At 53.9% G+C, this 57,671-nt stretch carries 49 protein-coding genes, 1 tRNA gene and 2 pseudogenes (1 of these 52 running past the window's edge); 21 read left to right on the forward strand and 31 right to left on the reverse strand.

Features of this window, described 5'->3' with window-relative positions; all coding sequences use genetic code 11:
* On the forward strand, window positions 1-1,945 hold a 1,945-nt coding region (locus tag B7444_RS05320; protein ID WP_252365374.1), incomplete at its 5' end, for a glycosyltransferase family 2 protein.
* A gap of 251 nt (window positions 1,946-2,196) precedes the next feature.
* The gene (locus tag B7444_RS05325) at window positions 2,197-4,323 is read left to right on the forward strand and encodes a hypothetical protein (RefSeq protein WP_231502832.1); all 2,127 of its coding nucleotides are present in this window, start codon (window positions 2,197-2,199) and stop codon (window positions 4,321-4,323) included.
* Window positions 4,324-4,332: 9 nt separating this feature from the next.
* Here B7444_RS05325 and pqqE read toward each other — a convergent pair whose 3' ends face one another.
* The 5 genes from pqqE to pqqA all read right to left on the reverse strand — a co-directional run bounded on the left by pqqE (window position 4,333) and on the right by pqqA (window position 7,469).
* Window positions 4,333-5,400, reverse strand: coding sequence for a pyrroloquinoline quinone biosynthesis protein PqqE (pqqE, locus tag B7444_RS05330; protein WP_007282881.1), 1,068 nt, complete (start codon window positions 5,398-5,400; stop codon window positions 4,333-4,335).
* Complete coding sequence (pqqD, locus tag B7444_RS05335) at window positions 5,397-5,672, reverse strand: pyrroloquinoline quinone biosynthesis peptide chaperone PqqD (protein WP_007282882.1); 276 nt, start codon at window positions 5,670-5,672, stop codon at window positions 5,397-5,399. The genes pqqE and pqqD overlap by 4 nt, the downstream gene beginning before the upstream one ends.
* Window positions 5,669-6,388 (reverse strand): pyrroloquinoline-quinone synthase PqqC, encoded by a 720-nt coding sequence (gene pqqC, locus B7444_RS05340; RefSeq protein ID WP_007282883.1) that lies wholly within the window; start codon window positions 6,386-6,388, stop codon window positions 5,669-5,671. The genes pqqD and pqqC overlap by 4 nt, the downstream gene beginning before the upstream one ends.
* Window positions 6,385-7,299: a pyrroloquinoline quinone biosynthesis protein PqqB gene (gene pqqB, locus B7444_RS05345; protein ID WP_007282884.1), complete on the reverse strand. Its 915-nt coding sequence runs from the start codon at window positions 7,297-7,299 to the stop codon at window positions 6,385-6,387. Before pqqB ends, pqqC begins: the two co-directional genes overlap by 4 nt.
* An 89-nt stretch (window positions 7,300-7,388) precedes the next feature.
* The gene (pqqA, locus tag B7444_RS05350; RefSeq protein WP_010502998.1) at window positions 7,389-7,469 is read right to left on the reverse strand and encodes a pyrroloquinoline quinone precursor peptide PqqA; all 81 of its coding nucleotides are present in this window, start codon (window positions 7,467-7,469) and stop codon (window positions 7,389-7,391) included.
* Between the two features lie 174 nt (window positions 7,470-7,643).
* Here pqqA and B7444_RS05355 point away from each other — a divergent pair, with 174 nt between their 5' ends.
* The 3 genes from B7444_RS05355 to B7444_RS05365 all read left to right on the forward strand — a co-directional run bounded on the left by B7444_RS05355 (window position 7,644) and on the right by B7444_RS05365 (window position 12,439).
* The gene (locus B7444_RS05355) at window positions 7,644-8,909 is read left to right on the forward strand and encodes an AI-2E family transporter (RefSeq protein WP_007282885.1); all 1,266 of its coding nucleotides are present in this window, start codon (window positions 7,644-7,646) and stop codon (window positions 8,907-8,909) included.
* A gap of 95 nt (window positions 8,910-9,004) precedes the next feature.
* On the forward strand, window positions 9,005-9,637 hold the full coding sequence (gene gmk / locus B7444_RS05360; protein WP_007282887.1) for a guanylate kinase: 633 nt from the start codon (window positions 9,005-9,007) through the stop codon (window positions 9,635-9,637).
* Between the two features lie 189 nt (window positions 9,638-9,826).
* The gene (locus B7444_RS05365) at window positions 9,827-12,439 is read left to right on the forward strand and encodes a TonB-dependent receptor plug domain-containing protein (RefSeq protein ID WP_007282888.1); all 2,613 of its coding nucleotides are present in this window, start codon (window positions 9,827-9,829) and stop codon (window positions 12,437-12,439) included.
* Window positions 12,440-12,485: 46 nt separating this feature from the next.
* Here B7444_RS05365 and B7444_RS05370 read toward each other — a convergent pair whose 3' ends face one another.
* Complete coding sequence (locus tag B7444_RS05370) at window positions 12,486-13,259, reverse strand: SDR family oxidoreductase (RefSeq protein WP_007282889.1); 774 nt, start codon at window positions 13,257-13,259, stop codon at window positions 12,486-12,488.
* A 128-nt stretch (window positions 13,260-13,387) separates the two neighbouring features.
* Between B7444_RS05370 and B7444_RS05375 the strand changes: the two are divergent.
* Window positions 13,388-14,333, forward strand: a pseudogene (locus tag B7444_RS05375) (LysR family transcriptional regulator).
* Between the two features lie 3 nt (window positions 14,334-14,336).
* Here the strand turns inward: B7444_RS05375 and B7444_RS05380 are convergent.
* Window positions 14,337-15,260 (reverse strand): SPFH domain-containing protein, encoded by a 924-nt coding sequence (locus B7444_RS05380; protein WP_035729495.1) that lies wholly within the window; start codon window positions 15,258-15,260, stop codon window positions 14,337-14,339.
* On the reverse strand, window positions 15,257-15,700 hold the full coding sequence (locus B7444_RS05385; protein WP_007282893.1) for a GntR family transcriptional regulator: 444 nt from the start codon (window positions 15,698-15,700) through the stop codon (window positions 15,257-15,259). Before B7444_RS05385 ends, B7444_RS05380 begins: the two co-directional genes overlap by 4 nt.
* 118 nt (window positions 15,701-15,818) lie before the next feature.
* On the opposite strand from B7444_RS05385, the gene hisG reads away from it, so the two are divergent.
* From hisG to B7444_RS05420, 7 genes are all read left to right on the forward strand, one after another.
* Complete coding sequence (gene hisG, locus B7444_RS05390) at window positions 15,819-16,523, forward strand: ATP phosphoribosyltransferase (protein ID WP_029495740.1); 705 nt, start codon at window positions 15,819-15,821, stop codon at window positions 16,521-16,523.
* Window positions 16,520-17,812: a histidinol dehydrogenase gene (hisD, locus tag B7444_RS05395; RefSeq protein ID WP_007282895.1), complete on the forward strand. Its 1,293-nt coding sequence runs from the start codon at window positions 16,520-16,522 to the stop codon at window positions 17,810-17,812. Before hisG ends, hisD begins: the two co-directional genes overlap by 4 nt.
* Before the next feature lie 382 nt (window positions 17,813-18,194).
* Window positions 18,195-18,413, forward strand: a complete 219-nt coding sequence (gene infA, locus B7444_RS05400) for a translation initiation factor IF-1 (protein WP_007282896.1) — start codon at window positions 18,195-18,197, stop codon at window positions 18,411-18,413.
* Window positions 18,414-18,426: 13 nt separating this feature from the next.
* Entirely contained in the window at window positions 18,427-19,074 is a 648-nt protein-coding gene (locus tag B7444_RS05405) for a Maf family protein (RefSeq protein ID WP_007282897.1), read from the forward strand.
* Entirely contained in the window at window positions 19,071-20,114 is a 1,044-nt protein-coding gene (locus B7444_RS05410; protein ID WP_007282898.1) for a ribonuclease E/G, read from the forward strand. The genes B7444_RS05405 and B7444_RS05410 overlap by 4 nt, the downstream gene beginning before the upstream one ends.
* Window positions 20,111-20,287: a DNA gyrase inhibitor YacG gene (locus B7444_RS05415; protein WP_007282899.1), complete on the forward strand. Its 177-nt coding sequence runs from the start codon at window positions 20,111-20,113 to the stop codon at window positions 20,285-20,287. The genes B7444_RS05410 and B7444_RS05415 overlap by 4 nt, the downstream gene beginning before the upstream one ends.
* Before the next feature lie 61 nt (window positions 20,288-20,348).
* A tRNA-Phe gene (locus tag B7444_RS05420) sits at window positions 20,349-20,424 on the forward strand.
* A gap of 139 nt (window positions 20,425-20,563) precedes the next feature.
* Here B7444_RS05420 and B7444_RS17440 read toward each other — a convergent pair.
* The 12 genes and pseudogenes from B7444_RS17440 to B7444_RS05475 all read right to left on the reverse strand — a co-directional run.
* Window positions 20,564-21,556: pseudogene (locus B7444_RS17440) on the reverse strand (site-specific integrase); the annotation flags it as partial.
* Entirely contained in the window at window positions 21,553-21,822 is a 270-nt protein-coding gene (locus B7444_RS16330) for a helix-turn-helix transcriptional regulator (RefSeq protein ID WP_146911312.1), read from the reverse strand. The gene B7444_RS16330 and the pseudogene B7444_RS17440, both read right to left, overlap by 4 nt.
* Window positions 21,819-23,147: a phage portal protein gene (locus tag B7444_RS05430; protein WP_007282901.1), complete on the reverse strand. Its 1,329-nt coding sequence runs from the start codon at window positions 23,145-23,147 to the stop codon at window positions 21,819-21,821. The genes B7444_RS16330 and B7444_RS05430 overlap by 4 nt, the downstream gene beginning before the upstream one ends.
* On the reverse strand, window positions 23,147-23,689 hold the full coding sequence (locus B7444_RS05435) for an HK97 family phage prohead protease (RefSeq protein ID WP_007282902.1): 543 nt from the start codon (window positions 23,687-23,689) through the stop codon (window positions 23,147-23,149). The genes B7444_RS05430 and B7444_RS05435 overlap by 1 nt, the downstream gene beginning before the upstream one ends.
* 3 nt (window positions 23,690-23,692) lie before the next feature.
* Complete coding sequence (locus B7444_RS05440; protein WP_007282903.1) at window positions 23,693-24,937, reverse strand: phage major capsid protein; 1,245 nt, start codon at window positions 24,935-24,937, stop codon at window positions 23,693-23,695.
* A complete protein-coding gene (locus B7444_RS05445) occupies window positions 24,934-25,476 on the reverse strand; it encodes a hypothetical protein (RefSeq protein WP_007282904.1) in 543 nt (180 codons plus the stop codon). The genes B7444_RS05440 and B7444_RS05445 overlap by 4 nt, the downstream gene beginning before the upstream one ends.
* Window positions 25,477-25,569: 93 nt before the next feature.
* Window positions 25,570-26,007 carry a hypothetical protein gene (locus B7444_RS05450; RefSeq protein WP_007282905.1) on the reverse strand — a complete coding sequence of 146 codons (438 nt, stop codon included), beginning with the start codon at window positions 26,005-26,007 and terminating at the stop codon, window positions 25,570-25,572.
* A gap of 251 nt (window positions 26,008-26,258) precedes the next feature.
* Window positions 26,259-26,771 carry a hypothetical protein gene (locus tag B7444_RS05455; protein WP_035729498.1) on the reverse strand — a complete coding sequence of 171 codons (513 nt, stop codon included), beginning with the start codon at window positions 26,769-26,771 and terminating at the stop codon, window positions 26,259-26,261.
* Between the two features lie 121 nt (window positions 26,772-26,892).
* The gene (locus tag B7444_RS16585; protein WP_155830631.1) at window positions 26,893-27,051 is read right to left on the reverse strand and encodes a hypothetical protein; all 159 of its coding nucleotides are present in this window, start codon (window positions 27,049-27,051) and stop codon (window positions 26,893-26,895) included.
* 176 nt (window positions 27,052-27,227) lie between these two features.
* Window positions 27,228-29,390, reverse strand: a complete 2,163-nt coding sequence (locus B7444_RS05465) for a phage/plasmid primase, P4 family (protein ID WP_007282908.1) — start codon at window positions 29,388-29,390, stop codon at window positions 27,228-27,230.
* A gap of 526 nt (window positions 29,391-29,916) precedes the next feature.
* On the reverse strand, window positions 29,917-30,411 hold the full coding sequence (locus B7444_RS05470) for an MgtC/SapB family protein (protein WP_035729503.1): 495 nt from the start codon (window positions 30,409-30,411) through the stop codon (window positions 29,917-29,919).
* 17 nt (window positions 30,412-30,428) lie between these two features.
* Entirely contained in the window at window positions 30,429-32,375 is a 1,947-nt protein-coding gene (locus B7444_RS05475) for a glycoside hydrolase family 32 protein (RefSeq protein ID WP_035729504.1), read from the reverse strand.
* 100 nt (window positions 32,376-32,475) lie between these two features.
* Here B7444_RS05475 and B7444_RS05480 point away from each other — a divergent pair, with 100 nt between their 5' ends.
* The 4 genes from B7444_RS05480 (at window position 32,476) to B7444_RS05495 (ending at window position 37,752) form a co-directional block, all read left to right on the forward strand.
* Complete coding sequence (locus tag B7444_RS05480; protein WP_007282911.1) at window positions 32,476-33,471, forward strand: bile acid:sodium symporter family protein; 996 nt, start codon at window positions 32,476-32,478, stop codon at window positions 33,469-33,471.
* 161 nt (window positions 33,472-33,632) lie between these two features.
* A complete protein-coding gene (locus B7444_RS05485) occupies window positions 33,633-34,352 on the forward strand; it encodes a sulfotransferase family 2 domain-containing protein (RefSeq protein ID WP_231502833.1) in 720 nt (239 codons plus the stop codon).
* A 215-nt stretch (window positions 34,353-34,567) separates the two neighbouring features.
* A complete protein-coding gene (locus B7444_RS05490; RefSeq protein ID WP_007282914.1) occupies window positions 34,568-37,099 on the forward strand; it encodes a TonB-dependent receptor in 2,532 nt (843 codons plus the stop codon).
* A 146-nt stretch (window positions 37,100-37,245) separates the two neighbouring features.
* On the forward strand, window positions 37,246-37,752 hold the full coding sequence (locus tag B7444_RS05495; protein ID WP_007282915.1) for a YciE/YciF ferroxidase family protein: 507 nt from the start codon (window positions 37,246-37,248) through the stop codon (window positions 37,750-37,752).
* Between the two features lie 20 nt (window positions 37,753-37,772).
* Here B7444_RS05495 and B7444_RS05500 read toward each other — a convergent pair whose 3' ends face one another.
* Complete coding sequence (locus tag B7444_RS05500) at window positions 37,773-39,176, reverse strand: glycosyltransferase family 2 protein (protein ID WP_007282916.1); 1,404 nt, start codon at window positions 39,174-39,176, stop codon at window positions 37,773-37,775.
* Between the two features lie 342 nt (window positions 39,177-39,518).
* Here B7444_RS05500 and B7444_RS05505 point away from each other — a divergent pair, with 342 nt between their 5' ends.
* Window positions 39,519-40,385 (forward strand): helix-turn-helix domain-containing protein, encoded by an 867-nt coding sequence (locus B7444_RS05505; protein WP_007282917.1) that lies wholly within the window; start codon window positions 39,519-39,521, stop codon window positions 40,383-40,385.
* A gap of 9 nt (window positions 40,386-40,394) precedes the next feature.
* On the opposite strand, the gene rfaE1 is transcribed toward B7444_RS05505, so the two are convergent.
* From rfaE1 to flgE, 5 genes are all read right to left on the reverse strand, one after another.
* A complete protein-coding gene (gene rfaE1 / locus B7444_RS05510) occupies window positions 40,395-41,837 on the reverse strand; it encodes a D-glycero-beta-D-manno-heptose-7-phosphate kinase (protein WP_007282918.1) in 1,443 nt (480 codons plus the stop codon).
* Window positions 41,838-41,960: 123 nt separating this feature from the next.
* Window positions 41,961-43,826, reverse strand: coding sequence for a molecular chaperone HtpG (gene htpG, locus B7444_RS05515; protein ID WP_007282919.1), 1,866 nt, complete (start codon window positions 43,824-43,826; stop codon window positions 41,961-41,963).
* A 67-nt stretch (window positions 43,827-43,893) separates the two neighbouring features.
* Entirely contained in the window at window positions 43,894-44,961 is a 1,068-nt protein-coding gene (locus B7444_RS05520) for a flagellin (RefSeq protein ID WP_007282920.1), read from the reverse strand.
* Window positions 44,962-44,963: 2 nt separating this feature from the next.
* Window positions 44,964-46,487, reverse strand: a complete 1,524-nt coding sequence (flgK, locus tag B7444_RS05525; RefSeq protein ID WP_007282921.1) for a flagellar hook-associated protein FlgK — start codon at window positions 46,485-46,487, stop codon at window positions 44,964-44,966.
* A gap of 25 nt (window positions 46,488-46,512) precedes the next feature.
* Complete coding sequence (gene flgE / locus B7444_RS05530) at window positions 46,513-47,772, reverse strand: flagellar hook protein FlgE (RefSeq protein ID WP_035729603.1); 1,260 nt, start codon at window positions 47,770-47,772, stop codon at window positions 46,513-46,515.
* Between the two features lie 299 nt (window positions 47,773-48,071).
* Here flgE and B7444_RS05535 point away from each other — a divergent pair, with 299 nt between their 5' ends.
* Window positions 48,072-49,370 carry an MATE family efflux transporter gene (locus tag B7444_RS05535; protein WP_048855125.1) on the forward strand — a complete coding sequence of 433 codons (1,299 nt, stop codon included), beginning with the start codon at window positions 48,072-48,074 and terminating at the stop codon, window positions 49,368-49,370.
* A gap of 39 nt (window positions 49,371-49,409) precedes the next feature.
* Here B7444_RS05535 and B7444_RS05540 read toward each other — a convergent pair whose 3' ends face one another.
* The 3 genes from B7444_RS05540 to B7444_RS05550 all read right to left on the reverse strand — a co-directional run bounded on the left by B7444_RS05540 (window position 49,410) and on the right by B7444_RS05550 (window position 54,014).
* Entirely contained in the window at window positions 49,410-50,456 is a 1,047-nt protein-coding gene (locus tag B7444_RS05540) for an aldo/keto reductase (protein ID WP_007282924.1), read from the reverse strand.
* 77 nt (window positions 50,457-50,533) lie between these two features.
* Window positions 50,534-52,006 (reverse strand): hypothetical protein, encoded by a 1,473-nt coding sequence (locus B7444_RS05545; protein WP_007282925.1) that lies wholly within the window; start codon window positions 52,004-52,006, stop codon window positions 50,534-50,536.
* 100 nt (window positions 52,007-52,106) lie between these two features.
* Complete coding sequence (locus B7444_RS05550; protein WP_007282926.1) at window positions 52,107-54,014, reverse strand: alpha/beta hydrolase family protein; 1,908 nt, start codon at window positions 54,012-54,014, stop codon at window positions 52,107-52,109.
* Between the two features lie 150 nt (window positions 54,015-54,164).
* On the opposite strand from B7444_RS05550, the gene B7444_RS05555 reads away from it, so the two are divergent.
* On the forward strand, window positions 54,165-54,767 hold the full coding sequence (locus B7444_RS05555; RefSeq protein ID WP_186810574.1) for a DedA family protein: 603 nt from the start codon (window positions 54,165-54,167) through the stop codon (window positions 54,765-54,767).
* The gene (locus B7444_RS05560; protein WP_007282929.1) at window positions 54,767-55,738 is read left to right on the forward strand and encodes an SDR family oxidoreductase; all 972 of its coding nucleotides are present in this window, start codon (window positions 54,767-54,769) and stop codon (window positions 55,736-55,738) included. Before B7444_RS05555 ends, B7444_RS05560 begins: the two co-directional genes overlap by 1 nt.
* Before the next feature lie 16 nt (window positions 55,739-55,754).
* Here the strand turns inward: B7444_RS05560 and galE are convergent, their stop codons facing one another.
* Both galE and B7444_RS05570 read right to left on the reverse strand, forming a co-directional pair.
* On the reverse strand, window positions 55,755-56,741 hold the full coding sequence (gene galE, locus B7444_RS05565) for a UDP-glucose 4-epimerase GalE (protein ID WP_007282930.1): 987 nt from the start codon (window positions 56,739-56,741) through the stop codon (window positions 55,755-55,757).
* 125 nt (window positions 56,742-56,866) lie between these two features.
* A protein-coding gene (locus B7444_RS05570; RefSeq protein ID WP_007282931.1) for a glycosyltransferase family 2 protein crosses the window boundary here: on the reverse strand, window positions 56,867-57,671 show its 3' portion. The gene runs 716 nt beyond the window's last position; 805 of the gene's 1,521 nt are visible here — the last part of the coding sequence; its start codon lies off the right edge, out of view — the gene reads right to left on this strand; its stop codon occupies window positions 56,867-56,869.

A 57,671-nucleotide genomic window follows, 5' to 3' on the forward strand; every position in this document is an offset into this window, starting at 1 on the left:
AGAGCTTGAATCACATCAGATCGATTTTCCAAACAGGCTCTTAATAGATCGAAGAGCCCTGCGAATGCCTCAGTTCCATGAAATAATAACCGCTCATAACGGAATCTTGGTTGCAGACAAGGCTTCTGGTGAATTGGGGAATACAAGTCTCACATTCACAGAAATTTCCCAAGATTTATCAAAAATTATATCTATTACAATCAATTCTGCCCCCGATCTTGTATTTTTAGTTGGCCAACTCGAATCAACCTACTTTCGCATTGCTCTTTCTGATCTATCGAGCCAGGCAATTCCGTTACGAGTGAAAAAACTCAGCCATGATGAGTGCGCTCTATACCATCCGATTCAACAGACATGCATTTCTGCCATAGCATGCGACCCCAATTCCGGATTTGGTCGTATTGAAGGAAATCGGCGCGAAATATTTGGGTGGGAGCTTTTCAGGCTGGAAAATATCCCGTCTGAAAATATTTCACTCAGACTGCAGCTGATCGGTTCACGTCTTGAAAAAATATTCAGCCAGCCTCTAACCGAAGAAATTATAGTTTCTTCTGTCCTATCCAGATATGCGGCGGGCACTCCGGAAGTTCTAGATGCAACATTACCGTTCCTTGCTACAGAGACGATAGAAAGTCTGGCAACTCGCATTTTTAATGAGGAAGCGCTTTACCTGTCCTTGAAAGACCAGCTTCCCGAGGATATCTGGTGTCAGGAAGGAATTCCTGCGCTTCGAGGCTGGCTGAGCGCGCGACAGGAAAATCCATCCCTCGCCCCAGCCACCCAGTATGTCTGTCCAGAGAATTATACCGCTCTGGCCTATTCGGGTCAGCAAGGCGATCTCGGAAGTTTCATGCATGCATGCGTTCATAGTCTGCGCCGTGCCGTCAAACCATCCCGAAAGACGGCCATACTGGCCTGCGTAAGAAACGAGGGTATCTATCTCCTTGAATGGATTGCTTATCATCGTTCAATCGGCGTGGAATGGTTCTTCCTTTACAGCAACGATAATGATGACAGTTCCGATAGGCTTCTGGCAGCGCTCTCCGAACAGGGGATCATCACATGGATCAGAAATGACCTCTCCCGCGGAACACCTGCCCAACAAAAAGCTTATGGGCATGCTCTCGGCATCATGCCAGACATTCTGAACTTCGCGTGGGTCACGGTTATAGATGCTGATGAGTTCATCGCTCTGGACCCAACCCTGTACAAATCTCTTCCGGACTATCTGAAATGGACGGAAACCCGGGCCGTGGACTCCATTTCATTCAACTGGAAGTTTATGGCTTCCGAGCCGCTTACCGATGAAACAGCCTATCGTCTTCCCTTGACGGAACGTAATCGTTCTTTTGTCCGTGATGATGTCATTGGCGCTGGTATCCATCTGGTCAAATCCATGTTCCGACCAGCTCATGCCTTGCAGTCTGCGGCTCATCACCCGACGTCTTCACCGCGCTATGCTTTGACGATGTGCTTGTCTGACGCGTCTTCACATCTCTGGGTTTCTCCGCCGGGAGGTCTGCCTGCTGGGCCCGGCTTTGCTGATCGGACAGTTTTCGCAGGCATTGGAATTTATCATTATTTCTACAAATCGCCTGAAGAATGGATGTGGAAGTCATCACGTAACCGAGGCGACAATCCCTCACAGAGTGGTATCGATCTCAGAAATTTTGTTGATTCCTGGATTGGTAATTTTATGTCCCAGGTTGAAGGGAACTGGCGCACGGATCAGGAAGAAAAATGGCTGTCCGGGCGTCATAACGACATGCATCGCGAACTTTCCTACCTCTTGAGTCTTCCTAATATAAACGACGCACAGAACGCTGTTTACGAAACATATGAGCACAGATGCCAACTCATTCGTAAGCAAATTCAGTCCGAGAACATCCGGGATCGACTGTCCGATAGAACCATAAAATTTATTGATTTTCTTGGAATAGAATAAAAAATTACCCAATAACCGGAAGAAATAATAAAAATTTTTTCCGGTTATTTATAAATATTACTCAAATTAATTGTTGAAATTATTAAGGGCTTATCAAGTTCACCCTTGACGCGAACGCGGGGATTTTATAAAATATATAAGGTTTGCGAAATATTCGCCAACAAAAAAATCTCAAAATAATAATCTTTTCATTCCTTTTGCAGGTCATGGAAATGTTTTTTTTTCGTTGCAAATTTATATTTTGTGCATTGTTGCTGCTTACTGATTCTGCGCTTTGTGCGCCTATTCCTCAGACATATCGTGATACCGACGGGCAATATCATGCGTTCGCCCTAGCTTCCACTCTCGATGAGAGTGGGAATCCAAGAGTCCGCGCCTACAAGGATAACAATGGGCAATGGCGGCAGACAGTTCCCATTGTTTCGGTCTGCTCGGTTGAAACAAATGGAACCCCTCATCTGTGCACAGATCTGTCTGCAGAGAACGTCGGCAAGCCGAATGGTATTGCCGGACTGGATTCGAAAGCCAATCTCACCAACAACCTCGCAGGTTCAATCAATGGAACCAGTGTGGAAAACCTTGTAAATGCCGGAAACATTATTGCTCCGATCAAGACTTCGAGCCTTGATGTCGATCTAACTGCAGGCCAAGGTTCCCAACCACTGATCAATGCTGGCCGCTTTCCTGTCGTAACAGGCGTTGCCAACAGCGCTGACCCTTTCCAGTCTCCTGATGCACTGCAAATCGGCGGCTTGCCGACAAAAGGGTGGAATACCAAGACCGGTTTGGCAAATAATGAAATAGCTCGCCCGGGATCTCTGGTTATTGCCGGTCAGCCTTGGGGGCCTTTCAACGCAGGCACACTTGAGAGCCTTCTTTTTACCCAGAATATTGATGCCCAGAACGGTATATGCACTCTTGATTGGCGACAGGGGGCTGGACATATCTGCGTGGGCGATGGCGTGGGTCAATATATCGGGGTTATCAATGCGCCTGCTTTTATGGTCCCACCCGTGTCAAAATTCACTGCCACAAGCGTTGTGCTCAAAACGCCTTTAACGGCGGAACAAATCACACAGCTTCGCATTGGTATGTATATTAACACTAACATCATCAACAACACGCGGGCACCTTATACCCATTCGGATACGTGGGGCGGATCGCAGACACCTCAATCCAACTTCTATCTAGGCGTTATTTCCGGATGGAGCGCCGATGGCACAACTATTAACGTATCAGCATGGGATATTCCTCAAGCTTCGGATCACCCTTCCGGCCAGTTTCCAGGTCAGCAGACGGGCGATACTATTGATACATTCTTTTCAAACTATGGGTATCCCGTGGTCTTCATTGGTAATCCCAACAACGGAAGCGCACGCAATGAGTACCTGGCGTACGATGGTTCCCGCGCAGGTGACGATCCGACAGGGAAAACAACTGCTGTCACCGGTGGCACGGCAACAGCGCACGCACTGACAGCGGACGAAATTGACCTGCGGTACTGGGCTACCCGCAAGAATGAGGTTCATCTGGATGGAATCACAGTTTCTGTTGCCGGCTCCTTCGGAACGCCCATGGGCCGTGAAGCCCTGACACAAGACAGTTTTGCCATGGCCCTGAGCGGTGACATTCACAACCTGCTCAAACTGGATGGTCCGACCGATGGAAATGCGATCATTGGTCATTCCTTTTATGTCGGCGGCGGAAAAGGGTCAGACTCTGCAAGCAAGCTTTATGAAATGTCCGATATTGGAGCCTTCCCAGATAGTCAGGGCAGTTCCCTGATGCGCCTGACCACGTTCATGACCAAGGAAACCGATACTGTCGGTCCAGGCGGGAACGCCATGCATGTTGGAATTATCAATGGCGGTTCTCCGGGCGACGGGATGCCATCCGGGCTGGCTGCGTGGGGGCAGGTTGTTTTCAATCAGGGCGGAACAAATAATGGCGGCGTTTCACTCTGCGGTGGATCGGGAGGCAACACCGGATCTGACTCCAGCTGCGGAATCCAAGTAGATTACAACGGAACTGTACGCCTTGGGCCACAAGTGAACGCTCAAGGTCCGATTACGATGATGAACGGCCAGCGCATGACTTTTGCACCAGCGGACAAAAACGGCTGGTCTTACTGGTATGCGCCATCCGGCGTGGGGGGTCTTACCTTATCTGCCAAAACCTATCAGGGCGGCGATGCTAGTCTGACCGCCTATAATGGTACGTTTACAGGTTCTGTTACAGCAAGGCGCTACCAGGAAACCCTGTCCTCCCCGGCATCCTCGTCGGCCTGCAAAGTAGGAGAATTCACAGATGATGCAGACTACCATTATGTCTGTGTTGCCGAGAACACTTGGAAACGTGTAGCCCTAAGCAGTTACTGAGAGCTTCATTCAGAAGCGCCGGTAAACAAAATTCTTTGCTTCCGTGTGCTCGACAGCCTCTTCCACAATGTGATGGAACGGAGACCGGCCGCATACCGGGTCCATATTAGCTGCATCTCCCGTCAGTGCCAGAGCCTGACAACGGCATCCGCCCCAGTCGATTTCCCGGCGGTCGCAGGAGCGACAGGCTTCCGGCATCCACTCTGTTCCACGAAACATATTGAACAGGCGGGAGTTGTTCCAGATTTCCGCCAGAGACTCATCCCGGACATTCGGAAACGTCATGTTCGGGATGATTTCTGCCGCATGACACGGTAGAACGCGGCCAGATGGCGAGATATTCACGAACCTCTGCCCCCAACCGCCCATGCAGGGTTTGGGTCTGTCTGCGTGATAATCAGGCGTCACATAGTCGATAGCCAAGCCGCCTTTAGCACGTTCAGCTTCAACGGCCCGGGTAGATTCTTCAAGCTGCTCCCGGCTTGGTAGAAGAACATCCCGGTTCTTCAGTCCCCAACCGTAATACTGGGTATGAGCGATCTCCACGCGGCCCGCTTTCAGTTCGCGGGCAAGTTCAAACATTTGCGGAATCCGCGCGACATTTTCCCTGTGAACAACGAAATTCAGCGTCATGGGAATCCCGGATGCCTGAATGAGCCGAGCGGCCTTCAGCTTGCGCTCCTGTGCGCCTTTCAGGCCACCAATGCGCTCAGCGCCCTCTTCCGTGACATCCTGAAATGAGAGCTGGATATGATCCAGACCAGCCTTATCCAGCGCTTCCAGTTTGTTGGCATCCAGCAGAACACCGGATGTGATAAGATTGGTGTAAAGGTTCAGCTTCCGCGCCAACGTAACCAGTTCGACCAGATCAGGCCGCGCCATAGGCTCGCCACCGGAGAAATGAACCTGCAAAACGCCCATCTCCGCAGCCTGTTCCAACACCCGACGCCAGCCCGCCGTATCCAGTTCCGCCGCCTTGCGCTCCAAATCCAGTGGATTAGAGCAATAGGGGCACGCAAGCGGACAACGATGTGTCAGTTCAGCCAGAAGGCTCATCGGAGGCTGGGGCAGGGTCATGCGCGAAGAACGCCCTTTTCCGTCAGATCAGAAAGAAGCGCGAGAACATCCGCGGAGATGACCTCACGCGGGGCGGAGAACTGTTCTGTCAGCGTCTCAATGACACTGCCAACAGTCCGTTCCCCGTCCACGAGACCCAGGATATGTGGGGCGGCACCTTCAATAATAAAAGCCTTTTCGGGAGCTTGGACGAGCCAGAGATCCCGGACGCGGTCCTGTTGAAGGCGATGACCGCGGGCAAAAGACAGCACGGTATCTTCCGTCACACTCATGGGACAAAAGCGCCTGGGGGGATATGGTCTTCCACATACGCATAATCCAGCGCATCCAGCATGGACCATAGAACGGAGCACTTGAACTCCAAAGCCCCCAGAACTTCCCGCTGCTGTTCCGGTGTCCGGGCATTCTCACGCACATAAGCCAGTGCAAAATCGGAATCTCGAGGAGCCTGGGTGAGGCGTGGCGTAAAATAGGCCAGCGTTTCTTCGGAAATGAAGTCGTAGTGACGCAGCATGCCGGAAACACGTTCGCTGATGATCGTCGGAGAAAACAGCTCGGTCAGTGATGAGGCAATAGCGGCCAGGATGGACTGATCCCGCACAAAGTTCACATACGCATCCACAGCGAAGCGCGTCGCTGGCAGCAAGCCGTCCGTGCTCTCTACATAGTCCCGATCAAGGCCCAGACCGTCCGTAAGCACGAGCCACCGGGCAACACCGCCTGTTCCGGGCTCTGTGCCATCATGATCTTCGATACGCCGGCGCCATTCGCGACGCAGCTCGGCGGTGGGCAGGCGAGCAAGGAGCGTTGCATCCTTGGCAGGGATCTTGGCCTGATAATAGTAGCGGTTCAGTGCCCAGGCCTGAACCTGCTGCTTCGTCAGCAGACCATCGTGCAGCTTGCGATGGAACGGATGACGATTGTGGTAGCGCTCGGCACCAATATGGCGGAGGAGGCCTTCGAGCTGATCGGGGGTCAGGAGGGTCATGGTGTTTCCAGTCTGAAAGTCATGCCGTCTTCGGACACGGTCCACCCCGCGTTCTCGACGTCTTTGCGTTCCGGACTGTCTTCCATCAGAACCGGGTTCGAGTTGTTGATGTGAAGCAAGACTTTACGCGGTTTTGAACAGGACGCGAAACACTCGACAGGGCCGCCGTTGTCCCGCACCGAAACATGTCCCATCCGCTGACCCGTTTTTGGGCTCAGGCCAGCACGGATCATTTCATCGTCGCGCCAGAGTGTTCCATCGAAAAATAGCAGATCTGCCTGGGAGACACGTTCGATGATGTCTGCTGTGATATGGGCACAGCCCGGAATAAACAGGGCTGTCTGCATCCCATCCGTGATCGAGACACCCAGCGTTTCATCAGGGCGCGAACCTTCAGCTTCGGCGTAGAGCGGTGCTTTCCCTGGCACAGCAAAGGCCGTGAGTGTCAGGCCGGAAGGAGTGCCGTCTTTCAACTTCAAGACTGTCGGTGTGTCCAGCATCAGAGCCACACGCGGGACAATCGCTGGATCAAGCGCGCCGAAAATGGGGTTGGCAGCCAGTTGGTCCAACGTGGACTCACTTCCCATCAAGGTAAAAGGCTCACGTTCACGCAGGGTCAGCAAGCCCGTAATGGCGTCGATTTCGCCACAGGTCAGGATAACACTCTGGATTGGTGTTCCACGTAGACTGCCTTTTTGGTGAAGGGCTGGCGTCTCGATGATCTGCTGTCGCAGGTCCGGGGAAGCGTTGAGAACAAACCAGTGTTCTCCATCGGCACTCACGGCAATGGAGGCCTGAGTGCGAGGGCGTGCGCCCTGTCGCGTGCGAGCGGCGACACATCCGGGCGCTGCGGAGTTCCATTGAGGGAACCCACCGCCGGCCGCGGAGCCGAGCACGATGACATCAATCATTTTTCAGAAAACCGTCTGGTAGCATCAACAGAAAAACGGCCGCCCCTATGGGAGGCGGCCGTCATTTTTCCCGAGAAGGGAAAAGATGATTACTTCTTCTCGCCGCAGACGTACGAGTTGATTTCTGCGCCCAGCGGAATTTCGGTAACTTTCGGCGTGTTCCAAGCCATGGCTGGTCTCCTAGCTGCAGGTTCGCCAGCAGGGCAGACCCCTACCAGCTCTGATCATTATTTAGTGACCTGTTCCTACTGGAGTTCAAGAGGGTTTTTGGGCAGAACACGCAACTGTGTCCTTTGTCAGGTCTTCTCACCTGAACATCATCTCCTCCGATTCAGGCACCAAACATGTCCGGCCTTTCGACTGAGCCTTCCGCGTTTTCCAGCCAGAAAGGCTCTCTTCCGCCGGAAGAGGACCGTTCCTGCCCGATCTCTGATCTTTCAAAGGAAGAAGAGGATCTCCCAGATCCCACGCTGGATCGTAACATATTGCGTCAACATCTGAACGTGCGGGATATCTGCGTTCTGATCCTGACGATTCTGGCCGTCTTCTATTCCCTTTATTTCACGGCACCCATTCTTCTGCCTTTTGTCTTCGCGCTGGTGGTCAATCTCATGATGATTGCCCCGATGCGATTCCTGCGACAGAAGCTGCGCTTTCCCAAGCATCTGGCCGCCCTACTTCTGATCATCGCCATGTTTGGCGTGGTGGGCGGTATTGCCACAACGATCTCTGTCCCGGCAGCCGGCTGGATCTCCCGTGCCCCCCAGACCCTTCCGGCACTTCAGAGCAAACTGGCCGTTCTACGTGGTCCCATCGAAATGATGCAGCGGGACTATCAACGGCTTTCAGGGATGTTTGGCGGGTACCGGCCATCCGGTTCCCATGCTGTATCCGCGCCTATTGGGGGTGAGAGCGCTCTGAGCAAGCTGGGCACTTCCGTTCTTGCCGGAACCAGAGAAGTCGCTGGAGGGTTTTTCTCCATGCTCCTGATGCTGTTCTTCCTCATGACGGAAGGGGACACACTGCTCCGACGCATTGTGGAAATCATGCCGACCTTCCGGAAGAAACGGCGGCTGGTCCAGATCACGACCCAGATCGAGCGGAACGTGTCGCTTTATCTGGCCACCATCACCATGATGAATTTCCTGGTCGGTCTGGCCAACATGATCCAGTGCTGGGCAACGGGTATGCCAAACCCGCTGCTCTGGGGTGTTCTGGCCTTTCTGCTCAACTATATCCCGATCATCGGCCCCCTTACCGGCGTCGTGGTGTATTTTGTCGTAGGACTCTTCACCTTTCCCTCCCTGCTCTACGCATTGGTACCTCCCTCCATCTATCTGTTGATTCATGTACTGGAGGGTGAGACTATTACGCCTATGCTTCTGGCCAGGCGCTTCACACTCAATCCCGTTTTCGTCATGGGGTCACTGCTGTTCTGGGACTGGATGTGGGGCATTTCCGGTGCGTTTCTGTCTGTCCCTATGCTCGCGGTCTTCAAGATCGTCTGCGACCACATCGAGGTTCTGGCGCCACTGGGACATATTCTGGGTGGATCCCGCAGAAGGTCGCTCAGCAGCGCCATCACGGCCCAGCTTCAGTCCGAGCCCTGATAAAGCGCATTTGAGGAACATCTGGTCAGGCAGGGGGTTTTCGGGGTAGAGGCTGCGGCATTGTCCGGCACAGGAACCATCTCAAGGAGACCTCCATGACCCAACAGTCCCGACGCGGCGTCTGTCTGGTGATCTCAGCCCCCTCCGGTGCGGGCAAGTCCACGATCGCCAATGCCCTGCGTGCTTCGGAGCCCTCCCTCAAGCACTCCGTCTCTGTGACGACGCGTAGTCCCCGGCCCGGCGAAGTAGAAGGTGTTCATTACCATTTCCGCAATATCGATGCCTTCCGCGCGATGGCGGAGGCAGGAGAACTTCTTGAATGGGCAGAAGTGTTCGGTCGTGGCTACGGAACACCTCGGTCCCCCGTGGAGAAAGCTCTGGACGCCGGTCATGACATGGTCTTCGACATTGACTGGCAGGGACACCGGCAGTTACGCGCTGCCCTCCCTGAAGATGTTGTGAGTCTGTTTGTGCTGCCCCCTTCTCTGGAAGAACTGGAACGCCGGCTCCACAAGCGTGCCTCCGATGATCCAACGGAAATCGAGAAGCGCATGAACGCTGCGCTCAATGAGATTTCCCACTGGGCAGAATTCGATCATACAATCATCAACTCGGATCTTGATACCGCCATCTCTCAGGCACGCTCAGTGTTGACGGCAGCACGCCTCACCACCCGGCGCCAACGGAACCTCGTGAATATCGTTGCGGGATTCAACCCACCCCGCTGATCCGCCATATTTTTCAGATATACTCTCAACAGGGCTGCCATCATTCGACGGGAGCCCTGTTTTGACCTCGATCCTCAGAATGACAAAATATTTCTAATACATAATTACTATGGCAGACCGTAACGGTTTCGTTATGACTATCTGGAACAGCACCGTGCTGCATCAAATATTCTTCCGGGAGTCGCCAGTATGTTATCAAGACGTCTCTTTTTTCTTGCAACAACGTCCCTACTGGCGTCTTCCGTAGAAACACAGGCTCTTGCTGCAACAGATCCTACTGTTACAGGGGCAGCCGTTCACGCTGCCCCTCACCGAACAACCAGCAAGACAGCGGCCGCCACAAAACAGCAGGTTGTTCGTCACCGTGCCGCCCCGGCTGGTGGGAATGAGACCATGATTGTGACTGGCACTCACGCCAGCAACAAACATGCACGCGAAAGTACAAGCCCCGTCACCGTCGTCACGGCCGCAACTCTTCGCCGTTCCGGACAGATGAATCTGGCCGACGCCCTGACCCGGACCTATGCCTCCATCAACGTTTCAGCAAAAGGCAGCGATACGGCTGCCCTTACGTCTTCCATCCGGATGCGCGGCCTGAACCCGAACCAGGTACTGATCCTGATTGACGGCAAGCGTCGGCATGTCACGGCCAATATCGTACAGAACGCTGGCCCCCAGTTTGGTTCGACTCCCGTGGATCTGAACATGATCCCGGCCAACATGATCGACCATATCGAAGTTCTCGAAGACGGCGCTGCGGCCATGTATGGTTCGGATGCGATTGCGGGCGTGGTGAACATTATCACCAAGAAGCAGGATCACGGCCTGAACATGTCCGCCCAGACGGGTGCGAATGCCTATAACGGTGATGGCTGGCAGTATCAGCTCAACGCGGATGGCGGTTTCAAACTGGGCCATGACGGCTTCATGCACATCAGCGGGCAAGTCTATCACACGGACCATTTCGTTGCGGGAGCAAAAGATCACCGCCTTCTTGGATACTGGCCCACGGGCGCCAATACCAATGGCTATTATAACGGGGTTGTGGCTAACGCGCGAAATGTCCCCAAAGATTCTAATAAAATCATGAGCACGCCCGAAGAGACGCGTGAAAACCTGGGCATTGATTTTGGCAAACCCATTACGGAGAAAATCGATTTCTATGGGCAGGTCACCTACGCCCACCGTCATGCCGAAGCAATCCAGAATTATCGCGTCCCAAGCATTGCGCCAACGCTCTATCCCTCCGGCTTCTCGCCGCTCGAAGTCATTGATGAAGACGATTACGCTGGAGAACTCGGCCTCAAGGGCCACGACTTCTATGGCTTCGACTGGGATCTGAGCACGGTTTATGGTGCAGATCAGGACAAGATTTCCAACAAGAATACCGCCAATACCGGCTTGTTGGGATCCACCTGCAACAATGGCAACGTAGCCAATTACTCCTCCATTGGCTGCGGCTGGTCTCCCACAACAGTTCGAGCTCTGAACTACCGAAACGCCCAATGGACCAACAATCTGGATTTCCGACGCAAGATCAACATTTTCAATACTGTCCCAATGGTCCTTGCTTTTGGCGGCGAACATCGTCTGGAAATGTATGACATCGTTGCGGGTGAGCCAGCTTCCTATGAAGTTGGCGGCACACAGGGCTATGCTGGCCTGCGCCCGCAAAATGCAGGCTCGTGGAGCCGAAACATCTGGGCCGCCTATATTGATGGCGACTTCCATCCCTTGAAGCATTGGGACCTCGATTTCGCCGGTCGTTTTGAACATTATACCGATGTGGGTAATGCACAGAACGGCAAGGTCTCAACCCGTTATGACGCCACACCGTGGCTGGCTTTCCGCGGCACGATCAGTACCGGTTTCCGGGCACCAACCCTTGCTGAACAGCATTACAGCACCATGAGTGTTGGTCCGACCAGCGCGAGCGGTCTGCTTCCTGTCAGTTCCAGCGCTGCAAGCATTCTTGGTGCCAGCCCACTCAAGCCAGAATATTCGATCAGTTCCAGCGGCGGCGTTGTTGTGGAACCCGTAAAAGGCTTCCATGTGGAAGCCGACGTGTACCAGATCAATCTGCGCAACCGAATCTCGCAGGGGGGAACCACAAAGGGCCAGGCCGCTGTCGATGCCATTCAAGCAATGGGTTATGCACTCCCAGTCAATTCGTTTGATATTAGCAATGTTTCCGCATATTATTTCGCAAACGTAGCAAGCACCCGAACACAGGGTTTGGATATTAAAGCGGATTACACGTTCCACCTGCATCGCTATGGCAACCTTGCACTCAGCATGGCACTGGATTTGAACCGTACCCGGATGCACCATGTCGCATCCGATACAAATGGGAATCCCTTGCTGAATGCACAGACAATTGGCTACCTGACCACAGGCTATCCACGCAGCAAGATCATTCTCAACGCGTATTATACAATCGGGAAATGGGATCTGAACGTCCGGCAGACACGTTATGGAGAAACCACCTCCATGATGACCTATCAGGATTGGACACCAACATCCGCTACCTGCGCGGCCGCAGGCGGCGCAGCCCTGCGTTACTCCAATACCTGCTTTGGCCAGTTCAAGAACACACCACGCTGGCTGACGGATCTTGAAGTTGGCTATCGCTTCAATGAACACTGGCATGTTGCTGTTGGTGGCAACAACGTCTTCAACATCCGCCCGCGCAAACTACCCGAAGAGCTGAGCTCCTACGGGGCCGCCGTCTATGACTCCAACTCGGCACAGGTGCCGATCAACGGCGGCTATTACTACGGCCGTATCAACGCGACGTTCTAAACCCTGACAGGGCTGATGAGGCGAATATCCTCATCAGCCTTTTTTATTACTTGGTCGTATAACCACCATTCACAAGAATGGTCTGACCTGTCATCCACCATCCGTCAGACACAAGCATCCGCACGAATGGAACGATGTCTTCAATATCAGTCAAACCCGTTTTGCTGAGCGCAGACAATGCCGCAGCCGTCTTGTGATACGCCACGGCATCCGCACTTTCCTGTCCATAAAAGAAAGGCGTATCCATCGGGCCCGGGCCAATAGCATTCACAGAAATACCATGTGCTCCATATTCCTTAGAAGCTGCACGGGTGAAATGCTCAACCGCCGCCTTGCTTCCCGCGTAAGTGGAATAAAACGGCGTGTAGGCTCCAAGAAGAGATGTTACCAGCGTCAGAAGCTTACCGTTGTCTTTCAGATGCACGCCCGCCTCCTTGATGAAGAAGAATGCAGACTTCGTATTCACGTCGAACATCTCATCAAATTCATCTTCAGACGTCTCGGCAATTGGCTTCTTCAGCACTTTTCCAACGGTATTGATTGCAATGTCCGGCTGGCCAATCGCCGCCACGGTCTCTCTGAACAGATCGGCGTTTCCGGCTGCCGTTCTCAGATCCTTCTGGAACGCTACGGCCTCAACACCAGTCTGCCTCAGTGCGGCGAGGGTTTCATCCGCAGCGGCTTTCGTTTCTGCGCTATTGTAGTGAATGGCCATTGCACGAACACCTTGCGCAGCAAGGTCCCGGGCAATGAGGCCACCAAGATTCTTGGCTCCACCGGCAACAAGAACCGTTTTCCCCTTTAGAGTGTGGTCCACCATGATAGGTCTCCATCTTTCGGAATTGAGACCCACAGGGTACCGTCCTGCAAAACAGGACCAAGACCCTATTCCTGATCACACCTGTCGGGAATTCTGAACAAACTGGTTTCCACTGTTACGAGGTTCTTTTGGATCGGATCGATCTTTTCCGCATTTTCATCAGAGTGGTTGAAACATCCAGCTTCACCCGCACGGCTGACATGCTGAACATGCCGCGATCCACAGTGTCCACAGCCATCCGGGATCTGGAAATCCGGACAGGAACCCGGCTTCTGGCCAGAACGACCCGCGCTGTTTCTCCAACCCAGGATGGCAAAAAACTCTACGAGCACTGCCTGCGCCTTATCGCAGACGTGGAAGACATTGATACCCTGTTTCGCAAAGAGCGCGACGGGCTTGCAGGTATTCTGCGCGTCAATCTTCCAGGGCGGATCGGACGGTTAATCGTTGCACCAGCGCTGCCCGATTTTCTGTCTCGTCACCCCGACCTGTCCATCGAACTTGGCATGACGGACCGTGCTATCAATCTCGTGGAAGAACAGACAGATTGCGTCCTGCGCGTCGGACCACTTCAGGATTCAGGGCTCATCAGTCACAAAATAGGCGAACTCCACCTCCTGAATGTCGCCAGCCCCGATTATCTGGAACGATATGGAGTACCAACAGATCCGCATGACCTGACCAGTCATCACGTCATCACGTCATCACGTCATCACGTCATCACGTCATCACGTCATCCGCTACGCCTCTCCCGTTACGGGACGTGTGGAACCGTGGGAATGGATGGAGAATGGCGAAAGCAGATCCATCCTTCCTCCGGCCTGCGTCACGGTTGATAATGCAGAAGCCCTGATTGCGTGCTGTCTTGCAGGGATGGGGCTGATCCAGATTCCTTCCTATGACGTTCAGCCACATCTCCAGAACGGAGAACTTGTGAGCGTCATGCCGGAATGGTGTGCAGAGCCCCTTCCAATGTCCATTCTCTACCCTCACAGACATCATACAACGAACAGGGTCACAACGTTTGTGAAGTGGCTGGAGCTTCTCCTCAAACGTCATGTGCTTCCGGACTAATTTTTACTCCGCTGTAGAGTCAGAACCCGCTTGGGTAGCCGCCTGAACAGCTGCCGCGAAAGCCGTCGCATTACCCATCGCGTCCGCCATGGTCGTCGGCATCAGGATTGTCGTGCCGCGGTTCTTGTTCATTTCAAAGACGCGATTGATCTGAAGGATCTGGAGCGCGATCGGCGAGGCTTCATACGTTTTGGCCGCAGCGGCCAGTTCTACGGCCACCTGCCGCTCCGCACTTGCCAGCGTCACCCGAGCAGCACGTTCACGTTCGGCCTGTGCCTGTCGGCTCATGGCGTCCTGCAAATTATCAGGCAACTGGACGTCGCGGATTTCCACGGCCTGGACCGTAACGCCCCATTCCCGCGTCTTAACCTCAATCAGATCACGCAATTCATCATCAATGCGTCTGCGGTCTTCCAGCAGAACGGCCAGATCCGAACTGCTGACCACTTCGCGCAGGGTCGTCAGTGCCACCATGGAGACTGAACCTTCATAATCATCCAGCTCAGTAATGGCCCGCAACGGATCATGCACCATCCAGAATACCACCGCGTCCACATCCACGGGTGTCGTATCGCGCGTCAGGGTCTGCCGCGTGTGGACAGGCACTGTTCGGATACGTTGATCCACCACTTCACTGACCTGATCGACAAAAGGAATGATCAGGAACAGACCCGGCCCACGAAGCCCCTGGATTTTACCGGCGCGCAAAACCAGCGCACGCTGCCAGGAATTACACATCTTCAGAGACAGCAGAATGAACGCCCCGACAATCGCGCTGGCGATGACAAATCCGATCTGCCGGGTCGTAACCTGAAGACCTACCCCGATCAGAATACAGAGAACCGCCAGTGCAACTGCCACCCCGTTGAATGGTAACCCGTTGCCTCGGCGGGAGAAGGACGGCGGAAATGTTGGATATTGAATCATGACTGTACCTTTCCGGCGCCCGACACTGGCGCGATAGAGGATGAAGACTCCAGAAGCGTCTTCATCGCCTGAAGAACACGGTCCGGCTCAAGACCCAGAGCATGGCTTCGGGCGATCGTCGAAGCTGCAAGGTCCATGACCTCGCGCTCCTTCACACCCGGATCAGACTGTGGGGGATGGGTGCTGACAAAACTGCCACGCGCCCGGAATGTCTCGATGGCTCCAAGCCGCTCCAGTTCTGCATAAGCACGCTGAACCGTATTGAGATCGACCTGAAGATGGACAGAGAGCGCCCGCATTGTCGGCAACCGGTCTCCGGGCTGGAGCAGCCCGGAACCGATGGCCGTCAGAATACGCTCCCGCATCTGAACACGAAGCGGCAGACCTCCGGTGATCAGAAGGGGCGTGGGAAACAATAATGTTTCTATATTTGCAGACATGCATACAAGATAGTCATCATCACAATCTTTCCGTCAAGAAATTTTGGAAGACCGCCGCTTCGTGATATGCGCTGCTGTTCTCATTTCATTGGCTGCGGACAGCAAGGACAGACGCCTCATGACAGCGCCTCAGACCGGAACGGACACTTCTGACCGAAGCGGCTCTCCGATGATCCTCGCCCTTCCAAAAGGGCGAATTCTCAAGGCGTTGGCCCCTGTTCTGAAACGAACCGGCATCGAGCCGGATGCGGATTGCCTTGAAGAAAGCAGCCGCCGTCTGCGGTTCGGAACATCCTACCCTAATCTGGATGTCGTCCGCGTCCGCTCTTTTGACGTTGCGACTTTCGTGGCTTATGGCGGCGCGCACATTGGCGTCTGTGGGGCTGATGTTCTCATGGAATTCGATTATCCAGACATCTATGCGCCGCTGGATCTCGGTATTGGCGGCTGCCGTATCTCCGTCGCACGCCCCAAGAATGTGACCGAAGATCCGGCCGCATCGCAGTCCCGCCTGCGTGTCGCAACGAAATATCCGACCATTGCCCGCCGTCACTTCGCCTCCCGCGCCATCAATGCCGAAATCGTGCATCTGAACGGTGCCATGGAACTTGCGCCGACACTCGATCTGGCCAGCGTCATCGTGGATCTCGTGGATACCGGTTCCACCCTCCGCGCCAATGGTCTGATGGAGACGGAGACCATTGCGAACGTCACAAGCCGTCTGATCGTCAACCGCGTGGCCCTCAAGACACGCCCGGAAGAGATCGGTCTCCTGATCGAACGGTTCCGGGCCGCCCTGAGCGAGGAAGCAGCAGCGAAATGAAACGTCTCAATACCCTCAATCCCGGTTTTGAAAACGATTTCGCCAGCCTGATGGCTGATCGCAGCAGTGAGGAACGGAGCGTTGCCGAGCCGGTCCGCGCCATTCTGGCAGATGTCCGTACCCGTGGGGACGAGGCGCTGTGTGACTATACGGCCCGTTTTGATCGTCTGACGCTCTCGGCCGACAAACTGCGGATCAGTGCGGAAGAAATCACCCGTGAAGCAGACCGCGTGCCTGCGGATCTGATGGACGCTCTCAAAACGGCTGCCCGCCGCATTGAAGCCTTCCATGCCGCGCAGATGCCAAAAGATCTGGATTTCACGGATGACGAGGGCATCCGCCTTGGTATGCGCTGGACCGCCCTTGATGCCGTTGGTCTGTACGTTCCCGGCGGGAAAGCGGCTTATCCGTCTTCCGTTCTGATGAATGCTTTGCCCGCACGTGTTGCAGGCGTGCAGCGGGTAGCCATGTGCGTGCCGTCCCCTGATGGGGTACTGAATCCACTGGTTCTGGCAGCCGCCCGTCTGTGTGGTGTCGAGGAAATCTATCGCATTGGCGGCGCTCACGCTGTGGGGGCGATGGCCTACGGCACGGAGCGTATTGCTCCGGTTGATCGCATCGTTGGGCCGGGAAACGCCTTCGTGGCCGAAGCCAAGCGTCAGGTGTTCGGACATGTCGGGATCGACAGTATCGCCGGGCCATCAGAGGTCGTGGTGGTCGCGGATGGCAACAATGATCCGCGTCTGGCTGCCATTGACCTGCTTGCACAGGCCGAACACGACGAACAGGCTCAGGCCATCCTCATTACAACTGATGCAGCGTTTGGAGACGCGGTAAACCAGGCAGTTCTGACCGAACTTCAGACGCTGCCCCGCACTGCCATCGCGGCAAAAAGCTGGGCTGATCACGGCGCGATCATCGTTGTGAAAGATCTGGAGGAAGCCGCCCGCATCGTGAACCAGTTGGCCCCTGAGCATCTGGAAGTCCTGCTGGACGAACCCCGCGCCTTTAGTGGGCTCGTGCGTCATGCAGGCGCCATCTTCATGGGACGGTACTGCCCGGAAGCCGTGGGAGACTATGTCGGCGGCCCCAATCACGTTCTGCCCACAAGTCGCACCGCCCGCTTTGCATCCGGTCTGTCTGTGTTCGACTTCATCAAGCGCACGACGACTATTGAGGCCAACGAAGCTGGTCTGAAGAAAATCGGCCCCGCAGGCGTTGCACTTGCACAAGCTGAAGGTCTGGATGCACACGCCCTGAGCCTGAGCCTGCGTCTGGATCAGCTCTGAACCTGAGAGGGTATAGTCTGCCCTGCCCATTGAGGGCAGGCAGACTTTCAGGCCATCAACAGCTCAATGGCGGCGGCCCGCTTGTATCATGTAAACGTCTCCGCATAATCCGCCCCCTGATCGACAGGCATTTTCCACGATCAAGACACAAACCATCCTGTTCGCATTTCTGGTATGAGGAGCTGGATGACAGCCCCAATGCGACATTGATCGCTGGGTCAAAACAAAAGCAGACGTCTTTTCCTTCAAAAATACCCGAAAAGCTGCGTCAAGCTTGACGTTTGGCCCGACAGTCCGCACATAGCGGAACTGGATTTTCAGGCTTCCATCGGAGCCACTGCCCTGTGCAGGCCTTTACCTCGTCTCTGTACCAAGGATTCTCATGTCAAAAGAAGACCTCATCGAGTTCACCGGCACCGTCATGGAACTGCTACCGAACGCCATGTTCCGCGTCACGCTCGACAACGAGCACACCATTCTCGCTCATACGAGTGGTAAGATGCGCAAGAACCGTATTCGTGTTCTGGCCGGTGACCGCGTGAATGTTGAAATGACGCCATACGATCTCTCCAAGGGCCGGATCACCTTCCGCTTCAAGTAAGAGACTGCGGCGCATGGCCCCCTCCCAGCCTTCACTGTCGGACTCTGACAGTCTGAAGCGCCCGGCGCTTGTCCTGGCCTCGGCCTCTCCCCGCCGCCTCGCCCTCCTGGGACAGATCGGTGTCGTGCCAGATGATGTCGTCAGCACGGACGTGGATGAAGAGCCCCGCCCAGGTGAACTGCCCCGTGCGCTGGCGCAGCGTCTGGCCCGCGCAAAGGCGGATCATGCGGCATCGCAGCGTCAGGACGCCGCTCTAGTCATCGGCGCTGATACCGTTGTCGCTGTGGGACGGCGGATTCTTCCCAAGGCAGAAGACGAAAAGACAGCCCGCGCCTGTCTCCGCCTCCTCTCCGGGCGGAACCACAAGGTTCTGACCGCCGTTGCCCTTCGCCCGACTGTGGGCTGGGTTGACGGAGTGGCCAACGAACGTCTGGTGGAGACATCTGTCACGTTTCATCGTCTGACGGACAGCCAGATTGATGCCCTGATCGCTAATGGTGACTGGCAGGGCAAAGCTGGCGGTTACGCCATTCAGGGCGCAGCAGCAGCCCATATCCGACAAATTGGCGGAAGCTACTCTGCCGTGGTCGGGCTTCCCCTGTTTGAGACAGCACAGCTTCTCCGCGGGCAGCCCCGCCGTCAGGGTGGGTGGATCGCGTGATTGAAATCCGCGCCGCCTGTTCCCCGGGCGAGGTACGGATTGCAGTTACGAACCAGGATACGCTTCTCGATGTCGGCCTCTGGCGTCCCGGGCATCCAGATGGCCTCGACGACTGGCACATAGCGCGCGTTCAGACTGTGGCACCGGCTCTGGGTGGGGCATTCGTCACGCTCCATGATGGGGAAAGTGGGTTTCTTTCCTGCCGCGATGCGCTCGTGCAGGGGCAAACTGTTTCTGTCCGCGTCAGTCGCTCAGCGCAGAACGGGAAAGGCCTGCGTTTTCGCAAAGCAGAGCCCCCTCAGGACAGCGACAATACGCCACGCCTCATCGCCCCAGGCCCTACCCCTCTGGAGGAGCTGGCCGACCGGTATCCTGAGGCGCCGCTCCACATTGATGACCCCGGCATCGCAGCACGACTATCTGCGCGACTGCGCCCAAGACTCCAACGATGCCAGCGGGCTTTTGACAGCACTCTGGAGAGCGAGTTCGAGGAACTGGGTTCTGAAACGGCTGACCTGGGCCTGTTGACCGCCAGCTTCTTCCCGACACCAGCGCTGATTGCGATCGACCTCGACAGTAATGCCAACCCGGATTTCAAGGGTAACGTCACCAGTTTCCCCGCGCTGAGCCAGCAGATCCAGCTCAGAAACCTCTCCGGCACGCTGCTTATCGACCCCGCAGGCGTCAAGACGCGCAAAAGACCTGCGCTCGTCAGCTTCCTGCGAGACGCCATGGCGCAGGACCCTCTCAAGCCTCAGGTTCTGGGCGCAACGCCATCCGGCCTGCTGGAAGTCATCCGTCCGCGCAAACGACCACCCTTGCATGAGCTGCTATCCTCCCCACATGGCAGGGCGCTGGCAGCGTTGCGCACCATTTTGCGCGAAGAGCGAAAAGGGCGTGTGCTGACAGCGTCTATCCCTCTCATCCGGGCACTGGAAAGTGACCCGGATGCCCTGAACGATTTCGTATCCCGCCGCGCCGCTCCCCTGGAACTGGTTCTGAACCCGAACGCGGCACCCGAAAGCTGGAGCCTGTCATGAGTGCAACCTGCCCCATCTGTCATCGCCCCACGGAAGCAGCCTTCCGGCCATTCTGCTCCCGCCACTGCGCGGACGTTGATCTAGGCCGCTGGTTCAGTGGCAACTACCGCGTTCCGTCCTTCAGGCAGGACAATGAAGAAGAGCTGGACGATAATCCTGAATCGAAGGGTTGATCCCGAACGAATCATGAGCTACACCCCGTTTCCGCAGCGGGTGTTTCACCTTAAGCCCGGTGCCCAAGTAGCTCAGTTGGTAGAGCATGCGACTGAAAATCGCAGTGTCACTGGTTCGATCCCGGTCTTGGGCACCATTTCATAACTTCCCCCTTCAAAATCAATAGCTTGTCGGTCCTTTCCGTCCCACCTGCGATTTTCGTGCTGTGAGTGGGACTTTTCGTTACTGACCAGACGTGCGAAAGCACGCTTTGCAAGCCGCTTTTGGTCTGCTGCATTTGTGTATCTCTGAACTTCTTTGAGAGAGCGGTGACCTGTGACCGCAGCAATTTCGTGAGCCGAGCATCCAAGCTCTGCCAGTCGCGCAGCCGCAGCCTTTCGCAAGCCATGTGACGAGCATTGAGGCAGCCCCGCAGCATTGCACCAATCCCGAAATCGGTTGCCAAAGCTTTCCGGCGTGTAAGGACGCCCATTCATTCCTTGAATGAACGTGTTGCCTTCTAATGCTCCAGGCGTGGCCTCAATGATGCGCCATAAATCCGGCACGACTGGTAAAGTCAGGGTAACCGGCTTCCGCTTTCCGTTTTTCACTTGTGTAAAAGTGAGAGAACCATCCCGAATGTCTTTGATACCGAGTCGAACTGCATCGCTCCTACGCTGCCCCGTGTACAGCAAGACTGCGAACGCCAGGCGAGCCGGTGATCCTATCGGATAGAAAGCCTCGAACGTCTCAATCTCGGCAGGCGTCCAGCTATGAAACCCGCTGCCACTGGCAGGGATATATCCAACCTCTTTCGCGGGGTTTTTCTCGATCATCCCAACCTGAACGCCAAAAGCGAGCAGCGCACGCAATGCCTTCAAGATGCCGTTTCCAGCTTCCGGCTTACCTGCCTTCGAATCCCGTAAAGCCATTACATGCTTCGGCAGCAAGGTGCTGACAGGATTGGAACCACATTTCTCACACAGATTGTCCAGTACACCCCGTCGCACATATCGTGTGCGACTATCGAGACGACCGAAAACAGCCGATCGATAATACGTCACGCAGAGATCCCGAAAGCTGCCCGGTATCAAAACCTCACTCTTTGACTGAGCAGGCGCAATTTCTCCAGCCAATGCACGGCGATATTCATCGTCGAATTCTGGCGTTCCAGGCGCTTCTCTGAGACGGATTTTTCTATGTCCAGGACGACGCAGATAGACACGGGTTTTCCCGTGCCTGTCAGTGTCCTCCACCACATATTTGTAGTGCTTACGGACCACGATCATTTCAATACCGAATCCCACTCATTAGCTCTTTCCAATCCTGAAAAAAGCGCTGTTTCATCCGGTTTAGCCCCGCTCATCCGAGCCGCAGCCGACACCAACGAAGGTCGATGCCAGAGAACGATTTTTCCAAAACGGATCGGGCGCGGCGCATGACCTTCCTCGACCATCCGATCAAAGGTTGATTCACTCACCCCCCAGAACGCCGCCGCCGCGGATCGCCGAAGAAAGATAGGCACCAAACCGGGCGGGAGATGATCGTATTTCACGCGCTTGCCCCTTCATTTTGATGCGTGCCAGGAGCCGGAAAGCCGTCATCAGTATGACCGGGTTTCGGTGCAAGAGAGGGCATGCCAGGCGCATCCGCAGGCCAGTTCGGCGCGCTACCGTTTCGCAACGCATCGCCATCAGCATGCGAAGACAGCCCAACCGCATTGCGCGCCTCGTTCGCTGTCATGATGCCGCTCTGCACCTGAGCGCAGTTAGCAGCGGCAACCGCGCTATAATTGCCCCGCAGTAAGCCGCCCATATCAATCAGAAGATGATACCCGGCCGGCAACACCGCTTGGTCAAACTCGGCTTCAATCGCAGACACAATCGGCGCCAAGGTAAGTTGAGCGAAAGCCGTCAGATAAGGTGACAAATCAGCCGGCAGCCGGTCGCCTAATTGAATCAGTGGTTCAGGCACACGAAACAGACGACAGATTTCAGCAACACCGAATTGCCGACTTGCGAGAAACTCTGCATCTGCGCTGTTCAAGCTTGCTGGCTTGAAAGACCATCCACCTTCAAGAAGTGGAACTTTGCCTGCGTTCAGCGCCCCGGAATAATCTTGGAGGGATGCCTTAGCCTGGGCGCGTTGCTCTTGGGTAAGATACGAAGGCGATGATAGGTAGCCAGAAGGCCGCATACCGTTTCGCCAGGTCTTTTCTGCCACCTTGGACATTTCGAGGCTTTCGCGAACGACGCCAGCCGCCCGCGCAAGCACGCTTCGACCGATCAGGCCATTATCTGATCGTGCCTTAATGTGAAGGACTTCCGTGTCCAGCAGACGCGACGGCAAACCCAGAAGCTGAGTTTCAGGCGTTGAGGTCACAACGTCGAACACGAGCCGAGAGTGTGTGCCAACGCCAACAACTTGCGGACTAAGCCACGTCCAGGGAATAGGCGTGAGGCTGACCACAGCCCCGCGTGCATCTTTCTTGATCCACGAAACGGAATTGCCCTGCATCTGCAAATCAGCAACGACTTGCATACAGAATGACGGCCAGCTTTGCCTCGTGTTCGGGCGTGAGATCAGTTTGACGGCTGGCAACGTGTCCTGGGCGGCCTGACGTCCATCTTCAGCATCAGCGACGATAGAAGCTGGAAGGCTTGCAATCGACGCGGTTGTGATTTCAAGGCAAGCAGTAACAGCGGACAGGCTTTCAGAGAGCCATGCAGACACCGGACCATGCGCCGTCTGCGTCGCGCCCAAACCTACGCTCACAGCGCCCCAGCCGTCAGAATATCGGCCTGAAACCCGGCTTTCTATCGACAGGACAGGTTCTTTCCGCACACGACTGCGAGGCGTTGAATTCGTGAAAAAGCCCATTACAGCCTCAACATCGTCAGAACGCGGTCCCGGTATCGCTCTACGTGGTAAATCTCACCAAGCGGACGACTACGCGGCTCCACGAAAGTTTCGGCATAGGCGGGATGCGAAGAGATGATGGAAATCTCGTGCAGCCGCGCCCCGTGAATGATCCGGGTTTCTCGCCCTTGCCATTCGTCAACAGCATCAGAAAAGCCAATGCTTACGCCGCCAAGATCGCCGCGCTTGGCCATGGCATGCACATCCCGGCCACGTTCGGTATCTGGCAGATCAAGAGCAAAGTGCAGCCCATCGGCCCGGTCTTCGAGTTGCAAGGTGCCAGAGCGCGTGCGCCCTAGCAGCTTGGCAGCATCGTGGTCCTGCAACGCCAGAATATCCTGACCTTCGCAGGCCGACCGGAGCGCATGGGCTGTAAAACGTTCGGAGAAGTTGCCGATCTGCGCGGGCTTGTCATAAGGCACCGCCAGACCCCGGAGAGTAAGGCCACTTCCGGCAGGCGTGACACCCGCCGAAAAGCGCATTTCCATTGTCCCGCGCGTCATGGATCAGCCCCCAGCCGCAGCTTTAGGGGCAAGAACCGAAAATGCCTGCGGACGGCGAACCGCCACATCGGCGCTCTGGATCACCCGGATCTGCACGTTGCCGCGCTGGAAGGCTTCAGACGCATATGGATTGACCAGGATTTCTACGACACCCCACATGCCGATCAGCAGGTTCGTCCAATCCCCCAGGACAAGAGAACCAGCCGGAACGTTGGTGCTCCATTGTGCGGGCAGGCCCGCTAGCGTTCCATCATCCATGATGAACCCGGCACCCACCGAGGCAGCCTTCGGAGTTGCCATTAGGGATGCGCGAACACCTGCACCAATCGCCCACCCATTCGGCACCGCATTGGCCGTTTCCAGATCCGTCAGGCGAGCAAGAATTTCCGGCCAGGACAAACTTCCTGCCGTGTAATCGGCAGTATGTGCAGCCTGCGGAATGACACCTTTAGGGGTGAAGTTGGTTCCATCACCAGCCAGAGCAGCAGCGTCCAGAGCCTGCGCCATGACTGCTAGAAGATCGGATTGTACCAATTCCTGAGCAGCAGGGCTGGAAAGCATCAGTGTATTTCGGCTGATTTCAGCGATTGATCCGCATGTCTTCGGGCTCATGACAATGCCGTCATAGGCTGGATTTCCCGCAGGAAGAGTCTGGTTTTCCCCAACCCATGCCGCCTGCGCCGCAGCCGTCTGGCGAGGAATACCGATATTGCCAGAAAGGCCATCCAGCACGACCGCGCCAAGCTGTTGCGTAATCAGGCGCGCCCGCAGAAGGCTAACGAACTGGTCCGGGCGCTGTTGTGTCGGGATCAAGCTCGCCGCTTCACCAGCGGTCCCCTGAGCGCCAGTCGTCAGCGTTGCGCGGGTTTCCAGATTAGGCGTGAGGTCCACCAGAATGCCGCCTGCCTGCGGCTTCTGGCCTGTACGACGCTCGATCTCGGCAGACATTTCACGCGCCCGCCCGGTCCGATCATCATCCGTGATCCCGCGTACCTGGGCACGGACCGCATCGACCAGAGTGAAGCTGTTGCGCGCCCGCTGGTAATGAGCATCGCCAGACAGCGAAACACCCGGAGCCGAACGCGCTAGATCGTCCAAGGCACGTTGACGGGTTTCACGGGCCTTGAGCGCATTGGCTTCCGTTTCCAGGTCAGACCAACGCTTGTCGATCTCCGGGCCGCTCTGGCCTTTGATCGCTTCCATGTCCGCCAGAACGGCGGAAAGCGTGCGGGTTGCAGAGCTATTCATGCCACACCGCCAACATCGTGAGAGTGAGGGCCAACATTCGCTTCCAGCGCCTCGTCCATACGCTGCACAACGGCATTCACGTTGATGACATGGAAGGCGTTGAAAGCCGATACGCCTTGTTCACCGGCAGCGGCGGCTAATTCCAAGTCAGAGAGACCAGCCAGCACCGATGCTGTTTCAGCCCCCTCGAAATGGACCAGATACGTGCGACGACCGCCCTTGAGCAGTTCTCCGGGCACGAAGCCGGGAAGCGGACCAATTTCGGAGCGCCCGACATACGCAAAGCCCGCAGCAACCTTGGCAGCGAGAGCCACCGGCAAGCCAAGACGCTGCCCTTCGGCCACAAGGCCAGTCTGAATAGCCTGACGACGCGAGAAGATGATTGCTCCACCGCGACCGGAAGTCTCTTTCTGGTCCAGATCAGCAAAGATGATGTTGTCTTCTCGCTTGATCCAACCAAGAAGAGTGCCGCGAGAAATCTTACCGCCTGCGCACAGGTGAGGCAGACGGTAGAGGTGTTCGTCATTATCGACAGACATTGAGCGTCCTTTCAGGAGAGGTTATTCATCCGATAACCATTTGGGTTTATCGTGAACCCAAACCTAAAAACAAGAACTCTGGTGGGACATTCGTCAGATGGCCAGAAGATCGCGCAAAATCGAGTTATAGGCTCGCACGTTCCAGAACTCGTCGGGATCATCAGCAAGCCCTTCGCGTTCCCAGGACGCCATGGCTTTCGTCTTGGCAAGCACACCGGCAATGCTCACGGCTGGCGTTTTGATGATCTGCTGGAACAACGTATTTTCGCGCTTGTAGAGCACCGTGAAGATCGGCTCTGCCTGCTGCTCTTCCTCGAACGTATCGACGGAAGCATGAGCAGCGTCGATCTTGTCTTGCACCGCAATAAACTGCTCGCACATCGCAATCAGATGCACGTCCGATTTATGGCCTTCCGGCTTCGTGGGCGCGGCGGACAGGCTTTCAGGCTTTGCGAGGGATGCGGTAGCGATGCCACCGAGTAGGACAGTCCCGAGAGCCGGGAAAATGTCACGACGATTTACTGAGCGCATAATAGCGGCTCCTGTAGCTTTCGTTGCCGAAAGTGCTTGCTGTTGAAGGCACGCACTCCGGGGGTTCAACACCTGGCTACAGTCAGGCCGGTAGGGCTTTAAGGTTGCCCTCTGGACATACCCCTAACGCCCCCGGAGCGAAATTCAATTGTGCGGATTACGGCGTCCGTGCCGTGCCCGCTGTAGCCACTATTCCATGGAGTGTTGAAGCTCCGTGACTGAACGTGCCAGAAACATGGCTTACCGTCAATTTAATACGGATTTTTCGGAATACGTGTTTGGCTCTTTATCTCATAAAAAACTTTTGAAATATACCCTCTTAAATTCTGGCATTTTTCATTGTATTTTTTATTCAAAATCTCTTCACTGGTAATTTTTTTTGACTTTTCTAATTCAAATTCTTTTTGAAAATTTCTTAACACCTCTATTTGAAGCAAAGCATTATCAAAATTACAGTGGAATATTATTTGAGATAAAAATATAAAATTCCTTATTTCAGCAATATCTTCAAAACTATATTCTTTGTTTGAAGTTCTAATTAACCATTTATTTATTTGAAAAATACATTCGTATTTTTTATCAAATAAATCCAATTTATATTGATTAGCAGCGATGTCTCTTTGTGTTTTAGTAGCTATATACGTGGCAAAAGAAACTATAATAGGTATAAAAACAATCAGTGCACTCCATATGCTTGAAAGTATAAGCTCGATCCACTCTACCCGTGTATGTAAGTGAGTTAATTTTTCCAATTCGTAAATCATATAGATATTCCCTTATATCTTTGAATTATTTGATTGTTTTCAAACATCAGCAAAAAATCTACGCATGAGCCTGACGCGGTTCCGGTGCCCGCCCTCGGCCATTGCTCACCCTCCCCCGTTTTCAGTGCCCGGCCCGAATTCTGCGCGCCAGGCGACGGATGCGCCAGACTGCATCCGCTTTCGCCAAGTGAAAGGCTTCCGGGTTTCGATGGTCAGGCAGAAGCCGACGAACGACCGCTGCAATTGCGTCTAACTCATCGCCTTGCGTCGGATGCGTCACATGCGTCGGATTTTCCCTATAACCCTTATATGCGTACGCGCGTGTAGGGCGATAATAGGTTTTATCCGACGCATCCGACGCATGTGACGCAAGATCAGGTGAAGAATGACAGTTTTCCGCCGTTTTTGAATTTCGTTCCTGCGTCGGATCGAAACTAACAAACCGTCTGCGTTTCGTCATTGAGGATCAGCCCATGACAGCGGTTTCACCTCCAACCCACGAAACCCACGTTGGTTTCTGAATCCTTTCGGATCTCGACAGAGAACAAACCCACGCTTCTGCAAAGCAGAACTGAACCGCTTTGCGGACCCGATCTCTTCCCCCGAACGCTTGGCGAGTTCAGCCCAGCTTGCAAACAGTGCCTGCGTCGTGTCCTCACGCTCTGGCGATACATTGCAGGCCGTATCGAGCCACTGACCAAGCACGTCCTGCTCAGAGAAGTATTCCGCCGTAGCATCCACGACAGCACGTGGACGGACAAGACCATTCATCTGCCAGTCATACGCGCCCTCGATCATCCAGCGCAGGATTGCAGGCCATTCATCACGCAACTTTACCTCAAGGCGCGGATCAGGAGTATCTGGCTTGCGTTCAAAGCCGAGAATGTTGAACCGCCGCCGCATGGCTTCATCGACTGTATGCAGGATCGGTTTATGATTCCCGACGATCATCAGCTTGAAGGTAGGCCGGTACTGAAAGAAGTCCTGACGCATGAAGCGTGCCGTGATCGTATCGCCGCCCGTAAGCTGTTTGATCCGTGCTTCAGCCCATGGGCGGCCTTCTTCGGTTTCAGAAGCCGTCACCAGACGCGCACCACGCAACATCGCCAGATCCGTAGGGTGACGATCCACGCCAGAAGCAACGAACGTCTCCATCGCAGCATTGCTCGCATAATCACCGAGGATGCCTGCAACGGTATTGATGAACACCGACTTGCCGTTTCCACCTGGGCCATAAATGAACAACAGCGCGTGTTCCCGAGTATCGCCCGTCAGGCAGTAACCGCACCAGGCACGCAGAAAACGGATCATCTCATGGTCGCCCCCTGTTGCCTCGAACAGAAAGCGGTCCCAGATCGGACAATTCGGCTGTTCTGCTGGTCGCACAGCAACATGCCGTGTGATATAATCTTCCTGACGTGCTGCTCTTGATTGTGTAGTGCGGAGGTCAACGGTTCCGTCAGGCGTGCCAAGCAAGAGCGGATCGGTGTCCCATATCGCGGAAGTAACCGCAAAGGCGCGTGCAGTCTGAGCAAAAGCCTCGACACCTCTTGCCGCACTTGCACGCGCCATGATCGCCGCAGTCTTCCCATCCGAATTTGACGATACCAGCTCACGGGCAATCGTTCGGCACCAGTGATAGGCCAGCCGCGTTTCTTCACGCTTCCAGTGAGAGCCAGCCCATTCAAACCATGCCCCGACATTGTGATCGTAGCGCAGTTGGTCCGCAAACCGGGCTTCGAAAGCCAATGCAATGCCGTCTTCTGTCGGTGGAAATGCTGAAATATCCACCTGAGCAGCAGGAGCCTTTTGCTCGACCCTATCCGCCAGCCTCTGCAACTCCTGAGCCGTGCCGCCTTTCCGCAGCCAGTCCACAACATCGCCTTTACTCGGCAGGTCAGGCAGCGTGAGCATGCGCAGACGCCTAACCTGCCCTGACAGAGCCTTGCAAACCTCGTCTGCATGCTTCCGGCCGGGATCATCATTATCCGGCATGACGACCACGCTCGCACCCTTCAAGGCCATGCCGTAATCATCATTCCACTTTCCAGCGCCGCCAGGCGAACAGGTTGCCGTCAGGCCGATAGCTTCCAGAGCATGCACGCTCTTTTCGCCTTCAACGATCCAGACAGTTTCTCCCGCTTCCATGGCCTGCAAGACACGCGGAAGACGATAGAGAACGCGCTTTGCACCCTTAGCGCCCCATTTCCAGCCGCCTCGACCGTCAGGGGTCTGCTGTCGGAAGTCCTTTGGCTCAAGCCGGACAACACGAAACAGGACTTCTCCATCCGCCGACAGATAGTCGTAATTTTCGACCACACGAGGCTTCGAGCGAGGCTGCTGGTCCCGTTCAGGCAAAAACCCACCGTCTCGCAGCCACTTTGCCGCTGCTGACTTGTCCAGGGACTTTTGCCGCATGACCAGTTCGATCATGCCGCCGCCGGTCCCGCTTTCATGATCCTGCCAGACGCCTTTTTCTACATCGACGGCAAGGCTGCCACGGGAGCCGAAGCGCAGTTCATGCGGCTTCGACATTTTGCGGTTCGGGCCACCAAGGAGCGCCAGGGCAACCTCTTTGGCGTTCTTCTGAAATGCCGCGATATTCGTGCCACTCATCATGCACACTCCCGGCTTTTGAGTGGGACACGAACCCAAATAAATCTAACAAAAGCATATGGAAATTTCTGACCCACGCCCTTGTAACTATTTGTTTGAACTGTCTTTCTCGACGCCGGTCTTGGGCACCATTTATCCCTTAAAATTTGATGTGATACTCAAACAGGCGTCTTACCGTCTTGTTTGCCTCACGAAGTGTGTTGCTCGGATCTCTGCTGTACCTGCAGCTCGGGCCAAACCGTGTTTCCTGCGCATCGGGAAAAGCCAGCACCGTGAACGCCAAGGGACCACGAACTCCTGCGCTATTTCGTGCCCCGAACAGGAATAGCCACATGATGCGGTGCCCAGGTCACAAGCTCCAACGACGTTCATGAGGAACCGGTCTGTACCTGTTTTTCAGGCCGCCAGGCAGGCGAGAACCAGGAATTATAGAGATAATACAAGCATCCCAGGTCGCGCTCACGACCCAGGCAGCACGTCTGCGGATCATTCCGGCCAATTCGGAAGCAAAGAGACTCCGTCCCCTGCTCTATTCCCGGTCCACGGGCTCAATCTGGGGCGGCAGCCGTCCATCGATCCATTTGACCAGCAGGCGCAGAACCGTATTCGCGCCAAGAATGAAGACGGTCAGCAACGCGGCTTCCGCAATCATGTCGCACCCTGTACACGCCCCGATCGCTGCCGAGCACCAGAGCGTGGCTGCTGTATTAAGACCGCGGACATTCTGGCCATCCTTCATGATAACCCCAGCCCCCAGAAACCCCACCCCTGACACAACATAGGCAATCACGCGAATGGCGGACGCATCCCCACCAATCCGCTCTGCCAGATCAACAAACGCTGCGGCCCCGATTGCCACGAGGGCATTCGTCCGCAAACCTGCCGTACGCTGGCGGAACTGCCGTTCCGCGCCAATCATCGCTCCGAAAACGAAGGCTGCGAGATAGCTCCCGAACGTATCCAGGAAGGAATGAGCATCGAATGTATGGGTGAAATGTACGAACCTTTTTCCTTCTGCATTCAGGACGCCATCATCACCCTTTACATCGCCGTAGGACGATCCATGGTTTTGCGAAGCGGATACAGGCTGAGATTTTCTACCGTTGCGCCGGCATTGGTCGCCTGAAGGCTCAGCGTGTCCAGCGGACCGGACGGGAACACAAGTGCCGTCCCGACAGACAGACCCTCATTGACGAAAATTTCCAGGGCGCAGGCGTCCAGAACAATCTTCAGGGAGAATCGCCTGCTGTTCGCCGTCAAAGGTGTGGAAAACCGCTCCGTGAAAAACGGCTGCGAGAACCCCTGCAGATCCCCACGGTCCAGCCAAAGCTGTGCCGAGAAAGCATCAAACCCGATTGAGAGGGATTCTCCCTGTCCGTTTGAAAAGACAATGAGAAAGCGCCCGGCGCGCCCCTTGTTGCCATCCGGCTGCGGGTTTTTCCGTTCATCCACCGTAACGGTCAGGGACAGTTCGATCGCCTGCCCGGCCGGGATGGACACCTGAACGCCGCTCTGTGCGCCGATACGCCCGACCTTGAACGGAATAGGCTCCTCCCGAAGCTGCTCCAGACCTTTGGGCCGCTGCACAAGACGAAGCCAGTTCATGTCATCGCGGCGGAGCGAAAGCGTGCGGGGAAGGGTCATGAGACCGCGCCAGCTTCGGTTTGGGACCTCTTCGCAATATTGCCAGTTCCCGAACCAGGCAAAATATACGGCCTCATTGGCAGGCATGTTCTCATAAACCTGCATGGCATAACTGTCCTTGGCAAAATCTGTCAGACCAATGACGGTATTTTCCGGAATGAACCGTTCTCCATCAAAGTGCCCCACAAAATACTGCGTGACGCTGCCGCCCTGCGGCCCACCAGGATTGACGGAGACAAACAGCACCCAGCGTGTGCTTTCCCTTTCCTCTTCAACCGGTAGTTCAATCAGGTTGGGACATTCGTAATCCACTCCAAACAGACCGGCTGGCCCGAAATCACTGAGGTGCATCCAGTGTTTCAGGTCGATCGAGCCATAAAAGGCGACGTTGTGGGCACGCGACTTCACCACGACCATCACCCATTTGCCACTCGGCTCATGCCAGAACACCTTCGGGTCACGGAAAGAGTTCAGACCAATATCGAGAACCGGATTATGCTCGTAATCAATGAAGCGTTTCCCGCCATCCGGGCTCCAGGCCAGATACTGCGTCTGCTTCTGAGGCGTTGCACGCGTATAAAATGCCACGAGACCACCCGCCATCGAGGGTAGCGTGGGCGCCGGTGTCGTGACCGGCGGCAGATCATCGGTTGTCGGGGGATCAAAGACATGCCCGAAAGGCGCATTGGTGCTCGGGCCCAACGCATCCATGTTTTCGGGAGACAGTGGAACATCTGACGATGCCTTGCCCAGGCTGGGCGCCAAGGCGTCAATGGCCGCCTGGGTTGCGGTAACAGGGCCATCCGCATGTGTTTCTGACGGATCAGTAACCTTCTGGGCCGGAAAGAGACCGGACACATTGTCCCGATCCAGTACGACGCAGCCCGAGTAAGCTTCTCCCGCGGCCGTCTGATCAATCGCGATCGGCTGATCCTGCCAGGTATAGAGATCCGTACTTGTCGCATGCCCCCAGTGCACCTGACCTGCATAGGGGGCGAAGGGATCGTACTGGTAATAGAGATGGTACGCCTGTCCATCAAAGATCAGGCCATTCGGATCATTCATGAAGCCATTCTGAGGCGTAAAATGAATGGTCGGCCGATACAGATAGTCGCTCTGTGTCCTGACGGCAGACTGGCTCGCCACGCCGAGATGGTTTCCGAACTCCTGATGAGAGTTGCTCGGTTCATCATGATGGGACGTCATTGCTGATACGGGCGTCTCCTCGGCAGCTTTCGCCCTTCGGCTTGTCCCAGCTGCGGCCCCAACTGCCAGAAGTAAAGCCAGAGCACTGCGGCGGCCCAGTGAGGGCCTGTCGTTCTGATCCGTCATGCATGACAGCATACAGGACCTCAGCGTATCCGAAAGCCTTTCACGAAAATGTCCGTCTTCACTATAGAGCGACAGATTGCATGTTTATTGCGAATACGGACATATGTGTTTCATGAAGCGCTTTGACCCTTTCCTCATGGCTCTGATCTGCGCGATCATCCTGGCCTCTGTCCTGCCCTGCCGGGGACAGATGCAGCATATCCTCCAGCAGGTCGTGACCATCCTGATCACCCTGATGTTCTTTTTTCAGGGTGCCAAGCTTCAGCGTCATGCAATTATCGAAAGCGTGCGGGACTGGCGACTTCAGGGAACGGTGCTTGTCTGCACCTTTGCCCTGTTCCCTGTGCTGGGCATTGGCCTGCATCTGCTATTCAGAAGCATTTTTCCTGATGCCCTCTTTGGCGAGGATCTGTGGTCCGGCATTCTTTTCCTCTGCTGTCTGCCTTCAACAGTGCAGTCCTCCATTGCGCTCACATCCATCGCCCGTGGAAATATCCCCGCAGCAATCTGCGCCGCAACTGTTTCGAACATTGCCGGTATCGCCCTGACGCCCCTTCTGACAGGTCTCGTTCTCGGGCATGTGGGCGCTGGGCACTCTCCGCTGGAGAGTGTGCTGGATGTTGCCAAGGAACTGCTGCTTCCGTTTCTTCTGGGTCAGATCCTGCAGACATGGGTTGGGCCGATCGTTCGACGGCACAAATTCCTGATTTCCTTCACCGATCGCGGCTCCATCGTTGTGGTGGTTTATACGGCCTTCAGTTCTGCCGTGGTTGAAGGCATCTGGCACCGCGTTTCGGTGGCACATCTGCTGGAAGTCGCCCTTCTGGACAGCTTTCTGCTCGCGCTTGTTCTGTTTCTCTCGCATGCCCTGGGCAAGGGTATGAAACAGTCTGTTGAGAGCAGCATTACCTTGCAGTTCTGCGGGTCAAAAAAATCTCTGGCCTCTGGCGTCCCAATGGCCAGCGTGATTTTCCCGGCCGCGTCAGTAGGCATTATCGTTCTTCCTCTGATGATTTATCATCAGATTCAGCTTTTTACATGCACGCTGCTCGCAAGACATTATGCACGACGCCCTGAAATAGACGAGAATATCTCTATTCATTCCTGATGTTCTATTTTTTAAAATTGAGAATTTTATAACGGGATTGTCAAAAACGTTTCTTTTCGTCACGAGCTGATCTTTGACTGCATCGAATGCGTCTCCCAGTGTCGCCCCAGTTTCAGAACCGGGGTCTTCACAGAATGCTATCAAATTCGTCGTTGATCGGGATGCCGACCTCAGAAAAAAAGGGCTCTCGATCTGCGCCGGATGGCTTTCCCCAATCTCTTCTCTGCCGGCTCTTTCGTGTCAAACAGTTCAATGACATCCACGAGCGCGCCGCAGAACTCCGACTCCATCTCCCACTCGGAAAAAAACGTCTGAACCGTATTGAGCACATCCGGGAAGCCGGGGCCCTTTTTATTCATGTTCCCAAAAACGGCGGCACATCGGTCTGCAATCAGCTTTATGGGTGTTCCATGATGCATCAGACGATCCGGTATTATCAGCACGTCACCCCGGATCTCTGTAAAAACTTGCCGAGCTTTGCCGTTTGGCGTGACCCGGTGGAACGATTTGTCTCCGCCTGGGCCTTCGCCCGAAAAGGTGGAACTTCAACCGTCAAAATCCATCCGTCCGTCAACGACCTCTACAGATCTTTCCACACCCTTGATGATGCCATTTCACATGTGGAAAACCAGTCCTCTCCCTACGCTGTAGATCACGTCTTTCGGCCGCAATCCTGGTATGTCTGCGGCCAGGATGGGACTCTTATGGTTGACACTCTTTTCCCGATGGAAAAAATTTCACAACTCCCTGATCTGGTTCCCGCCATGGCGGGGCAAACCATCCCGCATCTGAACGAAAATCCACATAGTCAGGACGTTACGGCCGAGCAGATCCGTAGAATCCGCAGGCTGTATGAACAGGACGAAGCATTACGTCCCTGACGGGCAAAAAAGAGAAATATTGGGCATTTCTCTAAATTGTCACAAAACGTACCTGTATCGCTCTATAAATCGCCGCATCCGAGCGGCTTTGTGGCGAAATTACCATATGTCCGATGTGTCATAGTGTGAATTGCATCATCTAATTGATACCGTTTGCAAACCATGGTTTTCCTCTGCTTATCCAACTTATCTGGCCGAGAAAGACCCAACAGACGATGCGCCTAACCCGCCTCCTCTCGACCTCTGCGCTGATCGCATTCGGTACGATGCCAGCGCTTGCGGCTCCTGCTTCAGATGTTTCCGATACGAAACATCATAAAGCCAAGGCAAAGACGGAAATTGCCGCTCCGTCCATGATGGGCAACACGGCTCCGACCGACGTGCATGAAGAGCATGTTTCCGTGAGCGGTCACCATGCGTTCGACGGCGTAACGCGTCGGGCAGTCGGTGGTGGTCTGATGGAAAAGCAGGACAGCGCCAAGTCCGTCTCGGCCGTATCCCGCGACTTTATTGAAAAGCAGGTGCCGGGCGCTGACCCAATGCAGCTGATTTCACTGCTCCCGGGCGCAAACGTTTCATCCGGCGATCCGGCAGGTCTGACAGGCAGCTCCATGAGTATGCGCGGTCTCGATCAGTCCCAGATCGGCTTTACGCTTGAAGGTTTCCCGATCAACGATATCGGAAACTTCGCAGTCTATTCGCAGGAAATCGTGGATTCCGAAAACCTGCGGACCGTCCGCGTTGCTCAGGGTTCGGCTGACCTCGACAGCCCGCATATCAGTTCAACGGGCGGTGTGGTCGACATGTACATGATCGACCCCCAGATGAAAGCAGGCGGCCGCCTCGGTGTCAGCTATGGTTCCTACGACTACACGCGCGGCTTCCTGCGTCTCGACACGGGCAAGATTGGCAACACCAACCTGCGCGCCTACTTCTCGGGCTCCTATGCCACGGAAGGCGTGAACAACAGCGATGCGACAAACCGCAAGCTGCACGCCGAAACCAAGATCGTGAACGACTGGGGTGACGGCAACCGCGTCTCCCTCGCGATCGTGGGCAACCGCCTGTACAACTACCTGACACCAAACGTAAATAAAGCATCATGGGATGCCTATGGGCGCGGTGTGGGCAATCGTTACGTTGCTCCATGCTCGAACAACGCAACCTGTACTCGCGGCGACGGCAGCACCTACAAGAACACGACAGGTTCCACGATTTCCAACACGGTCTGGAACTCGTCCTACAACCCCAATGCTTCTGACAATGGCGCCTCTTACTACAAGCTGCACCAGAACCCGTTCACCAACATATACGCCAGTGCACCGTCCACATTCAAACTGACCGACCACTTGGTCCTGACCGAAACCCCGTATTTCTGGTATGGTGACGGCAGTGGTGGCAGCGCTTACATGACGAACATGAACAGCCTGTCTTACGGCGCGCAGTCCACAAAAGGCAGCCTGAACGGTGAGACCAGCAGACGCCTGCTCTACAATCCCTCCATCACAAAAACCTACCGTCCCGGTGCCGTTACGAAGCTGACGCTAACGACGGGAAACAACCGCCTGATGGTTGGTTACTGGTTTGAATACGCCAAGCAGGCACAGCAAGGCCCATACACAGGCATCGGTGCAGACGGAAACCCATGGGACATCTGGGGCAGTGCGGCAAATGTCGTGCTTTCGAACGGCCAGACCTACATGTACCGCGATTCCATTACACAGACGCGCGTCCACACCATGTTCATCGGGGATACGTTGTCCCTGCTGAACAACAAGCTGACCATTGACGCAGGCTTCAAATACGCCATCGTTTTGCGCAGTGGCACCAACATGCTGCCGGACACGTCAACTGGCCGCAACACCAGCAGAACCTACAAAGAGCCTCTGCCAACCGTTGCGATCCGTTATCAGATCAATCCGGAAAACCAGATCTTCGTTTCCGGCGCGACCAATTTCCGGATGCCAACCAACTACTCGCTGTATGATGCAGGGAATTATTACAAAGGCTCTGGCTATGCGACACATGCCAACCTGAACCAGAATCCGGAAATCTCGATTTCCGAGGAAGTGGGTTACCGTTACACGGGCAAGACGATCATGGGATCGATCACCTATTTCCACTATGATTTCACGAACCGCCTGATGTCCTCCAGCCAGTGCCTGAATGACGCCTGCGATAACTATTTCTCCACTAACATCAATGCAGGTGGCCAGACGACAAACGGTGTTGATGCTGAAATCGGCACCCGCCCGATCTTCCGCTACTTCCGCCCGTATGTATCCTTCGAATATGTTGATGCTCGCCTTGGCAGCAACCTGCAGGCCGGTAGCGGCTCCGGCATTGACTATCTGCGCACCAAGGGCAAGTTCGCACCGGAAACGCCAAAGTTTCAGGTCGGCTTCAACCTTGACTACGACGACGGTCACCTGTTCGGCGGTTACAATCTGAAATACGTATCCCGCCAATACTCCACGTTCATGAACGACCAGTCTATTCCGGGCTATGTTCTAATGAACGCGAACATTGGTTATCGCTTCAGCAACCTCGGCTTCCTCCAGGCTCCAAACGTTCGCATCAACTTCTCCAACCTGTCCGACAAGGCCTATCTCGGCTTCGTCAAAGGTATTCAGACCAACGCCAAGACCCAGACCGGTATCTTCGGCAAGAGTGTCAGTGGCTCAACACCGACTTACGCCATTGCTGCTCCATTCGCCGCGATTGCAAGCGTCAGCGCTGGCTTCTGATCGTTCAGAAAACGGCTGCTTCCAATCCCCATGTCAGCAATCTGGCATGGGGATTTTTTATAGGCCGCCTGCAACGCACTGCGTACCGTTGACAGACACCTTCTCCAACACGGATATAGGGTTCGTCACGACGCTAGAGGACTCCCATGGTCGGCAGAACTAAGTCCGCAGAAAAAACCGTACTGGATGTCTATCTGGAGCGGCTGCAGGACCACTTGGCAATTGAAACCAAGACAATTGAGACCGTTCTTTCCGAGCTTCCCGGCTGCGCGCGCTATGAAAGTCTTAGCGCCCAGATGAAGCAGGACCTCACGATGCGGCGCGCCCACGCCGATGAAATCAGAATGCTGCTTGGTCGCCATGGCCATCCTGCCCCAGCGGCTCATGAAACAGTCTCTTCAATTCTGAATACTGTGTCCAACGTACTTCATGGCGGGGAAGAGAGCAGCTTTCTCAAAAGCATTCTCACAGATATCAGCTACCGATCCTATCAGATCGCATCGCTGGATATTCTCATTTTCCTGGCCAACCGTCTGGGCTTTGCAAGTGACCTCTCGACCCTCGAACGCCTGCGTACGGAGGAGAACACTTCGATGGCTCTTCTCCACGCAAGCCTGCCAGACACTCTTGCAGAATATCTGTCAAACGACTGATACTTCTAACCCGAAGCATTTCAGTCCGGGCTACCATAGACCTGTACCTGACTGAAATGCAGATAGGTTTTTTTTCCTAGAACCGTGATTCGTACAAACCGGGCTCTTACTCCCTGTTCTGTCGTCCAGATATAGGGCGTGCCATCTGCGCCCCCAAAAATACGTTTATCTGTCTTCTGGTGCAGAACCGACCAGGTCTTTCCATCTTCAGATGCGGAAATCGCGAGACAAGAAGCACGGTCCATCGCATCATCAAGCCGGTTAAAAATCCGGACCTCATGAACAGTCACGTCATCCTGCAGATCTACCTGCCACCAAGGATCTTTCTCTTCTGCGGTATGATGCGCGGAGAAATTGCTGACCTGTCCCGAAAGTGGGCCTTCAGCGTCATCTTCAACAGAACAATCCCTTAATGTTGAGGACTGCGTTGCAGGACACCCTTCCGACAGAAGCGGCCATCTTACAGGAGGAAACACACATGTTTTTTTCGGATTTGAAAGGCGTTCCCAATATTCTGCCAGATACGGGTCGTAAACGGCATTGGTCATACCCAGAAAAGCATCGCGTTCGCCTTGCGTCATCTTTCGCCAGTTGCCCTGGCTGCTGAAATTTCCTGCGATACTCCGCCGAGCACGAATTTCGAAATCCTGCTCCGATTTCATATTATAATGCGCGACAAACGCGACATCCAGAATAGTCTGATTCCGGTTATGATCTTTCAGGTAATTCCATGCGTTTTCCGGAAAATTTTCATAATAGGTCTCAAGAGAATCTCCCAGAACATTGGCTGCTTTAACAGAAGGGGCGACCTTGAGGAGATTGTGATGTATGGCCTCATCAGGATTGGCAAAAATCTCACGATAAGGGGTCGCCTCAGAACGAACCAGAATTTTCGTCAGAGGCGTCGCGCCATTTTCACGGTGCGTATAATTGGTTAGTACAGACCCTTTAGGGCGGACTTTGTGTCCGTTATGACCAAAAAAAGACCAGTTGAAATATAGTGCATCCACTCCTGGAAAGCGCGTCATAAACGCGGCGATGTCATCACAGCCGCGCAGACAAAGAAACTCATCCACATCCAGAAACATATGCCATTCACTCTCTGGCGAATAATGTCGCAGATAGTGAAAGAACATCTGGAACTGCGCGCCTGTTATTCCATAATGAACAAAAGTCACCCTTGGATTAGGCCCGACCACCAGAGGAAGAACAGCCTCATACATGTCAGTGGGGTCATCATCATTACAATAAATATAGATGTGATCGAACCCTATCGAGAAATGGTATGTTAACCATTCAAGAATATAGGGCGTTTCCCACCGAGCAGTCGTAACCAGACTGAATCGATGCTTGGGAATGGGTCGTTTACCCTTCCTGGCAACCACTTCACGAGGCGCAATGCCGTAATCGATCCAGTTTTCCATACAACCTTGAATAGAGCCCGCCCTTTCAAACCGTCAAGGCTTGCTCCTCCTTTGAAAATTCAATGCAGTTCAAGGATTAAACAGAAAATTAACAAAGATACAAAAGGCATATTTCCTCAAAACCCAATTTAGACGGCTGATGTTTTTTTCAGGGGGACAAAGCCAAGTAGATTCCTTCAAAAATAATTTAGCTTTTGAAATTTCCATTTCTTTTCCGTGGGAAAGGTCGCAAATCTCTTACAACGAATCAACTAGGAGCCTCGTCGCGCATTTATCTGATGCGAGACTTCTCTTATAGAGAATATCCCCTGTTAGATTGGGAGCTTCCTTAGAGTTTTTGCCATGTCCAAAGATGGGCGTTCATCAGAGCTGCCCGCTCGTATTATTCCGCTTGCTACGCTTCCTGCGCCTTCCCGCGGTTTCGAGCCAACCGTTCAGCGGATAACATTCTCTTGGAGTCAAACTCCGGAGTTGCTTACGAATTACTTTGCAGAGGAAAGATCCCTCTTTCTTCTTACCCAGCAAGGTGGCGGAATTCTCTATCTAAATGCTGCGCATCCTGAAATTCCTCCTGAGGATGAAACTTTCCACTCTTCCCTCCTCAGCCATCAGGAAACCGGTACGCTAGTTATCTCTTTCCGGACAGAGGCCCTGCTCGCTCAGCTACCGATCCTGTCAGGGCTGCCTCCCGTCACATTCCAGACCCGATCCGGCCCCGGTCGCTTCCTGTTTGCTATCTGTGACCTGATTGTTCAGGATGCGTTGCCGCCGCCCCCTTCGCAAACCCGAACGCGTCTTCTCAAGCATCTGACGGACCTGCTTCTGACGACCCTTCTGGACGCACTGGATCTTGATCTTTCGGCGGCTGGCCGTCGGCGACACCGACAGAAGCACATGCGTGCCTATATCGAAACGCGTCTGCATGAGCCTGATCTGACCCCGCAGATTATTGCCGCGGCCTCCGGAATTTCAGCCAGAGCACTGTATCTTCTTTTCGATGGCGAGCCAGGAGCCGTCGCCGGGTGGATTCTGAACCGACGCCTTGAACGTATTTACAAGGATCTTCAGTCTCCAGAGCTGGTGTCGATGAATATCGCCGAAATTGCACTCAAGCATGGCTTCAGAAACGCCGCGCATTTTTCACGACGTTTCCGGCAGAAATTTGGTATGTCCCCCAGACACGTCCGACCAAAGCGACAAATGAGCTAAAATTCGGCTTCAGCTGGACCCATCACCATGAATCCCCTGAACCAGACGTGTTGTGGATTGCCCTCCTACGAGGTCGACCAATGCCACACGTCCCCCGCACGATTTTACGAAATCACCACCAACGACCTGATCTTCCGTGTAGTCTGAACCCTTGACCAGAACATCAGGTTTGATTGCACGGATTGCTTCCAGCGGCGTCTCTTCATCAAACAGGATAACAAGGTCCACGGCCCGCAATGCACCAATGACCGTAGCCCGTGCCTCTTCTTTCTGAATTGGTCGACTTGGCCCTTTCAGGGCAGCAACCGAACGATCCGTATTCAGGGCAACAATCAGTTTGTCCCCTTCCCGCGCAGCCGCCTGCAAAAGGGAAATATGGCCGGGATGGACGAGATCGAAGCATCCATTTGTAAAGACAACCCGCGCCCCGTGGCGCCGCCAGTTTTCCGCGATATGTGCAGCATTTTCCAGAGTGACCAGTGCTCCATTTTCCGGAATTTCCTGCCCCAATTCACGCGAAAGCTCTTCTTTCGACACCGTCGCCGTACCCAGCTTTCCTACCGAAATAGAAGCCGCTGCTGTTGCTATGACAACAGCTGTCTCCAGATCCTGCCCGGCAGAGAGAACAGACGCAACGGTCGCGACAACCGTGTCGCCAGCTCCCGACACATCGAAGACTTCTGACTTCCGTGCAGCCACATGATTATACGTTCCGTCACGCCGCCACAGGGTCATGCCATCTTCTGATCGGGTAATCAGAACATCGCCGCCGAACTGGCTTGATAATGTCTTTGCGACATTCAGAACGTCTTCGTCGGTTCGTGCAGAAAGCCCCGTCGCCTGCTCTGCCTCCAGCCTGTTAGGCGTCACCAACGTGGCGCCCGCATATGCTTCCAACGTGCGCCGCTTGGGATCAACGAGAACAGGAATGCCCTTTGCTCGCCCTGCCGCAATAACAGCCTTCAGAACCGCATCATCAAGAACACCTTTCGCATAGTCTGAACAGACAACGACATCTGTATCCTCAATGGCTTTTTCAGCAGCTTGGATCAGGTGCTGGCGGACGTCTTCGTTCAGAGGAACGATTTTTTCCACGTCAATGCGCACAATCTGCTGCAGGCCACTAACGACGCGCGTTTTTGTAATCGTTGTCCAATCAGGTGACGAAACAATTCCTTCCTGATTGACCAACGGCCATTCACACAAAGCCTCTTTAAGTTGCTCCGCAGCCTGGTCACGACCCACCAGTCCAATCAGCCGTACTTCCACACCTAGCGCAGCCGCATTGACCGCTACATTTGCCGCCCCCCCAGGCACTCGCCTCATTCCGTCATTCAGCAAAACCGGAACAGGTGCCTCTGGAGAAATTCGACTGACATTACCCGAGACATACTGATCCAGAAGGAGATCCCCAATGACCGTAATGCGCCCAAAGCGAAAATCATCAATCAAGGCCTGTCTCTCCAAAGCATGGAATGGTTAAGCCCAGCAGTCTCACAGGGCCTTATAAAAGAAAAGAGCGGAGGATTACTCCCCCGCTCCTATTCAGGCTCTCTATGCAGTCATACCAAGCTGTCAGGCGCTTGCCGAACCTGCAAGGAGACCAGCCAGAAGGCGTGCAAACCCGGTCGGATCAGGAAGAGGCTCACCTTCCTGAACGCGCGCCAGATCCAACAATACACGGGCAAGATCCTTGATGCTCTCGCCCTTGGAAACACGCTCGGAGAGCGCCTTGATCAGCGGATGCCGCGGATTGATTTCCAGAATAGGCGGCGCTTCTGGAAGAGCCTGACCTGACCGACGCATCAGACGCTGCATGGCCAGATCCGGCCCGCCTTCCGACGTGATGACAACAGCACTATCGGTCAGGCGCACAGTTCCACGCACATCCTTGACGGCTTCACCCAGTGCATCCTTGAGGGCTGGTACCAGCTTTTCCAGGTCTGCCGGTTCGACTGTCTCATCAGTGTCTGTCGGGAATTTTTCCAGATCACCATGTGAATATACGACAGAACGCAGGATCTTGTCGTTGTACGAATGGAGGCGCTCGGGCCAGAACCCATCTACTGGATCCGACAGAAGAAGAACCTCAAGCCCACGCGCCCGGAAACCTTCAAGCTGGGCAGACGCCTTCAACGCATCAAGGTTATCGCCTGTCAGGAAGTAAATCACCTCCTGGCCATCCTTCATGCGCGAGATATAATCATCAAGCGTAGTCAGATCGTCACTATGGGTTGTGTGAAAACGGGCAAAGCCTGCAATTTCCTGACGGTGCTCGCTATCTTCCCAGAGGCCTTCCTTGATAACCGCGCCGAAATTCTCCCAGAACGCATTGAAGCCATCGTCTGCTTCTTTGGCGCGATTCTTGATTTCCGTCAGAACACGCTTGGTAACGGCTTTACGAATACGGGCCAGAACGGGCGTTGCCTGAAGCATCTCACGAGAGACATTCAGGGGCAGGTCTTCCGTGTCTACGACACCCTGAACAAAACGCATCCAGTTCGGGAGAAGATCTGCCTCGTCCGTAATGAACATGCGGCGAACATGAAGGTGAATCCGGCTTTCCCGGGACTGCTCCATGAAGTCAAATGGTCGCGCGCCTGGCAGGAACAGGAGAGCCGTAAATTCCGTCGTGCCTTCCGCATGCCAGTGCATGGTCGCATACGGCTCGTCAAAAGCGCGAGCGATGTGACGATAAAATTCCGTATACTGCTCAGCCGTAATTTCAGACTTTGGCTTACGCCAGAGAGCAGTACCCTCATTGGCAGCCTTATCTTCTGTCGTACCGTCTTCCTTGGCTTCACGTAGAGTGATTGGCCAAGAAATATGGTCAGCCCATTTGCGGATGATCGACTTCAGACGCCAGCTATCCAGAAACTCATCAGCATCGTCCTTCATGTGAAGGACGATATCCGTACCCGGTGTAGAACGGCTTGAAGGCGTCAGAGTAAAAGACCCCTTCCCGTCTGAAGACCATGTCCAGGCCTCGTCAGAGCCAGCCTTACGAGATGTGACATCAACACTGTTAGCCACCATGAATGCGGCATAGAATCCTACGCCGAACTGCCCGATCAGACTGGGCCGGTCTTCTGCTTTTGCAGAACTCAGTTTTTCGCCAAAAGCACGTGTCCCGGACCGCGCGATCGTACCAAGGTTCTGAGCCAGTTCATCATGCGTCATGCCGACGCCATCGTCAGAAATGATCAGCTCCTTCTTGTCCTTTTCCGGCACGATGCGGATACCCGCATTTTCCGGCAAAGCAAGAGAGGCGTCCGTCAGTGCTTCAAAACGCCGCTTGTCGGTCGCATCTGCAGCATTGGCGACGAGTTCGCGCAGGAAGATCTCACGATCCGAATAAAGGGCATGAACAACGAGATCGAGCAGACGCCCAACCTCGGCACTAAATTCATGCTTTTCGGCCTGACCCTGGGTTGCATTCATGGTTACAAATCTCCTTTCAGGAAAGTGATTTGGATATGCGACGTCAGGCCGAATTTTTCAACGCTCCTTAAAGATAACTTGCAAGCGTCATGCCCTTCATGTCTGCAATAATGGAGTAAGAGGCCTGCAACTGGTTGCTGGTATCATTGAGCTGAACCGACACCTGCGCAAGATCAGCGTTTTTTGTAGTCCCCAACTGGGTTGTCAACGCCGACTTCATCTGTTCCAGCATGGCGCTTTGGCTGGTCAGAGTGTTTTGCTGGACGCCAAGCGCTCCGCTCATGTCGGACAGACCGTCTATCGCAGCTGTATTCGTATCCTGCAGGCCTTGAATGAGCTGCGTATAGTCGGCGTCTCCAGGATCAGCTGACCCAAGAGACGCCACCACCATCAGGTTTCGCATCAGATCCCGGATAGGAGACCCTGTAGAGCTCTCAGAAGACGCGCCTCCCTGAGTAGCAACAATCCCTGCCGTTGCTGTCTCATTCTTTCCAGTCACGATCTGCAAGTTCTGTGCTGACGCTGTTGCAGGGTCTGTGGAAAGCGATGCGGAGAATGGCTGATTATCAGAGGTGGTGCCTGCCAGCGTAAGGGTAGATGACAGAACAGAGGATGCTCCGTCTGTTCCCATCTGTTTCACCGCGTCGGCAATCGATGAAGCCAGACCAGAATTTCCTGGATCACCACTCACTGGTGCCTCGGAAGACTGCAAGCCGGAGAAGATATAACTGTCTCCCTGTTGGGTATTCAGCAGATTTCCTAACGACGTAAGAGCAGTTTTGGCCTGCTGGGCCGCTGTGCCGATCGTGCTTGAGGAAACACTCCCCGCAAGGGTGGACAATGTTTCATTCAGATCACCGGCAATCGTCGAAATCTGGCGCAAAGCAGACTGGGTCGTGGTCAATCTGTTTTGCGCGGTCGTAATATTGCTGCTCCATGCGGTAACCTGCGTAATGGCGGGCTGAAGAGCGAGGGCCTGCGTACGCGCGGTTCCCAAGCCTGCGTAGCTATCTGATCTCACACCTGTAGAAGCCTGCGTTTGCAGACTATCTTTCTTCTGCGACAGGGATGTCAGATTGAGCGTCTGCTGGAGGGAAACACCCCCATATCCGAAAGAAGCAACTGTTCCTGTCATTTTCAGCTTCCAACCGCGTTTAGAAGTGCCGTAAACATGGTTTGTACCGATGAAATGACTTTCGCATTTGCTGAGTAGGCATTCTGCAGCGTCACGATATTGGCCATTTCGGTATCTACAGAGACACTTGATGTTCCAGACAGGCTTGAAGACAGACTGCTTTGTGTCGTCTGAGCAAGAGAAAGGTTGCTGCTGGCCGTATTGGCAGTTGCTGCCTGATTGGCAGTCATCGACGTCGCAAGCGCGATTAGGCTTTGCGAGCCGCTATAGCCCGTGGACAGTTGGCCCGTCATACCAAGGCCGGTACTCGGTGCTGCTGTCTGACTACTGCCATCTGATTGCGTCGTGCCAAACGCATAGGACAGGACATTCTGAATGACACTTGTTCCCGCCGTTTCCCCTGAGACAAGGAGGGACGGATCATCCTGATAAGCTTGCGAGACCTGGATGTCCTGTGCAAACCCAATACTGCCAGATGGAGTAATCTCCGTTTGAGACGAGCCTGGTACGCTTCCATCCGAAGTTGTGAACAACGTCATGCCCTGTGCACTGAAGCGGCTGGCTGCGGTATAGGCCAAGGAGTCAAGCTGGGCCTGCATCGTGGGGAGTGTTGTATCACGCAAAGTGATATTCGCGCCCAGCGTTCCCCCTGTCAGATGCCCGGTAATATCTTTTCCATTCAAAGTAATTGCTGGAATAGAATTGACGTCCGACGCTCCGGGATAGCTCATACTGGTCGAAATCTGGGCCGATGACGTCGTCAGAGGCCATGTGCTGGAAACCGCGTCCGTCGCTCCTGCTGTCGTATTATGCGTCGGCAGTGTCAGCCCATCTGATGCAGTAATGGACATGTCACCATTGGCTGACACTTTCCAGGACACACTTAAATCACTGGATAGTGAAGATAGCGCCGTATACCGCTGATTTTCCAGATCCGCCGTATCAAGCCCCTGACTTTTCAACGTCATGATCTTCGTTGAAAGATTTCCGATTGTCGTCAGGTTGGTATTGATATCTGCCACAGAGGAAAGAACACCGTCCTGCGCATTCTGGCGTTGTGTCTGCGTCGCTTCCGCAAGGGAATTGATCGACTGGGCAAAGCTGCTGGCAGCGGCAACAACAGTGCTTTGTGCCGTGGAACTGGAAGACGTCGCGGTAAGGGATGTCAGAGCTGACTGAAGGTTACCCAACTGGTCTGAAAGGGTGCCACTACTGCCTGAATCTGCCGAAGTGGACCCTTGAAGAGCCATGATGGCTGAAAGGGAATTGCTGGTCGTGGTATATTCCGCAACGTCAGCATTCTGCAAATAGAGGGCTGCCTGAATGTTCGTATTCGAAGCCAGGGTGGTTGTAGCCCGACGGACGCCACCACCAGTTCCATCATTTACAACAGACTGAACATTGGCGACTTCCTTGATATATCCGCCTGTAGATGCATTGGCGACATTCTGGGATGCCGTGGACATCCCATACTGAACGGCCTGGAGTCCGGATACGGCAATCGAAAGAGAGTCAGTCAGTCCCATGATACAGAATTCCCTTCACCCAGCCTTACTGGATCATCGCCAGAGTAGTCTGAAGAAGCTGGTTTGCCGTGGTAACGATCTTTGTATTGGCCCCATAAGCCTGCTGGGCCACGATCAGCTTGGTCAGATCACTGGTCAGGTCCGTCGTTGAACTTTCGACAGAGCCGGTGCTTAGCGTACCTGCTCCATTCGTATTCACGGCGTTGACGACCGGTGCTCCCGAGGATGCCGTTGCGGTATAAGCCTGCCCGTTCTGAGCGGAAAGACCGTTCGGGTCGGCGAAGGTCGTCAGCGGAATCTTGGCAAGCAGCTGAGACAGGCCATTATCGAACGTCGCCATGACAGAACCATCCGTCTGCATGGAAAGGCCGGTAAATGTTCCACTCGTGACACTGTCCGTTGTCATAGTGGGATTAGTGCTGTAACTGCTACCGTCTGTAGCCAGGCTGACACCGGATGTGCTGCCAATTGTCCCGAGGCTGACCGTCATGTCCTGCGGCGACCCTGTATAGGAGAACGTTGCAGCAGACCCCGTTGACTGAGCCGCTCCGTTTACTGAAGCCAAAGATCCATCGCTGTTGAATGTGACGGTGGCAGAGTTGCTGGCATCAGCAGAATTACTCACGGTCCATGTCAGCGGGTCTGTGCTGGATTGCGTCCAGTTCAGACTGACTGTCTGTGCATTTCCCTGACTGTCATACGCCGTTGCCGTTGATGTGTTGCTCTGACCGGTTCCCGTTGTGCTGCCGATGGCCGCAGAGAGCGACATCGTCGTACTTTTCGTAGGCTGGAACGCAACCGAATCCGGAATCTGGATGGGCGCCAGTGTGCTGCTCAGCGCTCCCTCCGAGCCAACCTGATAGCCTTCAAGGTAATATCCGGACGTATTGACCAGATACCCTTGGTTATTTTCCGAAAAATCGCCGTTCCGGGTATAGTACTGCTGGCTATTGAATGTCGGAGCCGTACTTGACCCTGTGCTGCCAGTAGGCTGCACGACATTGAAAAAACCGTTTCCTGAGATCGCAAGAGACAGCGTATTGGTCGAGGAGACAACCATCCCCTGAGTGTCCGTATGCTGCCGGGTCGTTGCAGCAACACTGTCACTCAATGCCTGCCCATCAGTCGCCAGATCATTACTCGTCACGTAATCAGCAAAACTTGTCGTGGTAGCTTTGTAGCCAGTCGTCTGACTGTTCGCGATGTTGTTGGAAAGATCGCTGAAAGCATGAGACTGGGAATTAAGGCCACTGACAGCCGTGTTGAGCGAATTGATAATCGACATGGCGGACTCCGACAGAACTGGGGCTTCGGGCCACACGCCCGAGTAGTGTCTGGACCGACAGTTCCACAGGAAGCGTTAATGAAACCCTTACAGGCCCAGTTTTTGCGACGGACTGCGGCCTTTCCTTTGCCGCGCGCCCTTTCAAAGCACCATCAAACAAAGAGCGGCGGACCACTGGCTCTTTGACGGGGAACAGGGCAATATAAGGCAACATGCCAGTGCCATCAGATGACTCTTCGAAGCCCAGAATCCCTGACGATTCTCCCGTAAAGCCTGCAAGATTCGTGCAGGGCAGCATCATGCGCCACGTCATCACCATGGCAGGCACAGGGGCTATCGGGCTGATGGCCGTTTTTGCGGTCGACCTTCTCAATTATTTCTATATCTCGCATCTGCACGACCCGGCTCTCACGGCAGCCATCGCATTTGCGACCTCCCTGAGTTACGTACAGATCTCGGTTTCAATCGGTATGACCATTGGGCTGGGGGCCTGCATCGGACGCCTGATTGGTGCTCGACATCATGCCGAAGCCCGGCGACTGGCCTCGGCATTTATCGCAGTCATGGTTGTCATTGCGGCAATTCTCGGAATTCTGACGGCAGTTTTTGCAACGCCCCTTCTTCAGCTTCTTGGCGCACAGGGAGCAGCTCTTCAGAACGCCGCTACGTTCCTGCATGTCGTTTCCCCTGCATTGCCGCTGGTCTGTCTGGGAATGGCACTCTCCGCGCTTCTTCGTGCTGTTGGGGATGCGAAGCGTTCGATGCGTATTACCCTCACCGGTGCGCTGGTTTCTGCCATTCTCGACCCATTAATGATCTTTGTCCTGCACCTTGGGCTGGAAGGTGCAGCAATCAGCACCATCCTGTCCCGGTGCGCCATCACGGCCAGCGGTTTCCTGAACCTTCGGGGACACGCCATGCTTGAATGGCCAAGGCGCGATGCTTTTGCCCCTGCCCTACGAAAGATCGGCGGAATTGCCGTTCCTGCGATTGCCACCAATCTTGCCACTCCGACAGGGGCATTGTTCGTCACACATGCGATGGCTCAGTTCGGGTTGAATGCTGTCTCCGGCCAGGCCACAATCGACAGGATTGTTCCCGTAGCTTTTGCCCTCGTCTTTGCTCTGACAGGATCTGTGGGGCCGATCATGGCGCAGAACCTTGGCGCAAAACAGTTTGACCGGGTTCGAGAGACTCTGATGGCAGCCCTCAAACTGACAGCCCTGTGCGTCGGAACGACCTGGTTTGTCCTTGCCGCCGGGCACAACATCATTCTTCACATGTTCAACGTGCAAGGCATTGGAGCAGAGATCGTTCGGCTGTTCTGCTGCTGGCTGGTGCTCAGTTACATGTTCGTCGGGCTGCTATTTGTCGCGAACACAGCCTTCAACAACCTCGGTCATCCGTTTTATTCAACCGGATTTAACTGGGGCCGGGCAACCTTGGGCACGATCCCATTTGTGTGGCTGGGATCAGGCTATGGCCCTATCGGTATTCTGATCGGACAGTCCCTCGGCGTCGTGATTTTCGGAACACTGGCTGTTCTCACAGCATTCCGCGTCATCGGACATCTGGGGCGTAATCCTTCAACACAGTGACGGTGCGGACACCAGATTGGCCCCCACACCTGTAAGCAATCAAGGGGCCGGGTTAGAATGCACCTGATGGATTTCGTTGATCTTCGCCTCAAGTTCCGATGTAATATCGAGATCAACTGATCCAAGAATGGTCTTAAGCTGATCTGTGCTCGTTGCACCAATAATATTGGACGTCACGAACGGCCGGGAGGTCACAAAAGCAACTGCCAACTGGACAGGGTCCAGCCCCTCGGCATGTGCAAGAGCGTGATAAGCCTCAATCGCGACATCAACCCCCGGCTTTTCATAACGCTGCCCACGATTGAACAGCGTTGTGCGTGCACCAGCCGGCCGGGCGCCTTTCAGATACTTTCCTGTCAGGTAACCTTGAGCGAGTGGAGAATAAGCCAAAAGCCCCACGCTTTCCCGCAGGCACATTTCTGCAAGCCCGATCTCAAAAGTACGATTGATCAGGTTGTAGGCATTCTGAATGGACGCAACGCGCGGAAGGCCGGTTTTTGAAGCTGCCAGAAACTGTGAAACGCCCCAGGCCGTCTCATTGGAAAGGCCGACATGCCGGATTTTGCCCTCTGTCACGAGGTCGCCCAGAGCGCCAAGGGTCTCCTCAACGGGAACCTCATCTGCATCCGGAAGATCACAGAACGTGGTTCCACCTTCTCCGAACAGACCCACTTTACGGTCCGGCCAGTGAAGCTGATAGAGATCCAGATAGTCCGTTCCAAGCCGACGTAGGGAGCCTTCAATGGCATAGCGGATCTGAATTGGCGTCAGCCGTGCTTCTTGACCGTCAGGTCTAAACCATGGTGAGGAACTGCGCCCTACAACCTTGCTTGCGATGACAAGTTTGTCTCGGCCTCCGCGCGCCTTCAACCAGCTTCCAACAATGGTTTCCGTCGCCCCATAGGTCTCGGCACGCGGAGGAATGGAATAGAGCTCGGCGGTATCAATAAAGTTGATACCGTTCTCAAGCGCCATATCGAGTTGGGCATGCCCTTCGGCTTCAGTATTCTGCTGCCCGAAGGTCATCGTACCAAGGCAGATTTCACTGACTTTTATGCCTGTGCGTCCAAGTTCACGTTGTTTCATTGGGTAGCCTGATTAAAATGGTAGGGTGGTAGTCGCCTGATGCTATCATATCAGGCAGATACCCTACCTTTGAGAAATTATCCGCTCAATCTGTCCCGCCACTTCTGCCAGAAGGTGGGGGTATTTTGATACGACGGCGAAGAATGGTCAGGAAAACTTTCTACTGTAGACTGCGTCTCAGGACATACGGACAGATCAGAAATTTTCCGAGTTTTTTCTGAAATACCCTGTGACAGGCAAGCAAGGAGAGTAAAACGCTCCCAATCCGACAAATTAGCGGCATTCAGTGTAATGCGATGATCGGGATGACTACACATATAACCGGTTTCGGTATGCACGGCATAATATTTGTGCACTTCATTATCCTGTGAAAAAGGAACAAGACGAATGAGATGATCATCGTCCAAAGCACGAGTAAATTTTATTTTTCCATCCCTGAAAGAAAAATATGTCTCCACCATATTAATCCGTACGGCCAAAACCAAACCGACCGTCAGCTTTACCGCATATACATCAACACCTTCTCGGTCCGGTATAATAACATTCCGTGCACAAAATATTTTTTCTCTGGGATTATAACATAAAATATATCCATGACGAGAAAGTATAAGAAACCGTTCTTCAGACACAACCGTATTTTGGTTATCTCCAGTATCTCCGAATACCGCAATTTCTGTTGCGGTATCATAAAATTTTGCAGCTTCTTCAAAACGATCTGAAAGAAGAAGATTATAAAGTACCCGCCCCATCAAAGCTTCATTTTGAAAAATTTTCTGCTTCCGCTGCAATCGCATTACGCTAGGCGACATGAGCGTTTTCGCCACAAGGCCTGCATGCCTGTCAGACGTGCGCATTAATCGTGCATTCAAGTTATTCTCATTGAAACGTCTTGATTTTGCGATCGCAGAATACACATCTTGATCGCTACCATACGCCAGAGCAGAAATTACTTTCCCGAAGAGATTACTACCGGAAAGAGAGTGAATAATGACATGTCCTGAGTAGTAAGTATTTACAATTTTAACTTCTGGTATCTTTCTGGAAAGAAGCTGTGACTGTTCCCAGTCCCCTTCATCCAAAGGATCGTATGCAACAAACAACCGTCCTTGAAGCTGTTCTTTTCGTATTCCCATTCCTTTCATGCTATCGCGAAAATTATGTGTCAGATAATACTGATGAACCGGACATTCATCTGGATCCAGTGACCACTTTGGTGCCATAGCAAGTACAGTATCAGCATTCAGAATTTTCGACCAAGAAAGTGCTGTATGTGCACCCATCGAAATGCCGATTACTACAATTTTAGAAAATTTCTTAGTTATGTTCAAGATGCATTCCTGAACAGCTGACGTGTCAGGAGAAATATACCAATGATCAACCTTGGCCGTAACGCCAATACATGTAATCCCCAGTTTTCGAACGACAGGTGCGCCAAAAAATGTCTTTGTCGCATTCTTGGTTTCGTGGGCTCCTTCGAATGTTACGAGGGCATAATCTGTATTTCCTTGATGATAATGAACAACAAGTTCATCGCCTTCAAATATGATCATTACCACTCCAGATAAGGTATCTTCAAAAATCCATTTCTAAACAATACCTCATCTGGAGAAATTGTAAAAAGATATTAGCTTAGGAAAACTACCGTATTTTTTAAGCTACCTTTTCACCAAAAACCCGTTGGTAAAACCTTAATTCCCGTATCAGAGCATCTTCAACCACAGCACGATCGCGGAACCCGTGCCCTTCATCCGGATAGACGTGTAATTCTGCCTGTTCGAGTTTTGTGCTCATCGCTTCAGCCTGCGACAGAGGAACAACCTTATCCCCCCCGCCATGCAGGAACAGGACCGGAACATTGATTTTGTCGGCGTGAGTTATGGGAGAACGTTCAAGGTACACGGCCTCATCTTCTGGATAACGCCCGATCAGGCCATCCAGATACCGTGCCTCAAACTTGTGTGTCTCTTCAGCCAGTGCCCGCAGATCAGTCACACCATAAAGCGAAGCACCCGCAGCAAACAGGTCCGAATGAGCCAATGCTGCCAGAACCGTCAGACCACCCGCACTACTGCCACGAATGACGCATCTGTGTGGATCAACCAGATTACGCTCGATTACGGCACGTACGCCTGCAAGACAGTCTTCTACATCCGCAACACCCCATTTCAGATTCAAAGCCTCGCGATATTGACGTCCAAACCCTGTTGAGCCTCGGTAATTGACGTCCAGAACCGCGAAACCCCGCGATGTCCACCATTGAACTTTGAACGCAAAAGCCGGGTTGGCTCGCCCTGTAGGACCGCCATGTGCCATAACCACCAAGGGTGGTTTTTCGCCTTCTGCGAGACAGGAGGAACCACTCGCTGGTTTATAGAAAAGAGCGTATGCTTCCGTGCCATCTGCCGTCTGGAACGAGAGCGGTTCAGGCTTGGAAAGATCGTTCTGTGTGACACCTTCGGGAAAAGTGACACTTGACCGAAAATGCTCGGAGGAGCCGGTCATATCTCCGATTGCGAGAGAAGGCGGGGCATCTTCCCGCGCATCAATCCAGGCAAAATTCCCATTCGTCAGTCGCTCCGGAACATTGACGGGGGCACCCATCGACACATCCTCCCACTGACCATTCGCAAAATGCAGAACACAGTTCAGACCCTGACGAATGCCTAGAGCGAGAAGCTCTCCATCTGAGAGAGGCAGAAGCGTTCTTTGGCCAAAAACCCAATGTGGAAGACCGATTTCTGCATTCACCGAAGGCAAAAAGCGGGCCGTCCACCCAGCCTCATTACCGATGAATTGCACGGGCGACCAGCTTCCGCGGGCATCGGATGTTACGTAAAGTGTTCCGTCCTGTGCCCATCGCGGTTCGATGATACTGCATTTTTCTTTTCCACTCAGATCCGTCGCCGGCCCTAACTGCAGGCTGGTCCGATCCAGTGGCGCTACACTCAGGGCCGTCGCCGTCCAGGGCATTTCTGGATTCTGCCACGAAAACCACGCCAGAAAAGCGCCGTCGGGAGAAGGGCGAGGGGCAGCATAGAAATCCGCTTCTTCTGCAAGCACTGTCTCCTTGCCCATCGGATCAACATAGACAAGTGCGGCGACAGGCATTCCGCCTGCATGTGTTTCCCGGACGCAGAAAACGCCGTTTCCCGTTGGATCCCAAGTAAGGTCAGCGTAGCGCTGTTCTGGCACACGCTGCCCATCAATTACCCGCGCACTCCTCTCTCCGTAAGTGCTCCAGAGATCCCCTGTTTTCCGATCGCTGAAGATTACTTCCGGATTATCCCCACTCAGACGAACGTCCCACGCTCCGCCACCATATTCATGAACCCGGGTGCCAATAGTCCGGTCAGGAGGCGTCAGGTCCACCAACGTGCCATCTGGTCTCCGCCCCACAATGACGGCACGCCCCTGTTCCTCCGGGCGTGTTTCCAGCCAGAATATCCAGTCCCCGGCAGTTTTCAGTTCAGCAAAGGAAAGCGTCCGTCCGGCCACAAGGTCTGGCCCGACCCAGGACGGCCAGTTTCCAGCAGCGGGAGAGGGGCAAAGCTCAGTCATTTTTCATCCTGTGTCTGATGTCCTAGTATCGTAACCGGCGGCTTTGCCTTCCGCCATATTCTCTACGGGGTCACGACACTGTTTCATCTCACGCAACTCCTCGAACACCTGCTTCAGCAATATGGCTATGGCGTCATTGGCGTGACGGTCATGCTGGAAAGCATGGGCTTGCCGCTTCCCGCAGAGAGCATCATCATTGCCGCATCTCTTTATGCTGGCAGCACCCATCACCTTGAGATCCAGTGGATCGCCCTGGCCGCCGTCACTGGCGCCATCATGGGTGACAATTTCGGGTATCTACTTGGTCATCATTTTGGCTACAGCATTCTGAAGAAGCACGGCAAAAAAGTTGGCCTCACAGAGGAACGCCTCATGTTGGGGCGGTATCTTTTCCGCAAACATGGCGGCATCGTTGTTTTCCTGGGCCGCTTCGTTGCCATCCTTCGCGTTTTCGTTGCCCTGCTGGCAGGAGCAAACCGAATGCCGTGGCATTCGTTTCTCTTTTTCAATGCCTTGGGCGGCCTGTTCTGGGCCGGTGGGTATGCCTTCGTAACTTATGAGTTGGGAAAGCAGATTGAAAAGATCACAGGGCCGGTCGGAATTGGCCTTGCTGCCATTGGGGTCTGCTGTCTGGTCGGAGCATTTCTTTTTCTCAAGAAAAATGAAAAGTGCCTGACTGACGAGGCCATGAAACAGGCCAAAGAAGATGAGAAGCACTCTGGCTCAGGTGCGAACGACAAAGGAAAACACTGATGACACGCTCCCCTCACGCCGCCTGGTCTCTCGACACACTGGAGCGCCTGGATGGTCGGACTGCCCTCATTACAGGCTCTACAGGTGGTCTTGGGTTTGAAGTTGCGTGCGGGCTGGCACAACGGGGAGCGTTCATTATTCTGAGCGGTCGCAACCTTGAAAAAGGCCGCGCTGCCCTTAACCGCCTGTATGAGCGTGTTCCCAGCGTTCAGGGACGTTTTGAGGTTCTGGACCTCGCATCTCTTGCATCAGTCGCAAAATTCGCAACAGTTTTGAGGGAGAAGGGACAGCCGATCCACATGCTTGCCAACAACGCTGGTATCATGGGACCAGCCTCCCGGCAAACCACAAAGGACGGCTTTGAACTACAATTCGGCACCAACCATCTGGGCCATTTCGCTCTGACAGGTCGGTTATTGCCGCTCCTGGCGGCAGGCAATGCCACCGTCATGACCGTGGCATCCCTTGCAGCCCTGAAAGGAGAACTGCCATTTGGGGATCTGAACGCCCGTCATCGATACAATCCGATGGCCCGTTACAGACAAAGCAAATTGTCCAATTTGCTCTTCGCACTTGAGCTTAACCGCCGGGCCCACAAAGCGCCATGGCCCATTCACTCACGAGCGGCTCACCCCGGATGGGCGGCAAGTAATATTGTTGCCAATAATGGTATGCTGGATACAGCAGGTAATCCAGTCAGTCGCTGGGGACGCCGCATTGCTCGCAGCTTTGCCGGACCAGTGTTCCATGCATTGGGGCAGACAGTGGAAGAGGGGGCTTGGCCACTGCTCTACGCCTTGGCTTCTCCCGAAGCACGGGATGGAGACTATTATGGACCTCAAGGAAAAGGGGAGCGCACAGGTGTCCCCGGTGAGGCAGTCTTGCCTGAGCTGGCTCAGGACCATCAACTAGCTACACGCCTCTGGTCAGTGTCCGAAGAAATGACGGGCGTAAAGTATGGTCTCCTTTGAGACCATACTTACACTATCAATCCCCATAACCATTGGGATGGGCTTCACGCCAACGAAAAGCTGTTTCGACAATCTGATCCAGCTTTCCGAATTTCGGTGTCCATCCAGTCTCACGTTGAAGTGTCGTTAAATCGGCGACTAGAACTGCCGGATCGCCTTGCCTGCGCGGTGCCGCTTCCCAAGGCACTTGGCGCCCACTGACACGCTCGACACTCTGAATGATTTCAAGGTTAGAATACCCGCGCCCATTACCGATGTTGTAGGCAACACTCCGGGTCTCAATCTGTTCAAGTGCACGAATATGAGCATCCGCCAGATCAGCTACGTGAATATAATCACGCACACAGGACCCGTCTGGCGTAGGATAGTCTGTTCCAAACAGTTTAAGAGCAGGACGTCTTCCCAGAGCTGCATCTATTGTCAAGGGGATAAGGTGCGTCTCAGGCCGATGATCCTCCCCAGCTCGTCCGGCTAAATCTGCACCTGCTGCATTGAAATACCGTAAACACGCGCTCTTGAGACCACAAACAGAATCTGCCCACTGCAATATCCTCTCAATTAGAAATTTGCTCTCTCCATAAGGAGAACCGGGCTGGATTTCTGCTGTTTCTGAAATCGGATCTGGGCGTTCTGGACCGCCAAAAAGTGCAGCTGTGGAAGAAAAGACAAACTTCTTAATGCCAACTTCCGAACAGGCCTGCACGATATTCAGTCCCGTCAGATAATTCTGTCTCAGATAATGAAAGGGTTCACGCATGCTGTCGCCAACCAGGGAAAGGGCAGCAAAATGCAGAACGCCATCCCATATCCCCTGACTAACGACATTTTTCGTCGCCTGATAATCCATCAGATCAACATTATAAAAAAGCACACTTTGAGGGATAGCTGCTTGATGTCCAGTGCTGAGGTTGTCCAGAACAGCAACTTCGTGACCTTGGTCGAGAAGAGCAAGAACTACCTGACTACCAACAAACCCTGCACCGCCGGTAACAAGATAACGCATGCCGGATTTAACCCTCGCCAAATTCTTTAAAGCAGAACCAGCTATTCTTTTTCTCTAAAAGTTCAAAGGGCACCACATTACTCTCCAAGGATTTTGAGAATACTGAAGTCCCCTTTTCTCTTTGTTCAGACGAATGTCCAAAGAAGCCCTGGAACACGCTGAACAACCTGTTCACGCACGGACGTTGGGATGGATGCCAGAACCCTGAGAAATTCTTCTGCTCTTGGTGCGACAGGAGCATCAACAAGCCACATCAGAATTTCATCAATTGTTGTGTTATTCCCTGGTGTAAAAGGAAGTGGAGCAAGGCTCGCCGGATAAGAAACGCTCTCCACTTTCTCCAGAGAAAACATTTCCCATTCTCCGGCTTCACGGCGCTCTGCCGCTACGAACTCAATTCCTTGGGGCTGCTCAGGATTAGGGTTAGGAATAAATACAATGTGTAGATTGGTTAAGGGGTTATATGCAGCAAAGCGGTTATCACCAAATGCTCTTAAGTTATACACCAGCTCTGCTGCAAGTCGATTATCATACTGCATGGGAAGCGAGCGACGATGGCCTATTTCACCATCTTCGATGTAGAAAAATGTAATTACATTCGGCGTTTTTTCTTGAATTGCTCCATATACAGGAAGCATATCATGCTGGTCGGCAATCTCTTGTGTCGAATGAACAATTCTATTTTCTTGCCTAAGGAAATAAAGGGTTGTCCCGAAGTGTGATTTGATCTGATAAACATCAGGACTTTTCTCTGCCCCAACATTTACGACGTTTTTCCCTTCAATTTTGTCCCAGGTATTTCGCAGTGAAGCGATCGCACGGCCGATCATGACTCTGTAAATGTCATGCAGGAGATCGTGAACTTTGGGCATCAGGCGCAGAGGTTCATGATCGCCAACCTCATTCCGATCAAAATGCTGCCAGTAAACA

This window comes from Gluconobacter thailandicus F149-1 = NBRC 100600 (genome assembly GCF_000964465.1).
Lineage (GTDB): Bacteria > Pseudomonadota > Alphaproteobacteria > Acetobacterales > Acetobacteraceae > Gluconobacter > Gluconobacter thailandicus.

Excerpts from the sequence above, each read along its gene's own strand:
- pqqE (WP_007282881.1), bottom strand. The coding sequence starts at position 5,400 with ATGACCCTGCCCCAGCCTCCGATGAGCCTTCTGGCTGAACTGACACAT.
- pqqD (WP_007282882.1), bottom strand. The coding sequence starts at position 5,672 with ATGAGTGTGACGGAAGATACCGTGCTGTCTTTTGCCCGCGGTCATCGC.
- pqqC (WP_007282883.1), bottom strand. The coding sequence starts at position 6,388 with ATGACCCTCCTGACCCCCGATCAGCTCGAAGGCCTCCTCCGCCATATT.
- pqqB (WP_007282884.1), bottom strand. The coding sequence starts at position 7,299 with ATGATTGATGTCATCGTGCTCGGCTCCGCGGCCGGCGGTGGGTTCCCT.
- pqqA (WP_010502998.1), bottom strand. The coding sequence starts at position 7,469 with ATGGCTTGGAACACGCCGAAAGTTACCGAAATTCCGCTGGGCGCAGAA.
- B7444_RS05355 (WP_007282885.1), top strand. The coding sequence starts at position 7,644 with ATGTCCGGCCTTTCGACTGAGCCTTCCGCGTTTTCCAGCCAGAAAGGC.
- gmk (WP_007282887.1), top strand. The coding sequence starts at position 9,005 with ATGACCCAACAGTCCCGACGCGGCGTCTGTCTGGTGATCTCAGCCCCC.
- B7444_RS05365 (WP_007282888.1), top strand. The coding sequence starts at position 9,827 with ATGTTATCAAGACGTCTCTTTTTTCTTGCAACAACGTCCCTACTGGCG.
- B7444_RS05370 (WP_007282889.1), bottom strand. The coding sequence starts at position 13,259 with ATGGTGGACCACACTCTAAAGGGGAAAACGGTTCTTGTTGCCGGTGGA.
- B7444_RS05380 (WP_035729495.1), bottom strand. The coding sequence starts at position 15,260 with ATGATTCAATATCCAACATTTCCGCCGTCCTTCTCCCGCCGAGGCAAC.
- B7444_RS05385 (WP_007282893.1), bottom strand. The coding sequence starts at position 15,700 with ATGTCTGCAAATATAGAAACATTATTGTTTCCCACGCCCCTTCTGATC.
- hisG (WP_029495740.1), top strand. The coding sequence starts at position 15,819 with ATGACAGCGCCTCAGACCGGAACGGACACTTCTGACCGAAGCGGCTCT.
- hisD (WP_007282895.1), top strand. The coding sequence starts at position 16,520 with ATGAAACGTCTCAATACCCTCAATCCCGGTTTTGAAAACGATTTCGCC.
- infA (WP_007282896.1), top strand. The coding sequence starts at position 18,195 with ATGTCAAAAGAAGACCTCATCGAGTTCACCGGCACCGTCATGGAACTG.
- B7444_RS05405 (WP_007282897.1), top strand. The coding sequence starts at position 18,427 with ATGGCCCCCTCCCAGCCTTCACTGTCGGACTCTGACAGTCTGAAGCGC.
- B7444_RS05415 (WP_007282899.1), top strand. The coding sequence starts at position 20,111 with ATGAGTGCAACCTGCCCCATCTGTCATCGCCCCACGGAAGCAGCCTTC.
- B7444_RS05430 (WP_007282901.1), bottom strand. The coding sequence starts at position 23,147 with ATGGGCTTTTTCACGAATTCAACGCCTCGCAGTCGTGTGCGGAAAGAA.
- B7444_RS05435 (WP_007282902.1), bottom strand. The coding sequence starts at position 23,689 with ATGACGCGCGGGACAATGGAAATGCGCTTTTCGGCGGGTGTCACGCCT.
- B7444_RS05440 (WP_007282903.1), bottom strand. The coding sequence starts at position 24,937 with ATGAATAGCTCTGCAACCCGCACGCTTTCCGCCGTTCTGGCGGACATG.
- B7444_RS05445 (WP_007282904.1), bottom strand. The coding sequence starts at position 25,476 with ATGTCTGTCGATAATGACGAACACCTCTACCGTCTGCCTCACCTGTGC.
- B7444_RS05450 (WP_007282905.1), bottom strand. The coding sequence starts at position 26,007 with ATGCGCTCAGTAAATCGTCGTGACATTTTCCCGGCTCTCGGGACTGTC.
- B7444_RS05455 (WP_035729498.1), bottom strand. The coding sequence starts at position 26,771 with ATGATTTACGAATTGGAAAAATTAACTCACTTACATACACGGGTAGAG.
- B7444_RS05465 (WP_007282908.1), bottom strand. The coding sequence starts at position 29,390 with ATGATGAGTGGCACGAATATCGCGGCATTTCAGAAGAACGCCAAAGAG.
- B7444_RS05475 (WP_035729504.1), bottom strand. The coding sequence starts at position 32,375 with ATGCTGTCATGCATGACGGATCAGAACGACAGGCCCTCACTGGGCCGC.
- B7444_RS05480 (WP_007282911.1), top strand. The coding sequence starts at position 32,476 with ATGAAGCGCTTTGACCCTTTCCTCATGGCTCTGATCTGCGCGATCATC.
- B7444_RS05485 (WP_231502833.1), top strand. The coding sequence starts at position 33,633 with ATGCCGACCTCAGAAAAAAAGGGCTCTCGATCTGCGCCGGATGGCTTT.
- B7444_RS05490 (WP_007282914.1), top strand. The coding sequence starts at position 34,568 with ATGCGCCTAACCCGCCTCCTCTCGACCTCTGCGCTGATCGCATTCGGT.
- B7444_RS05495 (WP_007282915.1), top strand. The coding sequence starts at position 37,246 with ATGGTCGGCAGAACTAAGTCCGCAGAAAAAACCGTACTGGATGTCTAT.
- B7444_RS05500 (WP_007282916.1), bottom strand. The coding sequence starts at position 39,176 with ATGGAAAACTGGATCGATTACGGCATTGCGCCTCGTGAAGTGGTTGCC.
- B7444_RS05505 (WP_007282917.1), top strand. The coding sequence starts at position 39,519 with ATGTCCAAAGATGGGCGTTCATCAGAGCTGCCCGCTCGTATTATTCCG.
- htpG (WP_007282919.1), bottom strand. The coding sequence starts at position 43,826 with ATGAATGCAACCCAGGGTCAGGCCGAAAAGCATGAATTTAGTGCCGAG.
- B7444_RS05520 (WP_007282920.1), bottom strand. The coding sequence starts at position 44,961 with ATGACAGGAACAGTTGCTTCTTTCGGATATGGGGGTGTTTCCCTCCAG.
- flgK (WP_007282921.1), bottom strand. The coding sequence starts at position 46,487 with ATGGGACTGACTGACTCTCTTTCGATTGCCGTATCCGGACTCCAGGCC.
- flgE (WP_035729603.1), bottom strand. The coding sequence starts at position 47,772 with ATGTCGATTATCAATTCGCTCAACACGGCTGTCAGTGGCCTTAATTCC.
- B7444_RS05535 (WP_048855125.1), top strand. The coding sequence starts at position 48,072 with ATGCGCCACGTCATCACCATGGCAGGCACAGGGGCTATCGGGCTGATG.
- B7444_RS05540 (WP_007282924.1), bottom strand. The coding sequence starts at position 50,456 with ATGAAACAACGTGAACTTGGACGCACAGGCATAAAAGTCAGTGAAATC.
- B7444_RS05545 (WP_007282925.1), bottom strand. The coding sequence starts at position 52,006 with ATGATCATATTTGAAGGCGATGAACTTGTTGTTCATTATCATCAAGGA.
- B7444_RS05550 (WP_007282926.1), bottom strand. The coding sequence starts at position 54,014 with ATGACTGAGCTTTGCCCCTCTCCCGCTGCTGGAAACTGGCCGTCCTGG.
- B7444_RS05555 (WP_186810574.1), top strand. The coding sequence starts at position 54,165 with ATGCTGGAAAGCATGGGCTTGCCGCTTCCCGCAGAGAGCATCATCATT.
- B7444_RS05560 (WP_007282929.1), top strand. The coding sequence starts at position 54,767 with ATGACACGCTCCCCTCACGCCGCCTGGTCTCTCGACACACTGGAGCGC.
- galE (WP_007282930.1), bottom strand. The coding sequence starts at position 56,741 with ATGCGTTATCTTGTTACCGGCGGTGCAGGGTTTGTTGGTAGTCAGGTA.